This is a genomic window from Streptomyces sp. NPDC047002 (assembly GCF_040704505.1).
Lineage (GTDB): Bacteria > Actinomycetota > Actinomycetes > Streptomycetales > Streptomycetaceae > Streptomyces.
In genome coordinates this window covers 57672-113612 of the sequence record NZ_JBEYWC010000015.1, presented here as the reverse complement: position 1 = coordinate 113612, position 55941 = coordinate 57672, and the positions used below count along the sequence as shown (strand labels likewise).

At 74.9% G+C, this 55941-nt stretch carries 54 protein-coding genes and 1 pseudogene (2 of these 55 running past the window's edge); 23 read left to right on the top strand and 32 right to left on the bottom strand.

The features are described from left to right. From AB0910_RS16660 to AB0910_RS16635, 6 genes are all read right to left on the bottom strand, one after another. On the bottom strand, positions 1 to 1013 hold the 5' portion of the coding sequence (locus AB0910_RS16660; RefSeq protein WP_366745322.1) for an ABC transporter ATP-binding protein. 58 nt of this gene lie to the left of the window's left edge; the window shows 1013 of its 1071 coding nt (coding positions 1-1013); its start codon is at positions 1011 to 1013; its stop codon lies beyond the left edge, outside the window. Beyond that, positions 997 to 1953 (bottom strand): ABC transporter permease, encoded by a 957-nt coding sequence (locus AB0910_RS16655; RefSeq protein WP_366745321.1) that lies wholly within the window; start codon positions 1951 to 1953, stop codon positions 997 to 999. Before AB0910_RS16655 ends, AB0910_RS16660 begins: the two co-directional genes overlap by 17 nt. Continuing rightward, a complete protein-coding gene (locus tag AB0910_RS16650) occupies positions 1950 to 2996 on the bottom strand; it encodes an ABC transporter permease (RefSeq protein ID WP_366745320.1) in 1047 nt (348 codons plus the stop codon). Before AB0910_RS16650 ends, AB0910_RS16655 begins: the two co-directional genes overlap by 4 nt. Continuing rightward, complete coding sequence (locus AB0910_RS16645; RefSeq protein WP_366745319.1) at positions 2993 to 4567, bottom strand: ABC transporter substrate-binding protein; 1575 nt, start codon at positions 4565 to 4567, stop codon at positions 2993 to 2995. Before AB0910_RS16645 ends, AB0910_RS16650 begins: the two co-directional genes overlap by 4 nt. 560 nt (positions 4568 to 5127) lie before the next feature. Continuing rightward, positions 5128 to 6024, bottom strand: a complete 897-nt coding sequence (locus AB0910_RS16640; RefSeq protein ID WP_366745318.1) for a DsbA family protein — start codon at positions 6022 to 6024, stop codon at positions 5128 to 5130. Further along, complete coding sequence (locus AB0910_RS16635; protein ID WP_366745317.1) at positions 6021 to 6431, bottom strand: Rrf2 family transcriptional regulator; 411 nt, start codon at positions 6429 to 6431, stop codon at positions 6021 to 6023. Before AB0910_RS16635 ends, AB0910_RS16640 begins: the two co-directional genes overlap by 4 nt. 165 nt (positions 6432 to 6596) lie before the next feature. Here AB0910_RS16635 and AB0910_RS16630 point away from each other — a divergent pair, with 165 nt between their 5' ends. From AB0910_RS16630 to AB0910_RS16615, 4 genes are all read left to right on the top strand, one after another. After that, positions 6597 to 7142: a cupin domain-containing protein gene (locus tag AB0910_RS16630; protein WP_366745316.1), complete on the top strand. Its 546-nt coding sequence runs from the start codon at positions 6597 to 6599 to the stop codon at positions 7140 to 7142. Next, complete coding sequence (locus tag AB0910_RS16625) at positions 7139 to 7288, top strand: putative leader peptide (RefSeq protein WP_366745315.1); 150 nt, start codon at positions 7139 to 7141, stop codon at positions 7286 to 7288. The genes AB0910_RS16630 and AB0910_RS16625 overlap by 4 nt, the downstream gene beginning before the upstream one ends. Before the next feature lie 309 nt (positions 7289 to 7597). After that, positions 7598 to 8761: an LLM class flavin-dependent oxidoreductase gene (locus AB0910_RS16620; protein ID WP_366745314.1), complete on the top strand. Its 1164-nt coding sequence runs from the start codon at positions 7598 to 7600 to the stop codon at positions 8759 to 8761. A gap of 347 nt (positions 8762 to 9108) precedes the next feature. Next, positions 9109 to 9627, top strand: coding sequence for a lytic polysaccharide monooxygenase auxiliary activity family 9 protein (locus AB0910_RS16615; protein WP_366745313.1), 519 nt, complete (start codon positions 9109 to 9111; stop codon positions 9625 to 9627). Positions 9628 to 9704: 77 nt separating this feature from the next. Here AB0910_RS16615 and AB0910_RS16610 read toward each other — a convergent pair whose 3' ends face one another. From AB0910_RS16610 to AB0910_RS16585, 6 genes are read right to left on the bottom strand one after another with little or no spacing between them, the layout of a single operon-like run. Beyond that, positions 9705 to 10448 carry an urease accessory protein UreD gene (locus tag AB0910_RS16610; RefSeq protein WP_366745312.1) on the bottom strand — a complete coding sequence of 248 codons (744 nt, stop codon included), beginning with the start codon at positions 10446 to 10448 and terminating at the stop codon, positions 9705 to 9707. Next, complete coding sequence (gene ureG / locus AB0910_RS16605) at positions 10445 to 11140, bottom strand: urease accessory protein UreG (RefSeq protein ID WP_366745311.1); 696 nt, start codon at positions 11138 to 11140, stop codon at positions 10445 to 10447. Before ureG ends, AB0910_RS16610 begins: the two co-directional genes overlap by 4 nt. A 59-nt stretch (positions 11141 to 11199) precedes the next feature. Beyond that, positions 11200 to 11886 (bottom strand): urease accessory UreF family protein, encoded by a 687-nt coding sequence (locus AB0910_RS16600; protein WP_366745310.1) that lies wholly within the window; start codon positions 11884 to 11886, stop codon positions 11200 to 11202. Between the two features lie 8 nt (positions 11887 to 11894). Continuing rightward, positions 11895 to 13616, bottom strand: coding sequence for an urease subunit alpha (locus AB0910_RS16595; RefSeq protein WP_366745309.1), 1722 nt, complete (start codon positions 13614 to 13616; stop codon positions 11895 to 11897). Next, entirely contained in the window at positions 13609 to 13920 is a 312-nt protein-coding gene (locus AB0910_RS16590) for an urease subunit beta (RefSeq protein ID WP_366745308.1), read from the bottom strand. Before AB0910_RS16590 ends, AB0910_RS16595 begins: the two co-directional genes overlap by 8 nt. A 9-nt stretch (positions 13921 to 13929) precedes the next feature. Beyond that, positions 13930 to 14232, bottom strand: a complete 303-nt coding sequence (locus tag AB0910_RS16585; protein WP_345648960.1) for an urease subunit gamma — start codon at positions 14230 to 14232, stop codon at positions 13930 to 13932. An 84-nt stretch (positions 14233 to 14316) separates the two neighbouring features. On the opposite strand from AB0910_RS16585, the gene AB0910_RS16580 reads away from it, so the two are divergent. After that, positions 14317 to 14784, top strand: coding sequence for an MSMEG_6728 family protein (locus tag AB0910_RS16580; RefSeq protein WP_366745307.1), 468 nt, complete (start codon positions 14317 to 14319; stop codon positions 14782 to 14784). 173 nt (positions 14785 to 14957) lie between these two features. On the opposite strand, the gene AB0910_RS16575 is transcribed toward AB0910_RS16580, so the two are convergent. Next, on the bottom strand, positions 14958 to 18875 hold the full coding sequence (locus AB0910_RS16575; RefSeq protein WP_366745306.1) for an Ig-like domain-containing protein: 3918 nt from the start codon (positions 18873 to 18875) through the stop codon (positions 14958 to 14960). 188 nt (positions 18876 to 19063) lie between these two features. Next, positions 19064 to 20233 carry an ABC transporter permease gene (locus AB0910_RS16570; protein ID WP_366745305.1) on the bottom strand — a complete coding sequence of 390 codons (1170 nt, stop codon included), beginning with the start codon at positions 20231 to 20233 and terminating at the stop codon, positions 19064 to 19066. Between the two features lie 106 nt (positions 20234 to 20339). On the opposite strand from AB0910_RS16570, the gene AB0910_RS16565 reads away from it, so the two are divergent. The 4 genes from AB0910_RS16565 to AB0910_RS16550 all read left to right on the top strand — a co-directional run bounded on the left by AB0910_RS16565 (position 20340) and on the right by AB0910_RS16550 (position 24799). Then, a complete protein-coding gene (locus AB0910_RS16565; RefSeq protein ID WP_366745304.1) occupies positions 20340 to 21128 on the top strand; it encodes an SAM-dependent methyltransferase in 789 nt (262 codons plus the stop codon). A gap of 131 nt (positions 21129 to 21259) precedes the next feature. Further along, positions 21260 to 21880 (top strand): TetR/AcrR family transcriptional regulator, encoded by a 621-nt coding sequence (locus AB0910_RS16560; RefSeq protein ID WP_366745303.1) that lies wholly within the window; start codon positions 21260 to 21262, stop codon positions 21878 to 21880. Positions 21881 to 22169: 289 nt separating this feature from the next. After that, complete coding sequence (locus AB0910_RS16555; RefSeq protein ID WP_366745302.1) at positions 22170 to 23621, top strand: MFS transporter; 1452 nt, start codon at positions 22170 to 22172, stop codon at positions 23619 to 23621. Positions 23622 to 23734: 113 nt separating this feature from the next. Beyond that, positions 23735 to 24799, top strand: a complete 1065-nt coding sequence (locus AB0910_RS16550) for a glutathione S-transferase C-terminal domain-containing protein (RefSeq protein WP_366745301.1) — start codon at positions 23735 to 23737, stop codon at positions 24797 to 24799. 33 nt (positions 24800 to 24832) lie between these two features. Here AB0910_RS16550 and AB0910_RS16545 read toward each other — a convergent pair whose 3' ends face one another. After that, on the bottom strand, positions 24833 to 26023 hold the full coding sequence (locus AB0910_RS16545) for an MFS transporter (RefSeq protein WP_366745300.1): 1191 nt from the start codon (positions 26021 to 26023) through the stop codon (positions 24833 to 24835). A gap of 210 nt (positions 26024 to 26233) precedes the next feature. Between AB0910_RS16545 and AB0910_RS16540 the strand changes: the two genes are divergently transcribed. From AB0910_RS16540 to AB0910_RS16510, 7 genes are all read left to right on the top strand, one after another. After that, entirely contained in the window at positions 26234 to 26875 is a 642-nt protein-coding gene (locus AB0910_RS16540) for a GntR family transcriptional regulator (protein WP_366745299.1), read from the top strand. Positions 26876 to 27043: 168 nt separating this feature from the next. Then, the gene (locus AB0910_RS16535; RefSeq protein ID WP_366745298.1) at positions 27044 to 27187 is read left to right on the top strand and encodes a hypothetical protein; all 144 of its coding nucleotides are present in this window, start codon (positions 27044 to 27046) and stop codon (positions 27185 to 27187) included. Between the two features lie 229 nt (positions 27188 to 27416). After that, positions 27417 to 28496 (top strand): ABC transporter substrate-binding protein, encoded by a 1080-nt coding sequence (locus AB0910_RS16530; RefSeq protein WP_366745297.1) that lies wholly within the window; start codon positions 27417 to 27419, stop codon positions 28494 to 28496. Further along, positions 28493 to 29305 carry an ABC transporter ATP-binding protein gene (locus AB0910_RS16525; RefSeq protein WP_366745296.1) on the top strand — a complete coding sequence of 271 codons (813 nt, stop codon included), beginning with the start codon at positions 28493 to 28495 and terminating at the stop codon, positions 29303 to 29305. The genes AB0910_RS16530 and AB0910_RS16525 overlap by 4 nt, the downstream gene beginning before the upstream one ends. Then, positions 29302 to 30210: an ABC transporter permease gene (locus tag AB0910_RS16520; RefSeq protein ID WP_366745295.1), complete on the top strand. Its 909-nt coding sequence runs from the start codon at positions 29302 to 29304 to the stop codon at positions 30208 to 30210. The genes AB0910_RS16525 and AB0910_RS16520 overlap by 4 nt, the downstream gene beginning before the upstream one ends. Before the next feature lie 64 nt (positions 30211 to 30274). Continuing rightward, positions 30275 to 31636, top strand: coding sequence for an LLM class flavin-dependent oxidoreductase (locus AB0910_RS16515; RefSeq protein WP_366745294.1), 1362 nt, complete (start codon positions 30275 to 30277; stop codon positions 31634 to 31636). Further along, positions 31633 to 32520 (top strand): sulfurtransferase, encoded by an 888-nt coding sequence (locus AB0910_RS16510; protein ID WP_366745293.1) that lies wholly within the window; start codon positions 31633 to 31635, stop codon positions 32518 to 32520. Before AB0910_RS16515 ends, AB0910_RS16510 begins: the two co-directional genes overlap by 4 nt. A gap of 51 nt (positions 32521 to 32571) precedes the next feature. Here the strand turns inward: AB0910_RS16510 and AB0910_RS16505 are convergent, their stop codons facing one another. Then, complete coding sequence (locus AB0910_RS16505; RefSeq protein ID WP_366745292.1) at positions 32572 to 33369, bottom strand: GntR family transcriptional regulator; 798 nt, start codon at positions 33367 to 33369, stop codon at positions 32572 to 32574. A gap of 335 nt (positions 33370 to 33704) precedes the next feature. Between AB0910_RS16505 and AB0910_RS16500 the strand changes: the two genes are divergently transcribed. Further along, positions 33705 to 34448, top strand: a complete 744-nt coding sequence (locus AB0910_RS16500) for a chitinase (RefSeq protein ID WP_366745291.1) — start codon at positions 33705 to 33707, stop codon at positions 34446 to 34448. Positions 34449 to 34556: 108 nt separating this feature from the next. Here AB0910_RS16500 and AB0910_RS16495 read toward each other — a convergent pair whose 3' ends face one another. The 3 genes and pseudogenes from AB0910_RS16495 to AB0910_RS16485 all read right to left on the bottom strand — a co-directional run. Further along, entirely contained in the window at positions 34557 to 35318 is a 762-nt protein-coding gene (locus AB0910_RS16495) for a YhjD/YihY/BrkB family envelope integrity protein (protein WP_366745350.1), read from the bottom strand. 365 nt (positions 35319 to 35683) lie between these two features. Next, positions 35684 to 36040: a PRC-barrel domain-containing protein gene (locus tag AB0910_RS16490; protein ID WP_366745290.1), complete on the bottom strand. Its 357-nt coding sequence runs from the start codon at positions 36038 to 36040 to the stop codon at positions 35684 to 35686. A gap of 264 nt (positions 36041 to 36304) precedes the next feature. Continuing rightward, positions 36305 to 36703: pseudogene (locus AB0910_RS16485) on the bottom strand (hypothetical protein); the annotation flags it as partial. Between the two features lie 215 nt (positions 36704 to 36918). Here AB0910_RS16485 and AB0910_RS16480 point away from each other — a divergent pair. After that, positions 36919 to 37773, top strand: coding sequence for an SRPBCC family protein (locus AB0910_RS16480; protein ID WP_366745289.1), 855 nt, complete (start codon positions 36919 to 36921; stop codon positions 37771 to 37773). 27 nt (positions 37774 to 37800) lie between these two features. Here AB0910_RS16480 and AB0910_RS16475 read toward each other — a convergent pair whose 3' ends face one another. The 3 genes from AB0910_RS16475 to AB0910_RS16465 all read right to left on the bottom strand — a co-directional run bounded on the left by AB0910_RS16475 (position 37801) and on the right by AB0910_RS16465 (position 40221). Then, entirely contained in the window at positions 37801 to 38571 is a 771-nt protein-coding gene (locus tag AB0910_RS16475; RefSeq protein WP_366745288.1) for an MgtC/SapB family protein, read from the bottom strand. Between the two features lie 179 nt (positions 38572 to 38750). Continuing rightward, entirely contained in the window at positions 38751 to 39206 is a 456-nt protein-coding gene (locus tag AB0910_RS16470) for a TerB family tellurite resistance protein (RefSeq protein ID WP_345649028.1), read from the bottom strand. 160 nt (positions 39207 to 39366) lie between these two features. Beyond that, the gene (locus AB0910_RS16465; RefSeq protein WP_366745287.1) at positions 39367 to 40221 is read right to left on the bottom strand and encodes a UbiA family prenyltransferase; all 855 of its coding nucleotides are present in this window, start codon (positions 40219 to 40221) and stop codon (positions 39367 to 39369) included. A gap of 163 nt (positions 40222 to 40384) precedes the next feature. On the opposite strand from AB0910_RS16465, the gene AB0910_RS16460 reads away from it, so the two are divergent. From AB0910_RS16460 to AB0910_RS16450, 3 genes are read left to right on the top strand one after another with little or no spacing between them, the layout of a single operon-like run. Beyond that, positions 40385 to 41437, top strand: coding sequence for a 3-oxoacyl-[acyl-carrier-protein] synthase III C-terminal domain-containing protein (locus AB0910_RS16460; RefSeq protein ID WP_366745286.1), 1053 nt, complete (start codon positions 40385 to 40387; stop codon positions 41435 to 41437). 51 nt (positions 41438 to 41488) lie between these two features. Continuing rightward, positions 41489 to 42013 (top strand): isoprenylcysteine carboxyl methyltransferase family protein, encoded by a 525-nt coding sequence (locus tag AB0910_RS16455; RefSeq protein WP_366745285.1) that lies wholly within the window; start codon positions 41489 to 41491, stop codon positions 42011 to 42013. Then, positions 42010 to 43029 (top strand): FAD-dependent monooxygenase, encoded by a 1020-nt coding sequence (locus AB0910_RS16450; RefSeq protein WP_366745284.1) that lies wholly within the window; start codon positions 42010 to 42012, stop codon positions 43027 to 43029. The genes AB0910_RS16455 and AB0910_RS16450 overlap by 4 nt, the downstream gene beginning before the upstream one ends. 25 nt (positions 43030 to 43054) lie before the next feature. Here the strand turns inward: AB0910_RS16450 and AB0910_RS16445 are convergent, their stop codons facing one another. Next, entirely contained in the window at positions 43055 to 44305 is a 1251-nt protein-coding gene (locus tag AB0910_RS16445) for a DUF4032 domain-containing protein (RefSeq protein WP_366745283.1), read from the bottom strand. A gap of 114 nt (positions 44306 to 44419) precedes the next feature. Continuing rightward, positions 44420 to 46165, bottom strand: coding sequence for a TIGR03767 family metallophosphoesterase (locus AB0910_RS16440; RefSeq protein ID WP_366745282.1), 1746 nt, complete (start codon positions 46163 to 46165; stop codon positions 44420 to 44422). A gap of 537 nt (positions 46166 to 46702) precedes the next feature. On the opposite strand from AB0910_RS16440, the gene AB0910_RS16435 reads away from it, so the two are divergent. Further along, entirely contained in the window at positions 46703 to 47203 is a 501-nt protein-coding gene (locus AB0910_RS16435; RefSeq protein ID WP_366745281.1) for a DUF4232 domain-containing protein, read from the top strand. Positions 47204 to 47241: 38 nt separating this feature from the next. Here the strand turns inward: AB0910_RS16435 and AB0910_RS16430 are convergent, their stop codons facing one another. The 3 genes from AB0910_RS16430 to AB0910_RS16420 all read right to left on the bottom strand — a co-directional run bounded on the left by AB0910_RS16430 (position 47242) and on the right by AB0910_RS16420 (position 50637). Further along, positions 47242 to 48006 (bottom strand): glycoside hydrolase family 75 protein, encoded by a 765-nt coding sequence (locus AB0910_RS16430; protein ID WP_366745280.1) that lies wholly within the window; start codon positions 48004 to 48006, stop codon positions 47242 to 47244. Between the two features lie 113 nt (positions 48007 to 48119). Continuing rightward, a complete protein-coding gene (locus tag AB0910_RS16425; protein ID WP_366745279.1) occupies positions 48120 to 48593 on the bottom strand; it encodes an NUDIX domain-containing protein in 474 nt (157 codons plus the stop codon). A 226-nt stretch (positions 48594 to 48819) separates the two neighbouring features. Further along, positions 48820 to 50637 (bottom strand): coagulation factor 5/8 type domain-containing protein, encoded by a 1818-nt coding sequence (locus AB0910_RS16420; protein WP_366745278.1) that lies wholly within the window; start codon positions 50635 to 50637, stop codon positions 48820 to 48822. A 323-nt stretch (positions 50638 to 50960) separates the two neighbouring features. Here AB0910_RS16420 and AB0910_RS16415 point away from each other — a divergent pair, with 323 nt between their 5' ends. After that, positions 50961 to 51410 carry an ATP-binding protein gene (locus AB0910_RS16415; RefSeq protein WP_366745277.1) on the top strand — a complete coding sequence of 150 codons (450 nt, stop codon included), beginning with the start codon at positions 50961 to 50963 and terminating at the stop codon, positions 51408 to 51410. A 221-nt stretch (positions 51411 to 51631) separates the two neighbouring features. Here the strand turns inward: AB0910_RS16415 and AB0910_RS16410 are convergent, their stop codons facing one another. The 5 genes from AB0910_RS16410 to AB0910_RS16390 form a co-directional block, all read right to left on the bottom strand. Next, a complete protein-coding gene (locus tag AB0910_RS16410) occupies positions 51632 to 52501 on the bottom strand; it encodes an ABC transporter substrate-binding protein (protein WP_366745276.1) in 870 nt (289 codons plus the stop codon). Between the two features lie 395 nt (positions 52502 to 52896). Then, positions 52897 to 53313 carry a PTS fructose transporter subunit IIA gene (locus AB0910_RS16405; protein ID WP_366745275.1) on the bottom strand — a complete coding sequence of 139 codons (417 nt, stop codon included), beginning with the start codon at positions 53311 to 53313 and terminating at the stop codon, positions 52897 to 52899. Continuing rightward, entirely contained in the window at positions 53310 to 53939 is a 630-nt protein-coding gene (gene dhaL / locus AB0910_RS16400) for a dihydroxyacetone kinase subunit DhaL (protein WP_366745274.1), read from the bottom strand. Before dhaL ends, AB0910_RS16405 begins: the two co-directional genes overlap by 4 nt. 90 nt (positions 53940 to 54029) lie before the next feature. Beyond that, positions 54030 to 55022, bottom strand: a complete 993-nt coding sequence (dhaK, locus tag AB0910_RS16395) for a dihydroxyacetone kinase subunit DhaK (RefSeq protein ID WP_366745273.1) — start codon at positions 55020 to 55022, stop codon at positions 54030 to 54032. A gap of 187 nt (positions 55023 to 55209) precedes the next feature. After that, a protein-coding gene (locus tag AB0910_RS16390; protein WP_366745272.1) for a YqcI/YcgG family protein crosses the window boundary here: on the bottom strand, positions 55210 to 55941 show its 3' portion. Its footprint extends 63 nt past the window's final position; 732 of the gene's 795 nt are visible here — the last part of the coding sequence; its start codon lies off the right edge, out of view — the gene reads right to left on this strand; it ends in the stop codon at positions 55210 to 55212.

The window sequence follows — 55941 nt, the reverse complement described above, 5'->3', positions numbered from 1 at the left end:
CACCGCGCCGTCCTGCCGTCGTCGAGGGTGCGCAGGGCGACGGGGCCCGCCGCGCACTCCGGCGCCGCGTACGCGCACCGCTCGGCGAACCGGCAGCCGGGCAGCTCGGCGCCCGCAGGCGGCGGCCCGCCCGGAATCACGGCCAGGTCCCGCCGGTCGCCCGGCCCCACCGACGCGACCCGCAGCAGCGCCTCGGTGTACGGGTGCGCCGGCGCGGCGAGCACCCGCGCAGTGGGTCCCTCCTCCACGATCTCGCCCGCGTACATCACCAGCACCCGGTCGCAGTTCTCGGCGACGAGCGCCAGGTCGTGGGTGACCAGCAGCAGCGCGAGGCCGTTCTCCGCGCGCAGCCGCTGGAACAGCTCCGTGATCTCCGCCTGCACGACGACGTCGAGCGCCGTGGTCGCCTCGTCGGCGACGAGCAGGCGCGGACCGCAGGACACGGCGGTCGCGATGAGCACCCGTTGCAGCATCCCGCCCGACAGCTCGTGCGGATAGCGCGCGTACACCTCGTGGGGCCTGGGCAGCCCCACGGCGGCGAGGAGTTCGACGGCGCGGCCGCGCGCCGCCGCCCGCCGCAGGCCGCGCCGTACCCGTATCTGCTCCGCGAGCTGCCTGCCCACCGTCAGCGACGGATTGAGATAGGAGGCGGGGTCCTGGAACACCGCGCCGATCACACTGCCCCGCACGGCGTCCCACTGCGCGCGGCTGTACGAGGTGAGGTCGGCGTCCGAGGTGTCGAGCGCGATGCGCCCGCCGCCGACCCAGCAGCCCGGCGGCAGCACACCGAGCACGGAGCGGCAGGTCAGGCTCTTGCCGCTGCCGGACTCGCCGACGAGCCCGACCGACTCGCCCGCGGACACGGTGAACGACACATCGCGCACCGCGCGCCCGCCGCCCGGCACCGCCACGTCGAGGTCGTCGACGCGCAGCACCGGCCCGGGTTCCCGCAGGCGGTGCGCGCCCGCCTCGCCGCCGCCGCGCTCCTGCCCGTGCTCAGCCCGTGGTGACATGGCTCTCCGCCTCCTGACTCCGCTGGTTCTCTTGGGTGTTGGGGGACGGAGCCGGGCCGTCGGCCGCGCGCGCTGCGGCCGCGGGTCGCGGGGCCGCCAGCCACCGGCGGCCGCGCGGGCGTGCGCCCGGCGCCGAGGAGTCCCTGATCGCGTCCGCGAGGAGGTTCAGCGCCCCGACCGTGACCATGATCGCGGCCCCCGGCACCAGCGGCGCCCACGGCTGCTGGGTCAGATAGCCGAGGTCGGAGGCGAGCATGCCGCCCCAGGTCGGCGCGGGCGGCTGCACCCCGAGGCCGAGGAACGTCAGCGACGCCACGACCAGCAGCGCCTGCCCCACGGCCTGCGCGGTCGTCACCGCGACCGTCGGCAGCACCTTGCCCCACACATGGGTGCGCAGGACCCAGCCGCGCGACGCCCCCATCAGCTCGGCAGCCTCCACGTACTGCGCCTGCCGCAGGCCGAGCGCCGCGGCCCTGGTGACGCGGAAGTACAGCGGCGCGAACAGCAGTCCGAGCGCCAGCATCGCCTGGTGCATGCCGTTGCCCAGCGCGCCGACCACCGCGATCGCGAACACCGTGAACGGCATGATCATCAGGGTGTCCGCGGCCCGCTGCGACGCCCACGCGAACCCCCGGCCCCACCACGCGGACGCGATGCCCGGCAGCACCCCGAGCACCATGGCGGAGCCGACCGCCTCCAAGGCGCCTGCGAGGGAGCGACCGGTGCCCGCGAGCAGCCTGCTGAGCACGTCACGGCCCAGGTAGTCGGTGCCCAGCGGATGGCGGCCGCTCGGCCCCTGGAGCAGGTCCTCTGGCCGCTGCCCGAGCGGGTCGTGCGGCGCGAGCGCCCCGCCCGCGAGGGCGACGACCGCCACCACGAGCAGCACCGCGAGGGCGAGCCGCGCCGACGGCTGGCGCAGGGTGCGGCGCAGCGTCCTCATGACGCCTCCCGCTGCCCGCGGCGGCCGAGCCGACCGCCGCGCCGTGCCGCCGGGTTGAGCGCGGTCAGCGCCGCGTCCACCGCCAGGTTGGCGACCAGCACCACGGCCACCGTCACCAGCAGCGTCCCCTGGATCACCGGGATGTCGTGCTGCTCCGCCGCCTGCAGGGAGAGCTGCGCGAGCCCCGGCAGGTTGAAGATCTTCTCCGTGACCACGGCGCCGCCGAGGATCACCGGCACGCTCATCCCGAGCACCGTCAGCGCGGGCCCCGCCGCGTTGCGCAGCACATGTCCGAACAGCACCCGGCGCGCGGAGAGGCCGCGCAGGGCAGCGCCCGTCACGTAGTTCTCCCGCAGCGCGCCCACCAGCGAGGTGCGCAACTGCCGCGCGATGGACGCCGCCGCGTCGAGGCTCAGGGCGAACGCGGGCAGCAGCGCGTACCGCAGCCACTCGCCCGCGCTCTGGTCGAGCGGTATGTACCCGCCGGTCGGCAGCGCCCTGAACTGCACGGCGAACACCACGATCAGCACGATGCCGATGAGGAAGGGCGGCAGGGTGGACAGCACCGAGCACACCGCGGTGACCGCGCGGTCGGTACGGCCGCCGCTGTGCAGCGCCGCCGTGATCCCGGCGCCGCCGCCCAGCACCACCGCGAAGAGGAGCGCGAGGTCGGCGATCGACAGGTCGACCGGGAGGGCGAGCCGCACACTGTCCGCCACCGGCACACTGGTGAACCACGACGTGCCGAGGTCCCCGGTGAGCGCGTGGCCGAGCCAGCCGAGGAACTGCCGGTACAGCGGGCGGTCGAGGCCGAACGCGTGCTGCATCCTGGCGATGTCGGCGGGCGTCGCCTGGTCGCCGAGTACCGCGGCCGCCGGATTGGCCCCGGAGAGCGCGCCGAGCGCGAAGGTGAGGACGCTCGCCAGCACGAACACGGTGCACGTGGTGAGGAGCACCCGGCCTGCCGAGCGCGGCGCGCGGGTGAGCCGGCCGCGCCAGACGTCGGCCCGGCGCGCGGGAGGCGCGAGCGGGGGAGCGCTCATGCCACGGTCACCCCCTCGAAGCGCTGGACGACCGGGTACGGCGGGATCGCGGAGACCTGCGCGTTGCGGGCGAGGATGCGCGGCACCGTGTAGAGGAAGACGTTCGGCATGGTGCGCACGGCGGTCCCGGTCGCCCTGCGCAGCACGGCCGGGTAGCCGGGCGCGTCGAGCGGGGTGCGGCTGACCTCGGCGACCGCCGCTTCCAGCGCCGCGGGGCTGCGGCGGCCCGGGTTCATCAGCCCCTGCCTGCCGAAGAGGACCTGGAACGCCTGCGTCGCCGACTCCCGCCCGGCGAACTGGTCGACGTACAGCGACGTGCTGCGCTGCACGTACACCAGCTCGGTGGCGCGGGCCGCAGGGACGGTCGAGATGGTCGCCTTGATGCCGACCCGCGCCAGCTGCGCCTGGATGACCTCCGGCACGCCCTCCGCGTTCTGCGCGGAGAGCGTCAGCGAGACCTCGCGGCCCGCGCCCGCCGACTCGACCAACTTCCTTGCCTTCGCGGGGTCGTAGGGGAACAGCTTCTCCAGCGCCGGGTCGTGGCCCACATATCCGGCGGGGAAGGGCTGCCTGCTGGTCTCCCCGTGCCCGAAGGAGGCCGTCTTGAGCAACTGCTCACGGTCGACCGCGTACTTGAGGGCGAGCGCCACATCGGGGTGGGTGAAGGGCGACCGGTCCAGGTTCACGTCCAGGACCGCCACCACCATCGAGGGGATCACCTGCACCTTGAGCCCGGCCGCCCGCGCGGCCGCCACCTGGCTGCCGGGTATCTGCGCCACGTTGTACTGCCCGGAGGTCAACGCGGCCACCACCGTGGAGGGTTCGGGCAGCGGATAGACCTCGAAGTCCCGGACCTTGATGTTCGCCGCGTCCCAGTAGCGCGGGTTGCGGCGCAGCACGGCCTTCGAGTTCTGCACGTAGGAGACGAGGGTGTAGGGGCCCGCGCCGTCCGGCCGTGTGGCGAGCGCGGCGGCGTCCTTCTCGAACGCCCGCGGGTTGACGACCATGCCGGTCTTCCCGGCCAGCAGGGCCGGTATCTGGTAGTCGGGCGCCGCCAGTTCGAGCCGCACGGTACGCGGGTCGCGGGCGACGACCCTCTTGATGCCCGTGAGCTGCGCGGCGATCAGCGACTTCGGGCAGTCGCGGCCGCGCTCGATGCTGCGCCTGACCGCGTCGGCGTCGAGCGGCGTGCCGTCCGCGAAGCGCAGCCCGGGCCGCAGGGTGAAGGTCACGGCGGTGCCGTCGGGGTCGTAGCGCCACGAGGAAGCGAGCGCGGGCACGGGCGCGCCGTGCTCGTCGAGCTTGGTCAGCGCCGAGTACACCAGGGACAGGGTGTGCACGTCCCAGCCCGCTGACGAGGTCACGGGGTCCCATGAACTGGGCAGGTCCCAGCCCCACTTGAGGGTGGACCCGGCGCCGCCGAGCGCGCTCGTCGCCTGCCCGCCGCACGCGCCGAGCGCGAGGCCCGCGCCCGCGCCGAGGGACAGGCCGAAGAAGGACCGCCTGCCGAGCGCCGCTGGGCGTGGGCCCGTGGGGCCCGTGGCGGGCGGGGGAGGGGGTGGTGCGGGCATGGGAGGGCCGCCTTTCCCGGCCGGGGCCGGAGAGGGGAAGACAGGGGCCGGCCGCCGCCGCGCAGCCCGGCACGAGCGGGTGCCTGGCGTACGGACGGTGGCAGGGGAGGTCGGAACGCGGCGGGGGAGGAACGCGCATCGGGGACCCGTGACAGCACACCGCGGCGGGGACCGCGGTGTGCTGTCACGGACGGGGACGGGGGAGCGGCCCCGTGGGCGGGAGGCAGGGGGTGCCCGCACGTGCCCGCGCGCCACGCCGACGGGCCTGCCCTGCGGGCGGATTCAGTGAGCCGGAGGCGGAGCGGGGCGGCCCGTCACGGGCGGCACGGACCGACCGGGGCGCCCGGTCGGTGCGGCGCGGCAGATGGGTGAGAGCGCCGCCCGCGGGCGGCGGGCACGGGCCGAGGGGCCGACGTGCGCGGCGGCGTCAGCGACAGAGGGCGCTGGAGGTGCGTCGATAGTCCACGTAGCGGCAGACCACACCGGGGTGCATCGCATGCATGACAGATATCCTCGCCCGGCTCCCGGACCCTGTCAATGGACACCTTGAGGTGTCTCATTCATCGAGACCCCGGCGACCTGCGGCGATCCTGCTGTTCGGCGGGGTGCCGCCACAGCGGGCCGCCCGCTGTGCGCAGCTCGACCGCGCCCGCGGGCGGGGCCTTCTCCCGGGTGAGCAGGGCCAGTTCGGGATCCGTGAGGGTCCGCCAGCGCTCCAGGGCGGTGGCCGCGTCCGGCACCTCGGGTAGGGGCAGGGGACCGCCGGCGGCCCGCTCCGCGGCGGCCAGGTACGCGGCGAAGGACCGCCAGCCCGGCGCGCACACCCGTCCGCCCCGGCCCTCGAACACCAGTGTCGGCAGCGCGTAGCGGACGCCGTCCGCCAGCTCCTTGGCGCCGCCGGGGTGCGGACCTGGACCGGCGAGGCCCACCACCTCGGCCGCGGGCCTGCGCGCCTCCGCCCGGTCCGCGGCGACCGCGGCGCGCAGGGCCGCGGAAGCAGCCTCGTCGAGCAGCCGCTCGGCGTCGAGCCCCGGCACGCCCGCCACCGCCGCCCTGATGCCGTCGGCGCCGTCGGCCGGGGTGCCGTGCGCGAACGTCGACTCGCGCAGCCGCCGCAGCACCAGCTCGGCGGTCCTCGGCCCCTGTGCCTCCGCAGCCTTGGCCGCCGCGGACGCCGGCCAGCTGCTGCGGGTCAGCCACCGCAGCCGCGCCGCGTACGGGGCCCCGGTGTGTGCGGCGACCTCGCGGATGAAGCCGTCGTACCAGCGCGCCTCCGCCGCCGGGTCGGGGGCCTCGTCGTCGTCCTCGTCGAAGAGGATCCCGTACACCCGCCGCCAGCGGCAGACCGGTTCGAGCGTGTGCCGCAGCAGCCGCAGCGCCGGCTCCGAACCCCATGCCCAGGGGCACGCGGGATCGGTGAACTCGGTGACCAGCAAAGCCGGTTGCCTCGCGCTCACGCCCGCACCCCGGCGAGCGTCAGGTCGGCGATCGTGGCCGATGCGAGCACGCCGAGCGCCGCCTCGGCCGCCGAGCGCCACAGGTCGGGCAGGGCGCCGGCGGCGCCGGGGTAGGCGAGGCCGGCGAGCGGCGCGCCGCGCAGCGTGAAGAACTCGCCGTCCACGGCCGTCATCACGTCGGCCACGGAGATGGCGGCGGCGTCCCTGCCCAGCCAGTACCCGCCCTCGCAGCCGCGCTGGCTGCGCACCAGGCCCGCCTGGCGCAGATCGCGGAAGACGGACTTCAGGAAGCGGAAGGGGATGCCCTGACAGGACGCCACGCTCTCGCAGTTGAGGGGCCGCCCGGGGTCCGCCGCCAGCTCGACGAGCGCCCGCACGGCGTAGTCGGTTCTGGCCGAAATCTGCATGGGAGGACCTCTTCTCGCGGGCGCCGGCGGCCCGGTCCCACCGGGCCGCCGTGAATGGACACATCTTGACATCCATTCGCGGCGCTCTCTACGGTCGCACCGGACGGGGCCGCGTGCCGACCGGCGGCGGCCCGCCCGCAGTACCCCGCAGAGCAGGGATGAACCATGGTCTCGCAGCCCCCTCCGTCCGACTCCCGCCCGGCCGGCCCGCACACCGGCCACGACGCCTTCCACCCCGACCTGCCGGAGTCCACGCCCGGATCCGCACCGCTGCGCGCCCGTCTCCACCATGTGCGCGCCGGCGCACTCGACGGCGACACCGCGCAGAGCGGCGGTATGCGGAGGTTCGCCGCGATCAGCGGGCGCACCGTCGGCTCGGAGCGCATCTGGATGGGCCAGACGCACGTCGCGCCCGGCACGGCCTCGTCCGACCACCACCACGGCGCGTCCGAGACCGCGATCCATGTGGTCGCGGGCCACCCCGAGTTCGTCTTCCTCGACGACGCGCACGGGGAGCCCGAGGAGATCAGGATCAGCACGGGCCCGGGCGACTACGTCTTCGTGCCGCCCTACGTGCCGCACCGCGAGGAGAACCCCAGCCCCGAGGAGGAGGCCGTGGTGGTGATCGCGCGCAGCACCCAGGAGGCCGTCGTGGTCAACCTGCCCGGCCTGTACGTGCTGCGCGAGCTGCCCGAGGACGCCGAGGCGTGAGCGGCCCCGCTGGCACCGGCGGGCCGCCGCCGCGCCGGACGACCCCGTGCGCGGGCGGCGCCGCACCGCGCTCCGCGCTGCTCACCCGGCGCTGCCACATCGACCTGCTGCGGGTCGCCTCCGCGGTGTGTCGCCCGGCGCGCTGACGCGCCCCCGAGCCGCCCGTGCCCGCGGGCGGCACCGCCGCGCCGTCCGGCAGCGGCGTCCCCCTGCCGCCCGCCCTTGCCGCACGCCGCGCCCGCCGGTGTGCGGTACCCGCACACACCGCGCGGCCGCCCCCGACCCGTACGGCCTGGCACGCCCCCGACCCGTGCGGCCCGGTGCCCGCCCGACCCGTACGGCCAGGTGTGCGCCCGACCGGCGGCGCGCCGAGCCGGGGCGCCGAGGCCGCCGCGCGGCGCGCCAGGCTTGGGGCGCAGGTGCGCACCCTCCGTGCCGAAGAAAGGCAGTTCCCCATGAGCCTCCACCTGCACTGGTTCCTGCCCACGGGCGGCGACGGCCGCACCCTCGTCGACCGCCACGCCTACGCGGGCTCGGGCGGCACGGCCGGTGCGGCGCCGGCCGCCGGCATCAGGCCGCCCGACATCGAATACCTGGCGCAGATCGCCAAGGCCGCGGAGCGGCTGGGGTTCGAGGGCGCGCTCACCCCCACCGGCACCTGGTGCGAGGACGCCTGGCTCACCACCGTCGCGCTCGCGCAGCAGACCGAACGGCTCAAGTTCCTCGTGGCGCTCCGGCCGGGGCTGATCTCGCCCGTCCTCGCCGCGCAGATGGCGGCGACCTACCAGCGCGTCACCCGGGGGCGGCTCCTGCTGAACGTCGTCACCGGCGGCGACAGCACCGAGCAGCGCAGGTTCGGCGACCACGCCGACCACGACAGCAGGTACGCGCGCACGGACGAGTTCCTCTCCGTCGTGCGCGGCGTGTGGTCGGGCGCGCCCTTCGACTTCGACGGCGCGCACTACCGGGTGGCGGGCGGGCTGACAGCGCAGCCGCCCGACCCGCTGCCCGGTGTGTTCTTCGGCGGCTCCTCCGAGGCGGCGGGGCCTGTCGCGGCCCGCCACGCGGACGTCTACCTCACCTGGGGCGAGCCGCCCGAGCAGGTGGCACGGAAGATCGAGTGGATCCGCGGGCTCGCCGCGCGCGAGGGGCGTACGGTCCGCTTCGGCATCCGCCTGCACACCATCGCGCGCGACACCGCGGCCGACGCCTGGGCGGCGGCGGGCCGGCTGCTCGACGACCTCGACGAGGACACCGTCGCCGCCGCCCAACGGGCGCTGCGCCGGAGCGAGTCGGTGGGCCAGCAGCGGATGCTGGCGCTGCACGGCGGCTCCCGCGACGGGCTGGAGATCGCGCCCAACCTGTGGGCGGGCTTCGGCCTCGTGCGCGGCGGCGCGGGTACGGCGCTGGTGGGCGCGCACACCGAGGTGGCCGACCGGATCGAGGAGTACCACCGGCTCGGCATCGACCACTTCATCCTCTCCGGCTACCCGCACCTCGAAGAGGCGTACTGGTTCGGCGAGGGCGTGATCCCGTTGCTCGCGGCCCGGGGGCTGCTGCCGCGTACCGCGCACGCGGGGCCCGTCGCCGCACCGATCCTGCTGGCCGGGGGCCGCTGACGACCGTGCCGCCGGGCCCGGGCATCCGGGCCGCAGGGCCCAGGTGCCCGTGGCCGGGGGGCTCCGGCGTCCGTGGCCGCCGAGCCCGGGCCGCTGCGCCGGCGGACGGCAGCCCGTATGCCGGTCCATTACCTACTCTTGACGCGAGCACGCCAGTCGGTATGGTCTAGTCCAAGTGGTGCGGCAGGTCCGCGCGGCCCCTGCGGGGGCGTCGCGGAGCGCGTCCGCGCTGCCGTCCTTCGCACAGCCAAGGCCCCACACTCGACCAGCGGCGCACACACCGCGGGCCCGCGGGATCCCCACGGCCTCGCGAGCGAGCGGTCCCGCGCCCGGTGAAGGAGTTCGCAATGCGCGGAAGCAGCAAAATGAAGGCCGCCCTGGCAGGCGCGGTCATCGCCCCGGTCGTCGCGGTGGCGCTCCCGGCAAGCTCGGCCAGCGCCCACGGCTACGTCTCCACCCCGCCGAGCCGCCAGGCGCAGTGCGCCGCGGGCACCGTGAGCTGCGGCGACATCACGTACGAACCGCAGAGCGTGGAAGGCCCGAAGGGCCTCAAGAGCTGCAGCGGCGGCAACGCGCGCTTCGCCGAGCTCGACGACGACTCGAAGGGCTGGCAGGCGACGCCCGTCGGCACGTCCACCACGTTCCAGTGGACGCTGACGGCCCGCCACGCGACCAGCACCTGGCAGTACTTCGTCGGCGACCGCAAGATCGCGGAGTTCGACGACAACGGCAAGATCCCCGGCGCCACCGTCTCCCACCAGGTGAACTTCGGCGACCTGCGGGGCAGGCAGAAGGTGCTCGCGGTGTGGAACATCGCCGACACCGCCAACGCCTTCTACACCTGCATCGACGTCAACGTCGGCTGAACCGCCCGCCGTCCGGCCCGCAGCGCCCGCGGGCCGGACGGTGCGGCCCCCGCACCCGCCGCACACGGGGCGGGCGTTCAGCCGCCCAGTGCCGCGAGCCCCGCGTCAAGAGCCCGCCGCAGCCGCAGCCCGTCGTCCGCCACCGCCGTGGCCAGCGCGCCGGGACCGGCGAGCGGCACGAGCACCGCCGTGTCGCCCAACGCCCGCGCCGCCACCGGGTGTGTGGCGAACTCCGGTGCCACGTATAGTAGTTGGCCGACCGCGCGATGGCCGCCCAGCACCGCTCCGCCGTCCCACCCCGGGGCGGCACCGGGCCCGTGGGCCGTCTCCTGGTCGAGCAGCGGCACTCCCGCGTACCGCACGCTCAGCCGGCCGGTGAGCGTGCCCGGTGGCTCGCCGTGGCGGCCGAGCACCGCCTCCTCGCGCAGCACGAGCCGCGCCCCCTGGGCCAGTTCGGCCTCCGTGCGCAGGGCCAGCACCGAACCGGCCGCGCTCACCAGCGGTCCCGGCAGCCAGCGCAGCACCGCGCCCGCCGCGACCGTCAGCCGCACGTCGTAGCGGGCCGCCCCGCCCGCAGGTCCCGGCAGCGCCAGCGTCGCCGCGGCGGCGTCCACCGTCAGCCGCGCCCCGGCCCGCACGTCCACCTCGACGGCGAACCGGTCCCCGCCGAGCGGCCCGCTCATCGCGCCGACCAGGGTGACCCGCAGCCCCCCGTCGGCTGCCCTGGTGCGGCGCGGCGCGAGCGGCCCCTCGCCGCTGAGCACCGTGAGGCCCTCGCGCGTGGCGGTGATGCGCGCCCTCGCCCGTACGCCCCCGGTCATGCCGCCAGGGCCGCGAGCCGCTCGCGCACCCAGCGCGCCACCGGAGCCACGCCGTCGGGCGCCCTCAGCGAGGTCAGCACGACCGGCAGCTCGCCCCGGCGCGCGGCGGCGTCCCGCGCCATCCGCTCCAGGTCCGAGCCGACGTACGGCGCGAGGTCCGTCTTGTTGATCACCAGCAGGTCGGACAGGGTGATGCCGGGGCCGCCCTTGCGGGGGATGTCGTCCCCGGCCGCCACGTCGATCACGAAGACCTGCGCGTCCACCAGGCCCCGCGAGAAGGTGGCGGTCAGGTTGTCGCCGCCCGACTCGACCAGCAGCAGGTCGAGCGGCCCCACCGTCTCCTCCAGGTCCTCGACCGCCTCCAGGTTGGCGGAGATGTCGTCGCGGATGGCGGTGTGCGGGCAGGCCCCCGTCTCCACGGCCCTGATGCGCTCGGGCGGCAGCACCGCCTCCCGCAGCAGGAAGTCGGCGTCCTCGCGGGTGTAGATGTCGTTGGTGACCACGGCCAGGGAGAGCGAGTCGCGCAGCGCCCGGCACAGCGCGGCGACCGTCGCCGTCTTGCCCGAGCCGACGGGACCGCCGAGGCCGATCCGCAGCGCGCGCCGCCCGGCGCCGGGGCGCCGGGCGTCCGCGCCGAGCGCGCCGGGCCCCTGGTCGGTGAGGACGGCGGGGTCCGAGTGGTCGAGGTGCACGGTGTGGCTCCTGTTCTGAGGGGGCGTGTGACGAGGGGGAGCGGCGCTCGGTGGGCGCGTCAGGAGGAGAACAGCCGCACCGGCCACGCGGCGTGCGCCTCGGCCCCGATGTCCAGCAGCGGACCCGAGGCGGCGGGCAGCGCTTCCGGCCCGTCGCGCGCGGCCCGTACCGCCGTCTCGGCGAGCGCGTCCAGCTCGGGCGCGAGCCGCGCGAGCACCGCCGTCGCCTCGAACGGGTCGAGCCCCAGCAGCCGCACCGCCGCCGTCGCGGGCCCGCCGGCCGCCTCGTACAGCGCGCAGTGCGCCGCGTCGGCGGGCCCGAGCCCGGCCGAGCGCGCCGTCACCCCGAGCACCACCGGCTGGTGCGCGCCCCGCGGCCTGGCCGCCGCGAGCGCGTCAAGATCGGGTCCTGGCCAGGCGGCGCGCGCCGCCCGCATCAGCTGCCGGCCGAGCCGCCGCGCCGTGGCCCGCAGCGCGGGGGAGGGGGTGCGGGCGTCGGCCAGGGCGTCGAGCACCAGCGGGTCGTGGCCGGCCTCCTCGCCGTACGCGGCGGCCGCGGCGAGGCCCGCAGCCGTCAGGCCCGCGGTGTGCACCCGGCCGCGGCAGAACGCGCCGAGCGTCGCCGCGTCCCGCACCCGGCCTGCCGCGACCGCGGCCTCCACACCGCCGGAGTGCGCGTGCGAGCCCGCGGGGAAGCGGCCGTCCGCGAGCACCAGCAGGGCCGAACGGCCCCTCTCGTCTGCCACCGGGCGACTCAGAACAGGAAGTACCGCTGCGCGAGCGGCAGTTCGGTGGCGGGAGCGGGTTCGACCGGCTCGCCGTCGATGGTCACGGTGAACGTGTCCGCGTCCACCTCGACCCGGGGCAGCGCCTCGTTCTCCCGCATGTCCGCCTTGGTGACCCCCCTGGTGCCGCGCACCGCGGCGAACGGCTTGTCCAGGCCCAGGCGTTCCGGCAGCCCCGCGTCGAGCGCCGCCTCGGCCACGAACGTCACGGAGCCCGCGGCCGCCGCCCGGCCGAGCGCGCCGAACATCGGCCGGGGCAGCACGGGCCCCGGCGTCGGGATCGACGCGTTCGCGTCGCCCATCTGCGCGTACGCGATCTGCCCGCCCTTCATCACCAGCAGCGGCTTCACACCGAAGAACGCCGGCTCCCACAGCACCAAATCGGCGAGCTTGCCCGGCTCGACCGAGCCGATCTCGTGGTCCATGCCCTGGGCCACCGCCGGGTTGATGGTGTACTTGGCGACATAGCGGCGCACGCGGTGGTTGTCCGCGGGTCCGTCGCCCGGCAGCGCGCCCCGCCTCCGCTTCATCACGTGCGCGGTCTGCCACGTCCGCATGACCACCTCGCCGATCCGGCCCATCGCCTGCGAGTCCGAGGAGATGATCGAGATGGCGCCCAGGTCGTGCAGCACGTCCTCCGCCGCGATGGTGGAGGGCCGGATCCGGGACTCGGCGAACGCCAGGTCCTCGGGCACGGCGGGGTTGAGGTGGTGGCACACCATCAGCATGTCGAGGTGCTCGTCGACGGTGTTCACGGTGTGCGGCCTGGTCGGGTTGGTGGAGCTGGGCAGCACGTGCGGCTGGGACACCACCGTGATGATGTCCGGCGCGTGCCCGCCGCCCGCGCCCTCGGTGTGGTAGGCGTGGATCGTCCGCCCGGCGATCGCCGCAAGGGTGTCCTGGACGAAGCCCGCCTCGTTCAGTGTGTCGGTGTGGATCGCGAGCTGCACCCCGCTCTCCTGGCACACCCCGAGGCAGGCGTCGATCACGGCGGGCGTCGCACCCCAGTCCTCGTGGATCTTGAACCCGGCTGCCCCGCCCCTCAGTTGGGCGTGGAGCGCCTCGCGTGACGTGGTGTTGCCCTTGCCCAGCAGCCCGATGTTGACCGGCGAGGAGTCCAGCGCCTGGAACATCCTGGCCAGGTGCCAGGAACCCGGGGTGACCGTGGTGGCCTTCGTGCCCTCCGCGGGCCCCGTGCCGCCGCCCACGAGCGTGGTGACGCCGGTGGCGAGCGCCTGGTCGATCAGGGTGGGCGAGATGAAGTGCACGTGCGCGTCGATCGCGCCCGCCGTGACGATCCTGCCGTTGCCCGCGACGATCTCGGTCTCGGGGCCGATCACCAGCTCAGGGTGGACCCCGTCCATGGTGTCGGGGTTGCCCGCCTTGCCGAGCGCGGTGACGCGCCCGTCCCTGATGCCGATGTCCGCCTTGACGATCCCCCAGTGGTCGATGACCACAGCGCCCGTGATCACCGTGTCGGGGGCGCCCTCGGCCCTGGTCGTGCGGGACTGGCCCATCGACTCGCGGATCACCTTCCCGCCGCCGAACACCGCCTCGTCGCCCGCGCGGCCGGGGCCGCCCGCCCGGTCCTCCTCGATCTCCACGAACAGGTCCGTGTCGGCGAGCCGCACCCGGTCGCCGACGGTCGGGCCGAAGAGGTCCGCGTACGCGGCCCGTGACAGCTCAGCCATCGAGCGGCCCCCCGGTCTCGCCGCGCAGCCCCGGCACGACCCGGCGCCCCGCCAGGGGAACCAGCGTGACCTCCACGGGGATGCCGGGCTCGAAGCGCACGGCCGTGCCCGCGGCGATGCCGAGGCGCATGCCGCGGGCCGCCGCCCGGTCGAAGTCGAGCCCGGGGTTGGCCTCGGCGAAGTGGTAGTGGGAGCCGACCTGCACCGGGCGGTCGGCCGTGTTCAGCACCGTCAGGACGGTCGGCTCCGTGCCCTCGCCGAACACGACGGGCCCCTCGCCGAAGAGGATCTCACCGGGGATCACCGCGCCTCCTCAGACGATCGGGTCGTGGACGGTGACGAGCTTCGTGCCGTCGGGGAAGGTCGCCTCGACCTGCACGTCGCGGATCATCTCGGGGACCCCCTCCATGACGTCGGCGCGGGCCAGGACCGTACGGCCCGACGCCATCAGCTCGGCGACCGTGCGGCCGTCGCGCGCCCCTTCGAGCACGTGCGCCGTGATCAGCGCGACGGCCTCCGGGTGGTTGAGCCTGAGCCCGCGCTCCCTGCGGCGGGCCGCCACGTCGGCGGCGACATGGATGAGCAGGCGTTCCTGCTCGTGCGGGGTCAGTTGCACGGTGCACCTCACAGTCGTCGGTCCGCACGCTAGGACCGCGGTGTTACGCCTGCGTTAACCGGCGTGCGGGCGCAGGATGGGGGCATGCAGACCTTCCTGCCGTGGCCCGGCTTCGCCCGCAGCGCCGCCGCCCTCGACCCGCGCAGGCTCGGCAAGCAGCGCGTGGAGGCGCTGCAGGTGCTGCGCGGGCTGACCGTGCCAGGCTACGGCTGGCGCCACCACCCGGCCGTCCGGATGTGGACGGGCTACGAGGAGGCGCTCGTCCGGTACGGATGGGAGATGTGCCGCGCCTGGAGCGAGGGCGGGCGCGGCGACACCTGCGCGGCCACCCTCGGCGCCGACTTCACGGCGTATCGCCCGGGCGCGCCGGTGCGGGCGGAGGACGAGCTGGCCCGCGCGGGGGAGCTGCCGCCCTGGTTCGGCGACGGGGCGTTCCACCTCAGCCACCGCTCGGCGCTCGTCACCAAGGACCCGGTGTACTACGGGCCCCTCTTCCCCGGCGTGCCCGCCGGGCTGCCGTACGTCTGGCCGCCCTCCGACCGGGCGGCCTGAGCCGACTTCACCCGACCGGAGCAGTTCGGGGCGCGCGGCGAGGGGCACACGCTCCCTGCACGGCTCGGCAGTGACGACCGGCTCGGGGCGAGCACGCCGTGCAGCGGGGCGGGGCGAGCACCGGTGCTGGAGCCGGTGCCCGCCCTCACCTGTGCCGCCGCGCGCCGCGGCGGTCAGGACGCCCGTGCGGATCGGCTCAGCCGCACCCGGCGGTGGGGCGAGGTGCTCGCCGTGTAGCGCGCGTCGCCCCCATAGACCGCGGTGACGGTCGCCGTGCCGCGCACGCCAGGCGGTTTCAGCCAGAGCGTCAGCACGCCCCTCTGCGCGGCCGTCAGGGTGACCCTGGTGGCCGTGGAAGCGCCCGCCGCCCGCGCGGTCACGGTCACCGTGCCGCCGGGGTACGCGCCGCCCCTGCGGCCGCCGACCGTGACGGTGACCCGCTGGAATGCGCCGTGCCCTGCCCCTGCCTTCGCCAGGGTGAGCGCCGTCGACGTGGCCGCCTTGCCCACCACGAGCCGCTGTGCGGCGGTCCCGCTCGGCCCGACGGCGTCCGTGCCCTCGTACCGCGCGGCGATCGTGTACGAGCCGACGGGCAGGGCGGCGGGGAGCGTGAACGAGCCCCTGCCCCCGGCCCCCACCCTCGCCGGCAGGGTGCCCGCGCCGTAGTCGACGCGGACCGTGCCGCGCCCGGCGCCCGCCACGGAGAAGACCCCGGAGACCGCCTTCCCGTAGCGGGTGGAGCGTGCGGACAGGGCGAAGGCGAGCGCGCTCCTGTTCTTGGCGAGGGCCAGCTGCACCGGCGCGGACGCGGAGGGCGCCGCGGTGGCCGTGCCCCCGAACCGCGCCGTCAGGGCGTGCGTCCCCGCGCGCAACCCTGCCCTGACCTTGAGCGAGGCGGTGCCGTGCCTGGTCCTCGCCGTGCCGAGCACGGCGGGGGTGCCGGGGCCGGTGGCATCGGTGAAGGCGACCGTGCCGCCGTCGGTGCCCGCGCCGGAGACCCGGGCCGTGAGGGTGAAGGACCGGCCGGCCCGCGGAGCGGCGGGAGCCAGGGCGAGCGTCGTGGCCGTCGGGGCCAGGACGGCGACGTCCGCACGCTCCGTGAAGCCCGAGCCCGCGCCGACCGCCGTGACCGCGGTGGGCCCCGGCGTCTGCCCCGCAGGCACCGTGGCGGCCAGCGCCACCGCACCGTCGGCGCCCGCGAGGGCGCTGCCGAGCAGTGTCCCGCCCAGGGTGAACGCCACGCTCTCGCCGTCCCTGAAGCCCGAGCCGCGCAGGGCGACCGAGGCGCCGGGCGCCGGGGCCGCGCCGGCGACGGCGAGGGTGCCGGGGTGGGAGAGCGCCGTGTGCTCGGCGCAGGCGTCGCCCTGGACCCCCACGGGCGGCACCGCCGCCGCGCCGCCGGTGACGCCGTCGTCCTCCCGTACGGACACGGTCCCGAAGTCCCCCGCGCCCAGGACGGCCTCGGTCGGGTCGGAGACGCCGAGCTTGTACGAGGTGCTCGGCGCCGCGCCCGCCTCGGTGTCGCCCGTGACCGGGATGTCGACGTCCTTGCAGGTTTCGCCGGGGGCGAAGTCGACCTTCTGGAGGGCGAGTCCGACCTTGCCCGTCGCCGAGCCGACGACGGTGAGATACGCGGAGACATGCGTGGCGCTCGGCCGGGAGAGGTAGACGGCGACCTGGTCGGTGCCGGGCCCCGCGCCCTCCTCCGCCGCGGTGGACGCCACGTTCACCGCGGGCCTGGGGTGCGCGTCGGGCGTGCCGGGGCCCTTGGTGTCGAAGACCAGGTCCGACAGGTAGACGCCGCCCGCCGCCGGTTCGCCGGCGCCGGGCGCCGCGGTGAACGCCACGCTCGTCACCCGGGTCAGGTCGAGCCCTGCGGCGGCCAGCTCCACGGTGGGGACGTGCACCTGCTGGAGCACTATCTTGCCGAGCTTGGTGGAGGCGCTCGCGGGCATCCGCGTCACGCCCCAGGGGTTGAGGGCGGAGACGGGACTGCTCCAGCGGTGGCCCGCGGCGTCCGCCACGCTGAGCGTCATGTCGGTCCCGGTGGCCACGCTCTCGTCGGGCGACATGGAGACCGTCATCTCGTCGTACGCCGAGACGTTCCGCTCGGCCGTCGGCAGCGTGACGCTCAACGACCCTGTCGGTCCTGTCCACTTGAGATGCGTCATGATGTTGAGCGGCACGTTCGGCGCGAGCGGGGCGGGCGTCCAGTAGGGCAGCTGCTGGTTGGTGAGCGTCGAGCCGGGGTCCGTGCAGTCCGGATACGGCTCCGGCACGGTGCGGCCGTACTTGTCGGCGCAGACCGTCGCGGTGGCCGCGGCCGTGGTGCCGATCAGCGGGCTCGTGGCCTTGAAGGACGTGATGTCGTCGCGCAGCGGCGCCGGCTGCTGCGCCACCGTGCGCACGTCGGCGAAGCCCGAGACGGACGGCGGCTCCTTGCCCGAGCCGTCGAAGAGGGAGTCGAAGCGGTGCTGCCCGCCGAGCGTCGACTCGAAGTACCCGGCGATGTAGGCCGAGCCGACCTGGTACTGCTCCTGCGCGCTGAGCCGGGTGTTGCCGCCGGAGGCGAGCGCCTTGGCGCTGGTGCCGCAGACCGGGTCGTCCGTGTCCGACCAGTCGTCCGAGGCGCCCGGATAGGGCGGAGTCCACGACGAGTTGTAGAAGTCGTGGTCCGTGCCCATCACCCAGACGTCGGAGCGCTGTACGGCGTCGGCGAACGCGTCGCGCGAGTCCGCGTAGAAGTGCTGGCCCTGCTGGTCGGAGACGTCGCCGTCGCAGTACGGCAGCAGCGTCGTCGTCTGCACGTCGGGCAGCGTGGCGCGGGTGAAGTCGATCGGGGCGAGCGCGAAGACCGACGTGATGTGCCAGGGCTTCGCCAGGCCCTCGTTGAGCGCGCCCGCGGTCACGACGCCCTCGCCGCCGCGCGAGTGCCCCATCAGGCCGATCGAGGAGAAGTCCATGGAGCCGACGAGGGAGGCCGCGGTCGCCGTGCCGCGCGGAGAGGTGGCGCGGCCCGCGGCGAGGGCCTGGCCGAGCGTCACGTCGCGGCCGGTGGCCGCGTCGTGGTAGCTGACGGGATCGCCTGCGTTCGCCTTCTTCAGCATCGACAGCGTGTCGAGGACGAGCTGCCCGCGGGTGGCGGCGCCGTCGTCGGGGGAGAGCTGGTTGTCGTTGGCGTTGACGGCGTTCGCGGAGATCGACACGACGGTGAAGCCGTCCTTGGCGAGCGCCTCGCCCGCGCCGTCGTAGCCCGCGTAGCTGAGGATCGGCGCCGTGCCCTCGGGGCAGGGCCAGCCGCTCACACCCTTGAGGGTGGTGGTGTCGTAGCAGGCGCTGTGGCGGCCGTGCAGGAAGACCACGAGCGGGTGCGGCCTCTTGTCCGTGGGGAGGTAGACGCGCCCCTCCAGCTCGCCGCGTATGCCGCCGATGTCGGCGAGTGGCACGGACTGTGCGCCGAAGTCGTAGTCGGCCACGGTGTACGGGCCCGTGCCGGCGGTCGTCGGGTCGGCGGCCGTGTCCCCCGCGCCGCCCACGGTGTCGGGGGCCGTGCCGCCGGCGAGCTGCTTCCTCGCCTGCGCCGTGCCGCTCGCCGAGGGCACGGCGGCGGGGCCCGTCGCGGTGCTCGCGCCGCCGCTCGACCACTGCCAGGTGATCTTCTTCGCCGACGCTGCGGCCGGGTCCGTGGTGGCCGCTGTCAGGACCCTGCCGTCCGCCGACTCGGCGGCCGGGCCGAGCGGGGCGCCGTCGGCGACGAGCACGGGCACGTCGTTTCTGACGGGCAGCGGCCTGTCGAGGGTGAGCGAGACGGTGTAGCCGCCTGCCGCACGGGTCACGGTCCAGCCCGCGCCCGAGTCGACGACGGCGGACGCGGGGGTGTCCTGCCGGGGCGCCGCACCCGCGGGGGCGGCGGCGAGCGCGGGGGCGGCGAGCGCGAGCAGCGCGGCGAGCGCGAGGGCCAGGGGCCGTGCCCCCGTGCGGTGCCGCCGGGGACTGTCGGGGGAGTGGGCCCCGGAGGGGGTCGGGTGCTGGGCGGCGCGGCGGGCGGCGGATGCCGCGCTGCCGGGTCTCTTCGGTCTCGGTGCTCTCACCGTGTTCGACCTCGCTTTCGAAGGTACGCGGGTGAAAGGTTGACACCGAAACCACATGGAACTCGCGGGGAAACCCACTTGTTCGCGCCAATTGACCGCGGTGTAACGGTGCGGGTGACGAACCATCACAAGACGCCGCACGGAGGCACCGCACGGCGGGGTCCTGTGCGCGCCGCACTGCCCGCGCCTCAGGCGGCCGCGCCGCCGTCCGCGGCGTGGGCGGGCGGCGTGCGCTCGCCGAGCTCGCGGCCGCCGGGGTGCCGGTGCCGCCAGATCCAGAAGACCGCGGTCGAAGGCACCGCCCACAGCAGCAGCACCAGATAGGGGAAGACGTGCTGCGCGTCCTTGAAGTACACCGCGGTGTGCTGCGCGTTGACGGAGGCGCCGGGCGGCAGCCACTGGCCGATCCTCCCCAGCACCGAGGGCAGCAGCGGCCAGGACACCGCGCCGCCCGACGACGGGTTGCCGAGCAGCACCATCAGCCCCCACGTCGGCAGCAGCGCCCACCGCCCGAACAGCGTGTTGAACATGGTGAAGACCATCGCAGACGTGAACATCGTCAGCGCCAGGATCAGCCAGGACTGCACGAACGGCAGGCGCAGCGCACCCAGCCACCAGTCCACCACCGCGGCGATGGTGAACCCGCCGAGCAGGGAGTTGGCGGCGATCGCGAGCACCCGCTCGAACGGCAGCAGCCGCCGCGCGTTCACACTCAGCTGGATCGCGCCGACGAAGCCGAGGATGACGGAGGCCAGCGTGATGTAGAAGAGGGCGAGCCCGCGCGGATCGCCCTTCTGGAGCGGCTTCAGGTCGCCGAGCTCCAGCGGCACGCGCGCGGCCCTCGCCGCCTTCGGCGCCGCGGACGCCAGCACCTGGGCCACCGACTGGCCGGCCGCGCTCGCCACGTCGAGGCGTACCGCGGTCCGACCGCCCGCGGTGCGGAAGTCGACCACGGCGAACACCCGCTGCTCCTCCACCGCGTGCCGGGCCGCCGCGCGGCTCGGATAGGCGTGCAGGACGAGCGAGGTGGCGAGGGCCTTCTCGAGGCCGTCGGTGAACGCCGCGGCCGAGGGCGCTGCCGCGTCCCCGACGACGGCCGCGGGGATGCGGCGGGGCGTCGGGTTCGCCATGTTGTACGTGTACGAGCCGGCGAAGAGACCCGCGCCCGCGGCCACGATCACCAGGATGACCACAGCGGGGAGGAACGGCGAGGCACGGAACGCCCGCCACCTCTCCCGGGGCCCCCGCGCCCTGCCGTGCCCGCCGTGGCGCCCGCCCGCGGCCTGCGCCTCTCGGAGCCCCTCCTGGCGCGCGCCGCTCGGGCGGCGCGGGATGTCGTCGTCGTGGTCAGCGGCCATGCGGCACACCGTAAGGCCGATATGTCAGAGTACGGGGTAAATGCCGCACCGGCCGGGCCGGGATGCCCGGCGCGGCCGAACCGGGAACATGGCAGGATCACCCGACATGACGGCAGGCATACCGAAACCCCAGGTCGACACCGGGCGCCCGCACCCGGCACGGGTCTACGACCACCTGTTGGGCGGTAAGGACCACTATCTCGTCGACAGCCGGGTGGCGGAGCAGCTGCCGCCCGAGGCGGCGAACGGTGCCCGGCACAACCGGGCCTTCATGACCAGGGCGGTCGCCCACCTGGCACGGCAGGGGATCGACCAGTTCCTCGACATCGGCACCGGCATCCCCACCGCGCCCAACCTCCACCAGGTGGTGCAGGGGATCAACCCACGGGCCCGGATCGTCTACACGGACAACGACCCCATCGTGCTGCGGCACGCGGAGGCGCTGCTGATCAGCACCCCTGAGGGCGGCACCGACTACATCGAGGCCGATGTGCGAGAACCGGGGCGCATCCTCTCCCACGCGCGCGACTTCCTCGACTTCGACAGGCCCCTCGCCCTGTCGCTGGTCGCGCTGATGCACTTCATCCCCGAAGAACAGGACCCGTACGGGATCGTCGCCACCCTGGTGGACGCCCTGCCGTCGGGCAGCTGCCTCGTGCTGTCCAACGCCGGTTCCGACGTGCTGCCGGAGATCGCGGCGAAGGTCACGGGCGAGTACGCGCGCGGCGGCATCCGCCTCGCGTTCCGCACCCGGGCCGAGGTGGCCAGGTTCTTCGACGGCCTCGAACTGATCGGCCCAGGACTCACCACGGCGCACGAGTGGAGCGCGGACGGCCCCGCGCCCGAGGCCGCGATGAACAGCGGCATGCACGCGGGCGTCGCCCGCGTGCCGTAGGCAGGGCGGCCGCCGCCCCAAGTAGCCCGCCGCGCAGGGGAGTCGGCGGGCTCCGGCGGCCGGCCGGGGGAGCGGGCACCACGCCGGTGGAACCGTGTGGCCGGATCCCGCCCTCGGGCTACGATGCGGACATGTCTCGACTTCAGACACTCGATGCGGCCCGGGTGGTCGACCACGCGATGGAGGTCTTCTGGACCAGGGGGTACGAGGGCACCTCCGTCGACGACCTGGCCCATCAGCTCGGTGTCGGGCCCGAGGACCTGCACGAGGTCTACGGCGACAAGCACGGCCTCTTCCTGCGCGCCCTCGAGCGGTACCGCGACGCGCAGGCGCGCTCGCTCGCGCCCGCGCTCCTCTCCGAGGGCCTGGTGCTGCCCCGCATCCGCGCGATCATGCTCGGCTACCTCCAGCTCGCCGCCGAGGAGGCCGAGCCGAGGGGCTGCCTCATCGCCAACACGGCCGGCGAGGTCCTGCCGGGCGACCCGGCGGTCGCCGACTGCCTCGCCGAGGTCCTCTCCGTGGTGGAGGACGGCTTCCTCCAGGGCCTCCAGCACGCCGTCGACCACGGTGAACTCCCCGAGGGCCTCGACCTCGCCGGGAACGCCGCGATGCTCACCATGCTCCTCCAGGGCCTCCAGGTGCTGGTGAAGCTCGACCCCGACCCGCTGCGCCTGACCCCCGCAGTGGACGCGGCGCTCGCCGGGCTCGACGCCCTGAGCCGGGGCACCGCGCCCGTGCCCGCACCCCGCTGACGGGCCCCGCGCCGCGTACCACTGACGGGCCCCGCGCCGCGTACCGCGCGATTCAGGAGACGGGGACGCCTAGGGGACGCCGGAGGGGGAACACCGCAGGGAGGAAGATCGCCACCGCCCGCGCTCCACCGAGCCGGCGGCCCGGCACACACCGACCGGGCGGGGCGCCACCGCCACCCGCCCCGGGCGCCCGCGCGGTCTTTGCCGGACAAGATCCGGTCGACGGGGCCGTACGCCAGGCAGCGCCCGGACGGCGCCCCGCCGCCGACACGACGAGAGGACAACAGCTGTGGTGGACCGCCGGCCCGCGGCAGCGGGCACCCGCGCCGACGAGGCGCCCGACCCGAACCGCTGGCGCGCCCTCGCCGTCTGCCTGGTCGCCGGGTTCATGACCCTGCTCGACGTGTCGATCGTCAACGTGGCACTGCCCTCGATCCGCACCGGGCTGCACACCCCCGAGTCCGACCTCCAGTGGGTGGTCTCCGGCTACGCGCTCGCCTTCGGCCTCTTCCTCATCCCGGCCGGCCGCCTCGGCGACGCACGCGGGCGCCGCCTGGTCTTCATCGTCGGCCTTGTCCTCTTCACCCTCTCCTCAGCGGCCTGCGGCCTCGCCCAGAACAGCCTCTGGCTGGTGATCGCGCGGCTCGTGCAGGGCGTCGCGGGCGGCATGGTCTCCCCCCAGATCTCCGCCCTGATCCAGCAGATGTTCAAGGGCCGCGAGCGGGGCACGGCCTTCGGCGCGTTCGGCACGGTCGTCGGCATCTCCACCGCGGTCGGCCCCCTCCTCGGCGGTCTGCTCATCCAGGCGGCAGGGCCCACCGAGGGCTGGCGCTGGGTGTTCTACGTCAACCTGCCCATCGGCGTGGTGTGCGTGGTGCTCGCCAGGATGCTGCTGCCCGACACCCCGTCCGCCGGCCGGGTCCGCCTGCGCGACCTCGACCCGGTCGGCGTGCTGCTGCTCGGCGCGGGCGTCTGCGCCCTGCTGCTGCCCTTCGTCGAGGAGCAGCAGTGGAAGGGCGGCGGCAAGTATCTGCTGGTGCTCGTGGCGGCGGCGCTCCTCGCGGCGTTCGTGGCCTGGGAGGCCCGCTGCCCGGGGCGCGGCGTCCAGCCGGTGGTGCGGCTCTCCCTCTTCCGCATCCGGTCCTTCTGGCTCGGCAGCTCGCTGATCCTGCTGTACTTCGCGGGCTTCACCTCCATCTTCTTCATCAGCACGCTCTACCTGCAGAGCGGGCTGCGCTACTCGGCGCTCCTCGCGGGCCTCGCCATCACGCCCTTCGCCATGGGCTCAGGCCTCGCGGCGGGCATCGGCGGCAGGCTGGTCGGCCGTTTCGGCAGGCCTCTGGTGGCCGTGGGCCTCGCCATGGTGGCCGTCGGGCTCGCCGGCACCGCGCTCGCGGTCCACCAGGTCGGCGGGCGCGGCGTCGGCTGGGCGATGGCGGCCCCGCTGCTGTTCGCCGGGCTCGGCAGCGGCCTGGTCATCGCGCCCAACCAGACCCTCACGCTCTCCGAGGTCCCCGTGGACACGGCGGGCAGCGCGGGCGGCACCCTCCAGACCGGCCAGCGGGTCGGCTCGGCCGTCGGTATCGCCGCCGTCGGCTCGGTCTTCTTCGCCCAGGTCGGCGGCGACGGCTGGCGCACCGCCTACGACCACGGCCTGATCGTCTCCGTGGCGTTCGTCGCCGCTGCGCTGGTCGTCGCTCTGGTCGACCTCCTCACCGTCCGCCGCGCCTCCTCCGCCTGACAGCGGCCGGCCACCGGCCGTGCCCCGCCGCTCGCGGTGCGTGGCCGCGGCTGCTGCGTACCTCCGCCGTTGGTGGAAAGGTGGGGAGGGAGACCTCAGGAGGGACCACGGTGATGGCGGCGAGCGACAGGACAGGACAGGAGACGGACGGCGGCGCGGCAGCGCCGCAGGGCGAGGGCAACAGCGCGTACGGCAGGAAGCCCTTCAAGCGCTCCCGCAGCCACTTCGCCGACCGGATCACCGCCGACGGCCGGGACGGCTGGCCCGTCGAGGCGGGGCGCTACCGCCTCGTCGTCAGCCGTGCCTGCCCCTGGGCGAGCCGGGCGCTGATCTCGCGCAGGCTGCTCGGCCTCGAAGACGCCCTTTCCCTCGCCGTGGCCGACCCGGTCCAGGACGACCGGAGCTGGCGCTTCACCCTCGACCCCGGGGGCCGCGACCCGGTGCTCGGCATCCGCTACCTCGCCGAGGCGTACGACGCCCGCGAGACCGGCTACCCGGGCGGGGTGAGCGTGCCCGCGATCGTCGACGTACCGACCGGGCGGCTCGTCACCAACGACTACCAGCGCATCACCCTCGACTTCGCCACCGAATGGCGCGGCCTGCACCGCCCCGGTGCGCCCGACCTCTGTCCGCAGGCGCTGCGCGACGAGATGGACGAGGTGATGGAGGGCATCTACCGGGACGTCAACAACGGCGTCTACCGTGCCGGGTTCGCCACCACCCAGGCCGACTACGAGGAGGCCTGCCGCGCCGTCTTCACCCGGCTCGCGGCCGTGTCCAAGCGCCTCGCGGGCCGCCGCTACCTGATGGGGGACACCATCACCGAGGCCGACATCCGCCTCTTCACCACCCTCGTACGGTTCGACCCGGTGTACCACGGCCACTTCAAGTGCAATCTCCACAAGCTCACCGAGGACCCGGTCCTGTGGGCCTACGCGCGCGACCTGTACCAGACGCCCGGCTTCGGCGACACCGTCGACTTCGACCACATCAAGCGCCACTACCACCAGGTGCACACGGGGGTGAACCCGACCGGCATCGTGCCCCTCGGACCCGACCTGTCGGGCTGGCTGACCGCGCACCACCGCGAGGAGTTCGGGGGCCGCCCCTTCGGCGAGGGCACCCCGCCCGGACCCGTACGGGCGGACGAGGAGGTCGCCGCCGCCGGCCGCCCCTGAGCCCCGCCGGTTCGCGAACGCGCCGCCGCGCGGTCAGGCCGGGCGCGGCGGCCTGCGCAGGACGTACAGCCCCACGCACACGGCGAGGACGACCACGCACGCGGCGAAGATCAGCCCCGCGTCCCGCAGCCCCGTCGCGAGGCTCAGCGCGCCCACCCCCACGACCGGGAGCGAGATGCCCAGGTAGGCGACGACGAAGAACGACGAGACCGTGCCGCCGCGGTGCTCGGCCGGCGCGGCGGCGCTCAGCGCGCCGACCGCAGCGCGGAACGACAGGCCCTGTCCGAGGCCGCCGCACACCGCGCCCGCCACCAGCAGCGGCAGCGACTCCCAGTAGAGCCCGGAGGCCACCAGCAGCAGCCCGGCCACCAGCACGAAACAGCCGCCGGGCAGGGTGCGCCGCGCACCGATACGGTCCGTCAGGGACTGCCCCGCCACCGAGGCGAGGAACACCGAGAACACCACGGCGCCCGCCGTCGCGAGGTTGTGCTCGTGCAGCGTCTCGGCGAGGAAGCTCGGCGCGACCGCCGTGAAGAGGCCGAGCAGCGCGAACCCGGCGAAGCCCGCCACCGCCGCGGGCGCGAACACCCCCCGCACCTCGGGCGGGACCGTGAGCCCCTGCGGCCGCAGCCGCGGCGCCCGCCGCTCCCGTACCGTCTCCGGCAGCCCCCACAGCAGCAGGGCCGCGACCACGATCAGCCCCAGGTCCACCAGGAACGGCAGCGTCAGCGGCGACGGCGCGTACTGCGCGAGCAGCCCGGCCACCAGCGGCCCGCAGCCGAGGCCGCCCATGTTGGCGGCGGTCGCGGCGAACCCGGCCCGCCGCGCGTCCGCACGCGGCGCCACCTCCATCACGGTGACCGTCGCCGCGCCGCTGAACAGACCGGCGGAGAAGCCGGAGAGCAGCCGGCCCACGAGCAGGACGGGCAGCCCGCCCTCGAACAGGAAGCAGAGCGCGCTCGCCGCCGACAGGACGAGGGCGCACAGCAGGACCGGCCTGCGCCCCGCCTGGTCGGAGAAGTTGCCCGCGAGCAGCAGGACCGCGATCACGCCCACCGCGTAGACCGCGAAGACGACCGTCACCACGAACTCCGAGAAGCCGAGCTCCTCGCGGTACAGCCCGTACAGCGGCGTCGGGAGGGTCGTGCCGAGCATGCCGATGGCGAACACCAGCGCCGCCGCGGGGTAGCCCAGTCGGAGACGCGCACGGGAAGGATCACTCATGCGGCACACAGTACGAGGGCCTGAGCTCCGCGCGGCGCACCGGCCCGCGCCGCCGCCGCACACCGTACGCGGCCCCGTGGGACCGTGCCTGACGGGGGCGCACGGCCCGGAGTAAGCTGTCGCGGCGTCTCGTCGCGGGACGCCGGCGCTGTGTGCCCCCGGCGCCCGACTGCTGTAGACGGCCATCGTGGTCAGGTTGGGGGGGTCTGCGTGTCCTCGTCGGATTCGCTGAATCTCGTCGAATCCTTCTACACCCGCATCCACCGGGAGATCCTGGACGGGGTGTTCGCACCGGGCGACCTGCTGCTCGAAACGGTGCTGTCCAAGCGCTTCGGCGTCTCGCGCACGCCCATCAGGGAGGCGCTCGGCCGACTGGCGCAGGACGGCTACATCGAGCGCTCCACCCGCGGGTTCCGCGTCAGGCTGCGCTCGCCCGAGGAGATCCTCGACATCTACGAGGCGCGGATCGCCCTGGAGTCGACCTCCGCCGCGCTCGCCGCCGCGCGCAGAACCGAGTTCGACCTGGTCAGGCTCACCCATCTGATGGAGGAGCGGCGCACCGCCGGACGGCCGGAGTTCAAGCGGCTCAACGACCAGTGGCACAGGGCCCTGCGGGAGGCCGCGCACAACACGGCCATCGCCGACCTGCTCGGGCGGCTCGACTCGCTGCTGGTCATCTACGCGGCACGCGGCGCCGCGTCCTCCCACAGCGACCCCACCGTCGTCGAGCACGACAGCATCCTTGAAGCGGTCAGGGCCGGCGACGCCGAGGCGGCAAGGTCCGCGATGACCGTGCACCTGGAGCGCATGCGCGACCTGCGCGTCGAGTCGCTGGCCCGCGGCGCGGGCTGACCGCGGGGCCCCCTCCACGCTGTGAGGTACGGCCGGGTCGTGCGGCTGCCATTGTCTGGGCGGACCCGTGCGTATACGCTCGTGTCCGCAAGCTGGCGGCCGGGTGCTCCGGGCACGGTCCACCGCGGTCGGCCCAGCTCATCGATGCACTGAGGAGGTGTTCCCGGCATGTCCGCCCACCGCTGCCGCGCCGGGTACGCCGCGTCCCGCGCCTGCGCCCCCGCCACCGGCTACGCGACCCGGCTGTGCTGCCGGCGGCACGTGGACTTCTGCCGGGTCGCCAGCGCGGTGTGTTGCCGCGCCGCCCGCTGACACACCGGACGGCGCGGTCCGTCCCCCGGTAGCGCACCGCGCTCGGGTACGGCGGCGCCCGAGGGCGCCACACCCCCGTACGGCACCGCACCACCGCATGGCCGCACCACGGCCCTCCGCTCGCCCCTGAGCGCAAGCAACGTCTCTTTCTCTTCAGCGTGTTCACCGCGCGCGGCCGGTCCGGCCGCATCCGGCGGCACGCCCTCTCCCCATGTCCGAGGAGACACCTGTGCGACCCTCATCCCGCCGCCCGAGCGGCACCGCAGCGGCCGGCCGCCGGCGCCTGCGCGGCCCCGCGGCCCTCGGCGCCGCGACCCTGGCCCTCTCGCTGACCGCCGCCTGCGGTGGCAGCGGCGCGTCGGACGCCGGGGCGTCCGACGGCGTGGCCACCGTCCGCCTCGGCATCTATCCGGGGAACCTGATATCGGCCCAAATAGCCCAGCAGCAGGGCTACTTCAAGAAGCACCGGCTGAACGTCACGTTCCGGACGCTCTCCGCGGGCCCGGCCATCGTGGCCGCGACCGAGAACGGCAGCGTCGACGTGGGATACGGCGACACACTCGCGGTGGCCGCCGCCGCTGCCAACGGCTTCGGCAAGGTCAAGGTCATCCAGCCGGGCAACATCCAGACCACCGAGCCGTCCTCGGACGAGGACCTGCTCGCGGGACCGGCGTCCGGTGTGAAGTCCGTGGCCGACCTCAAGGGCAAGACCATCGGCGTCATCCCGTACCCGGAGATCAACGTCGCCGCGCGGCTGCTGCTCAAGAACCACGGAGTCGACCCGGACAGCGCCACGTTCATCACCATCACCGACGGCACCCAGGCAGCCCTGCTCAAGACGGGCGGCGCCGACGCGGTGGAGGGGCGCAACATCGGCGAGGACAAGAAGCTGGCGGGGGAGTCGGGGGCCGAGGACCTCGGCAGCCCGCTGGACGCCATCCCGCCGCACACCATCACCACGTCGTACTTCGGCAACACCGAGTGGCTGAAGAAGAACCCCGGCGCGGCCGCCCGGCTGGTGGCGGCCCTGCGGGAGGCCGCCCACTACTACAACACCGCGCCGGACAGCCGACTCGGCGCCCTGGGCGCCCAGTACGGCGGCGTCGACTACCCGGCGCTGGCCAAGAAGTACCCCGACATCCTCCAACAGGCCCACTGGGGCTCCTGGCCCGCCGAACCCGCGGGACCCGCCGACATCGCCGCGACCCAGAAGTGGATCGCCACCGCGGTCTCCTTCGGGCAGCTCAAGAAGACCGTCCGGGTCGAGCCGCTGCTGTACCGGACGGCGACCGAGAGCAGGCTGAGGTGACGGCCGCGCCCGCCGAGGCCGTGCCCCGGCCGCTGGGCGCCGCCGTCGCGCTGAGCGCCACCGGGGTCACCAAGCTCTACCCCGCCAAGGACGGCCGTGCCACGGGCATTTCGGGGATCTCCCTGGACGTCGCGGAGAAGACCGTGGTCGCCGTCGTGGGCCGCTCGGGCAGCGGCAAGTCCACACTCCTGCGCACCATGGCGGGACTCGTCACCCCCGACAGCGGCCATGTCCTGTGCCAGGGAACGCCGGTGACCGGGCCGCCCCCGCAACTGCGCTGCGTCTTCCAGGACTACGGCGAGTCGCTGTTCCCGTGGACCACGGTGCTCGGCAACGTGGAGTTCGGCGCGCGCCACGGCCCCGCCGCCACCCGCGCGGACCGGCGGCGCCTTGCGCGGGAGGCGCTGCGGCTCGTCGGGCTGCCCGATGTGGACGACCGCTACCCGTGGGAGCTCTCAGGCGGCATGCAGCAGCGGGCGGCGATCGCCCGCGCCCTCGCCTCCCAGCCGCGGATCCTGCTGCTCGACGAGCCGTTCGGCGCGGTCGACGCCCTCAGCCGCGCCCGGCTCCAGGACATGCTGCAGGAGGTGTCGGCCCGCCTCGCACTCACCACGGTCTTCGTCACGCACGACCTCGACGAGGCGGTCTACCTGGCGGACCGCGTCGTCGTGGTCGACCAGCGGGGCGAGGGACTCACCGCAGACCTCCCCATCGCCCTGCCCCGGCCGCGCCACCCCGTCGACAGCCGCGAGAGCGACACCTTCCTCACCGCGCGCCGGGCCCTCCTCGAAACGGTGCTCCAGCCATGAACGAGCGCTCTCCACACCCCGCGTACCCCGCCGGGGACGCACCCCCCGAGGCCGCGGAGCGGGAGCCCCGGCCCGCGGCGCCGCCCGGCCCCGGCCCCGGCGGGGCGACGGCCCCCGGGGGCCGGGTCCGCACCCTGGCCACCTCCCGCCTGCTGGGCTGGCTCGTGGTGGCGGCGTGCCTGGTGCTGTGGCAGGCCGCGACCAGCGGCGGGCTCGCCACCTCGCCCGTCTTCCCGCCCCTGTCCGACGTGCTGGCGGCCTGGTGGCACGGCGCGCGGGACGGCACCCTGCCGCACGCGCTCCTGGCCACGCTCTCCGTCACCCTCGCCGGCTACGCGATCGCCGCGGTGGGCGGTGTGCTGCTGGGCGTCCTGATGGGGCGGATCCGGATCGCCTACGGGCTGCTCGAACCCCTCATCGAACTGATCAGGCCCATCCCCATCACGGCACTCGTGCCGCTGCTCGTCCTGCTGATCGGCATCGGCGACCAGCTGAAGATCTTCGCGGTCTGCCTCGCAGCCGCCTTCCCGGTGATCCTCAACACCTTCGCGGGCATCAGGTCGGTGTCGCGGACACTGCGCGAGACGGGGCTGACCTTCGGGCTCTCCGGGCCCCGGGCGATGTGGGAGATCGACATACGGCACGCGCTGCCGCAGATCTTCACCGGGCTGCGCACGGCGCTCGCCATGTCGCTGATCATCGCCGTCTTCAGCGAGATGATCTCCGGCAACACGGGCATCGGCTTCCAGATCCTCACCAGCCAGCAGACCCTCGACGTCACCGCCCTCTACACGCAGGTCTTCACGCTCGCCGCCGTGGGCTACCTGATCAACCTGCTGTTCCTCGTGGTCGAAGGGGTGGTCCTGCCGTGGCGTCCGGGATCGCCGCGCCGCCGCACCTCCTGAGCACTCCGGCGCCCCGCCCGGGGAGCGCCCCCGAACCCCGTTACCCCATCTCCGAGGAGTCCCCGTGTCCGACACGGACAGGCAACTGCACCTGGGCTGGTCCATCTGGCCCACCGGCTTCCACGCCGCCGGATGGCGGCTGCCCGAGGCAGCGGTCGACGGCACCTACAACCCGCGCTTCCTCCAGCGGATGGCCCGCACCGCCGAGCGCGGCAAGCTCGACTTCTACTTCATCGGCGACCGGGTCGTCGGGCTGCCCGAGTGGCAGCACGAGCGCCCCAACCAGGTGACCAGGCCTGAAGCCCTCACGGTGGCGGCCAACGTCGCCGCAGTCACCGAGCACATCGGCATCGTCGCCACCGTCAACACCACCTACTCCGACCCCTATTCGCTGGCGCGCTCGATGGCGATGCTCGACCACCTCAGCGAGGGGCGCGCGGGCTGGAACATCGTCACGGGCCTCGACGAGCAGGCCGCGAAGAACTTCAGCCGCGACAAGCACTGGGACAACGAGCGCCGCTACGACTGGGCCGACGAGTTCGTGGAGGTCGCCTCCCGGCTCTGGGACAGCTGGGAGGACGACGCCTTCGTCGCCGACAAGGCGTCGGGCCGCTTCGTCGACGAGGCGAAGATCCACCGCGTCGACCACAAGGGCGAGTTCTTCTCCGTCGCGGGCCCCCTCAACATCGGCAGGCCGCCGCAGGGCCGCGTCCCGCTGGTGCACGCGGGCTCCTCCGAGCGCTCCCGCGAGTTCGGCGCCAAGTACGCCGACATCCGCTTCACCATGGCGTCCGACCTGGACGTCGCGCAGCGGCAGTACGCGGACCTCAAGGGCAGGCTCGCCCGCTACGGCCGCCCCCGCGACGCCCAGAAGATCCTGCCGGGCCTCGCGGTGTACGTCGCGGAGACCCCGGCGGCGGCGCACGCCAAGTACCGGGAGATCCAGGACCTGGCCACCCTCGCCCCTGACGCGGCCCCGCTCTCCGGGGCACTCGGCGAGGACGTCTCGGGCCGCCCCCTCGACGTGCCGCTCGGCGAACTCCTCGACCTCGCCTCCGTGCCCGAGGCAGGGCGGCGGATCGTGGCCAGGGCCAGGCTCGCCTACGGCGATGAGGACATCACCCTCCTGGACCTCGTGCGCTACACCCGGCTCGGCGGCGGCCACCGCGAGGTCGTCGGCGACGCGAAGGGCGTCGCCGACTTCATGGAGCAGTGGCTCCTGGACGGTGCGGCGGACGGCTTCGTCCTGTTCCCGCCGTACCTCCCCGGCACGCTCGAGCAGTTCACCGACCTCGTCGTCCCCGAGCTCCAGCGGCGCGGACTGCACCGCAAGGAGTACACGAGCCGCACCTTCCGCTCGTTCTTCGGCCTGCCGCGCCCGCTGAGCAGCTTCGCCGCCCCGGCCGGCTCCGAGGCCCTCGCATGAGCGCACCCGGGGCCGCGGGCAGGTCGGCGGTCCTGGCCGGCGCCGCCGAACTGCTCGCCCTCACCGCGCGCCCCGGCGGGCGGCCGGTCCTCCTGCACGTCGGCAACCCGCGCCCCGGAGGCGGCGACCCGCTCACCGCCTACCGGGCCGCGCACCTGCCGGGCGCGGTCTACGCCGACCTCCCGCGCGACCTCGCGGGCGAGCCGGGCCACGGCACGGGCAGGCGCCCCCTGCCGGAGCCCGCACGGCTCCAGGACGCGCTGCGCCGCTGGGGCGTGCGCGCGTCGTCGGCCGTGGTCGTCTACGACGACGAGGGCGGCAGGTCGGCGGGCCGCGCCTGGTGGGTGCTGCGCTGGGCCGGGCTCTTCGACGTACGGCTGCTCGACGGCGGCCTCGCCGCCTGGAGCGCGGCCGGCGGCCCGCTCACCGCCGACGTGCCGGAGCCCGCGCCGGGCGACGTCCGCGTCGCGCCGGGCGCCCTGCCCGTGCTCGACGCCGCGGGCGCCGCCCGGCTCGCCGCCGAGGGTCTGCTGCTCGACGCCAGGTCCGCGCCCCAGTACCGCGGAGAGGCCGGGCAGGGCGGCGACCGGCCCGCCGGGCACATCCCCGGCGCGGTCAGCGCGCCGACCGGGGAAAACCTCGGCCCGGACGGGAGGTTCGCCGGCACCGCGGAGCTCGTCGCGCGCTTCCGGCGCCTCGGCGCGGACGGGAGCGTGCCGGTCGGCGTGTACTGCGGCGGCGGGGTCGCGGCCGCCCACGAGATCGCGGCGCTCGCGGCCGCCGGCATCGAGGCCGCGCTCTACCCGGGGTCGTGGTCCGCGTGGATCGGCGACCCCGGGCGCCCCGTCGCCACCGGCCCGCGACCGTGGGGCGGGGACGGCTGAGGGAACGCGCGGCGCGGGGAGCGGACCGCTCCCCGCGCACCGGCCGGCGGCTCAGCCTCCCAGGGGGCAGCGGCCGCCGCACGGTCCGCCGCCCCCGCCCCGCTCGCGGTCGCGCGGGGGCCCGGGCGGCTGCCAGGGGCCGTCCAGCTCAACGACGACCCTGGTCCTGTCGGGCCGGTTCCACATGCTGCTGCACAGCACCGCGAGGCCGGTGGCGCGGTCCCTGCTGAGGCTTTCGATCAGCGGCACCTCGCGCCCGCACTCCGTCTCCAGCTGCGCGGCGATCTCCGGCGCCGGCACCGCGCAGCTGACCCGGCACCAGGCGCGTACCGGCTCGACCCCGCCCATCTGGCGCAGGATCGTGTCGAGCGACTCCACGGCGTGCACCGCGGCGCCGACCTCGGTCAGGACGTCGGACGGGATCCAGATGAGGGCCAGGACGCTGAGCAGCCCGTCGATGTACGACTGCCGCGCGAGCAGGTGCGCGGGGCTGCCCGGGGGCCGTTCGAGGAGTCCCGCCTCGGCGGCGGGCAGCGGCAGCAGCCGCACGTCGCGCACGACGGTGCGGGCGACGCCGCCCGCCTGACGCACCGTCTCGTGCAGGGACGGCCCCTGGCGCCGGGACAGGACGAGGTCGGTCCTGCGGTTGACGAACGTGCCGGCGCCCCGCACCCGCCGCACCAGCAGGCGCTGCTCGAGCTCCTGGACCGCGGCCCGCGCCGCGGCGCGGCTGACGTGGAACCGCCCGGCGATCTCGTGCTCGCTCGCGACCCTGCTGCCCGCGGGGCGATCGGCTATCTCGGCGGCGAGGACATCGGCTATCCCGGCGTACCGGCTGTTGTTGGCCACGGCCGCCAGCCTGCGGCGGCGAGTTGTCCCGGCGACCCGCCGCAGGACGACGTCCCGTACTGCGAACGGTGAATTCTGGGCGTACCCGCCACACCGGTGCGCGCGCCCCGGGGGATGCCGTCGGCACTCTTGACGCGGACACGTCGGTGGGTATGGTCTAGTCCAACGCCGGGGCCTTTGCTGACGCATCGGCACCACCCCCCCGTGCCCCCACGCGCGGGAGGTGCCGCCCCGTCGTGCCCGGGGTCCCTCGCGGATCCCCCCGTGCCCCCCGGGCTTCCCCCCACCGACTCCGGGCCGCCATGGGGACGGCCGCCCGGTGAGGAGTGAATGCAGTGCGCCGTCGCATGATCGCCGCAGTCGCCGCCGCCGCGTCCGCGGTCACCCTGTCCGCCCTGGCACTCGGCCCCGCGCAGGCCGCGGCCCCGCACACCGCGCCCGCGGGTTCCGCCAGGCTCGCCGCCTTCGTGGTCAGCGAGTCCCAGTTCGACCAGATGTTCCCGAGCCGCAACGCCTTCTACACCTACGGCGGCCTGACCGACGCCCTCTCTGCGTATCCCGGCTTCGCCAACACCGGCGACGACACCGTCAAGAAGCAGGAGGCGGCCGCCTTCCTCGCCAACGTCGGCCACGAGACCGGCGGCCTCCAGTACGTCGTGGAGCAGAACACCGCCAACTACCCGAACTACTGCGACACCAGCCAGCCCTACGGCTGCCCGGCGGGCACGGACAAGTACTACGGCCGCGGCCCGCTCCAGCTGAGCTGGAACTTCAACTACAAGGCGGCGGGCGACGCCCTCGGCATCGACCTGCTCGACAACCCCGACCTGGTGCAGAACGACGCCTCCGTCGCCTGGAAGACCGGCCTGTGGTACTGGGACACCCAGAGCGGCCCCGGCACCATGACCCCGCACGACGCCATCGTGAACGGCAAGGGCTTCGGCGAGACCATCCGCTCCATCAACGGATCGATCGAGTGCAACGGCGGCAACCCCGCCCAGGTGCAGGACCGCGTCGACACCTACCAGCGCTTCGCGCAGATCCTCGGCGTCGACCCCGGCGGCAACCTCAGCTGCTGAGCGGCGGACGGCCGTGTGCCCGGCACCCCACGGGGGTGCCGGGCACACCCGCACACCCGGCCGCGCGGACACCCGCCGCGCGGACACCGGGGCCGCGCCGCGGGCGCCTCACCGCTCCCCGGGCGGGCCCGGCGCCTCCGCGCCGGTCTCCCGCAGCCTCTTCTGCGTCCTGTGCTCGTGGTAGAGGCGCCCCACCAGCGCACCGCCGTACACCACGAACCCCACGCCCACCAGCCAGGACTGGATCACCAGGACCGTGCCGAACGGTCCGTACGTCACCGCGCTCGACGCGATGAGCGGCGAGAACACCAGCTGCGAGAAGATCCGCAGCCCCAGCATCCCGAGCGCCGTCGCCGCCGCCCCCGGCACCAGCGCGCCCCACCGCACCCGGCCGGCCAGCAGCACCCGCTGCGACCACCAGATGAAGAGGTACGCGCCCACCACGTCGGCGATCGTCCCGAACACCTTCCACGCCACCGAGTCCGACGTGACGGGCGTGTTGACGAAGATGATCAGGTACACGATCAGGGCGGCGAGCCACACCACATGCCGCCACACCGTGTGCCAGCGGGCCGTCGACAGGTCCCACACCCGCTCGTACCCCGTCTGCACCGCCCCGCCGAAGGTGAGGCCGAACACGGCGAGCGCCGCGAGGCCGAGCGCCGTGGTGCCCTGGAGCGCCTGGCCGGGCCTGCTGAACAGCTCCTGGATCTCCTCCTGCGGTCCTGCGGACACGCCGATGCCCTGGCCGAGCCACCGGGCGAAGCCCTGGCCGCTCGCCGGGTCGGCGGCCGCCACGACGATCAGCAGCGGAACGAGGGTGAGGAAGCCGAGCGCCGCGAACCCCATCGCGCGGTGCATCAGCTCCATCTCGCGGCCTCGGCTCCAGGCCAGCTCGACCAGCGAGCCCGCGATCCTGCGCCGCGCGCGCAGGACACGGCCCGGGCGGTCCACCGCGCCGGCACGTTTCCGGGTCATATTCCGTCTACTACCCCTCAGGTCGCGGCGGTCCGGCGGACGCCCCGAACGGGTGCTCGGACACGCCCGGGACGTGGACCGGATCATATAGGCGGTTCGCGCGCAAACGACCGCCGTCCCCTCGGGGTAAGAGAGCGGTAACCCGCCCGCGCAATGGCCCGTCCCGCCGGACCCGTACCCGGACCCGTACGTGGGCGCACGTGCCGCGGGGCGGGCGGGCCCCGCGTCCCGTCCGCCCCGCCGCCCGCGCCCGCCGGCTACCGCCGCCCGAGCCGCCGCTCGCCGCCCGCGCCGGTCTTGTACGCCATCCCGTAGTGCGCGAACACCTTCGGCTCGTCCTCCGCGGGCAGCTCGCCGTCCACGTCGATCGACGGCGCCTCCTTCGCGACCTTCCGGTCCACGGCCACCTTCAGGTAGCCGGGGCCCACGGTCGCGTTGTCCAGCGGCACGAACACCAGCCGCCGCTTGGTCGGCATGCCCACCGTGACCGTCGCGAACGAGGGCTGGTCGGTCCCCGTGTCCACGTAGACGGCCTCCAGCGAACCGATCTTCTTCCCGCCGACGTCGACCACGTCATGGTCGCGCCACTCCCGGATGTCCTCCGGCTCGAACATCGTCCACCCGCCTTCCGGCCCCCGCTGGTCCCTGCTGTGTGAGTAACCCCCGTGAGCCGTGTACCCGGGACGGGCCGGTGATCACGGGGAGCGGGCGCCGATCACCGTGACGTCGGGCGCCGGGGTCCGTTCGGAGCAACCCGGCGCCGGGCAGGGGCGCCCGGGTCAGGCGCCCTTGCGGCCCAGCCAGACCGTGTCGCCGAACGGCTCGGCCACACTGCCGGCGAGCGCCGGGAACCTGCGCTCCGCGCGGGGCACCGCCGAGACCAGCGGGACCGGGGCGGTGCGCTCCATGCGCAGTGCGTCCACCGACTCCGCGAGCAGCTCGTACTCGGTCGTGTCGTCGTGCGTCGCCACCCGGATCAGCCGCCCGTGCGCCAGGTGCTCGGCGATCATCTCCTGGTGCTCGGCGTCGTCCCGCCAGGCCCGCAGCGTGTCCGGCACGTCGGGCACGTCGGCGCCGACCGGGGCGAGCGCCTGCGCGGGGATGCCGCCGCCGTCGGGCGTCGGGTCGAGGCGCTCCGCGATCCAGGTGGCGCGGTCGCGCAACCACCACAGCGCGAGGGCCAGGGTGGGGGCACGGTACGTGCCGAGCGGCACTCCGACGCGCTGCCCGCCGCACACGCCGTACGCGGTGACGTGGCACAGGAATTCGTCATGCACGGCCGCTCTCCTTGCGCCGTCCGTCGGGGGTCGGGTGGCCGCGCGGGGCGATCTCCGGGAGAGCAGGGAGGAGACGCAATCGCCCCATTGTGCGATCACTTCATTATGTGACCGATGCTGACGCGCTGTCACCACGCGATTCCGGCCAGTTTCCACCGGGCCCCGGTGCCGTCAACTGGCCGGAACCGCCAGGGGTCCTGGCAGGATGAGCCGCCATGAACCCTCCCTCCGGCGCCGACACCCTCGCAGAAGCCGACGGCCGCACCGCCCTGACCATGGTCCGCGCCTTCCCGCACCCGCCCCGCGCGGTGTGGCGGGCGCTCACCGAACCGGCGGAGCTGTCTCAATGGTTCCCCTTCCGGGTCGACCTGGACCCGCGCCCCGGCGGCACCCTCACCTTCGGCACGCCCGCCGGCGACGTGCAGTCGGCCACCGGCACCGTCACCGAGCTGGACGCGCCGCGGCGCTTCGCCTTCGACCGGGGCGCCGAGCACCTCGCCTGGACCGTCGCCCCGGACGGCGACGGCGCGGAACTGACCCTGGTGCACACCTTCGACGACCGCGCGGCCGCGCCGGGCTTCGCCGCCGGATGGGACCTCTGCCTGGCCGCGCTGCGCGACCTGCTCGACGGCGGACCCGTCGAGCGGCGCCGCGACGGAGGCGCGCTGCACGACGCGTACCTGCGCCACTTCGGCCTCGACCGGGGCACGGCCACCACCGGGGGCGGCACCAGGGCCGTGCGCTTCGAGCGGCAGCTCACCGCCCCCGCAGCCCGCGTCTGGGAGGTGCTCGCCGCGGGCATCGAGCCCGTTCCCGGACTGCCCGTCCCCGCGGGCTTCACCGACAGCGACGTACCGGCGGGCCACGCGCGCGAGGTGCGGCCGCCCCACCTGCTCAGCTACGAGTGGGCCGACGGCGGCACCGTCACCTGGGAGCTGCGCGAGGACACCGGCCACGGCGCCCGGCTCGTCCTCACCCAGACCGGGCAGAAGACCTTCGACACGGACCGGGCGCTCGCCGCCTGGCACACCAGGATCGAGGACCTGGCGGCGCGGCTGCGCACCCCGTGACGCGTGCGGGCGAGCCCCGGCCGGCCGTCAGTCGCCGCTGTCGTCGTCGCCGCGCAGCGACGACACGCTCAGCAGCTCCTCGAACTCCGAGAGCCCGGCCACCAGGTCGGGCACGCTGCCGCTGCCCTCCACGTCCACATAGACGAGAGCCGTGCCCGCCTCCGAGGACCTCGGCGGCGGGCCCTCCCCGTCGGGCTGCGGCGCCGCGCGGTCCACCCGTACCTGCACCACCTGGAATCCCCGCGCGCTGGTGTACTCCAGAACGCGCGTCAGCACGCCGGTGCCGATCCGGTACGCCAGATGCAGCCGGGACACCTCGGGCGTCGCCAGCGCGGGCACGCGCCGGGTCGCCCACGGGTAGCCCTGGACCACCAGGAAGTGCACACCCGTCACCCCTATGGCGAGCAGCGGCAGCCCGCCGCCGCATGCCATGCCCACGGCACAGGTCAGCCATACCGTGGCCGCCGTCGTCAGGCCCCGCACCGCGTCACGCCGCACGAAGATCAGCCCGCCGCCGATGAAGCCGATGCCCGAGACGATCTGCGCCGCCACCCGCGACGGGTCGAAAGAGACGTTCTCCAGGCCGAGCACCGCGTTGAAGCCGTGCTGCGAGACCTCCATGAACAGGGCGCTGCCCACACCCACCAGCGTGTGCGTCCGCAGGCCCGCGCTTTTCTGCTGGCGGGCGCGCTCGGCCCCGATCAGCGTCGAGAGTAGCAGGGCGAGGGCCAGCTCGGCGAACTGCCGGCCGCCCTGACCCGCCGCAGGGTCGAACAGGGAAAAAGCCAAGTCACGCAACGGGGGACCTCCCCAACCCGACGTCTGGCACGCAGCGGACAACGGCTACGAGGGTATGCCAGGCGCCGCGGCCGCCGCCGCGCGCCACCGCGCGCCGCGCCGGGCGACCCGCAGGCCGCACGGCCGCACTGCCGGGAGGGAGCGGTCCGGCCCGCCCGACGGCGGGCCGGACCCTGGCCTCAGAGGTCGAACTCGTGCGGCGGCAGGCCGAGCGCGTAGCACGCCTCGCGGACCACGGCCTGCTCGTCCTTGTCGAAGTCGCCGTCCGCACCGCCGATGACGATGCCGATCTGGACGACGGCGCGCGCCTCGGCGGGCTTCTTCTTCGCCTTGGCGATCTCCTGGAGCACGCCGACCTTGCCGAACGCGAAGTCCGCCTGGAGCTTGCCGATGTTCTCCTCGAACCGGCGCTGCAGGTCGGCCGCGGGGAAGTTCTGCAGGACGTCGTTGGCGGTGATCAGCGACGCGACCCGCTGGCGCTCCGACGGGTCGACCGAGCCGTCGGCCGCCGCCACCAGCGCGCACATCGCCATGCTCGCGTCGCGGAACGCCCCGCTCTTGAGGTCGTTCTTCTTCGCCGTCAGCTGCGTCTGCATCGTCGCGGCGGATTCCTTGAAGCGGTCCCAGAGGGCCATGCCGTCATCTCTCCTCATGATTCAGATCGGGCACCCGGGACAACGCGCGGGCCACGCCGATGGTGCCCGCCCGGGCCCGGCGGCTTGGTGAGTTCTTTGCCCGCGGCGCCCGCCGCCCGTCAGCGCGGGGCGGCGGCCCGCCGGCACGCGGCGGCGTTCGTCAGGGCCCTGCGGCCCGCCACAGCAGCAGCGCCACGTCCACCGCGGCCACCAGCACGGCCGCGAGGAACGGCGCACGCGGCCTGCCGCGCCCCGCCGCGGCCCCCGCCACCGCGGCCGCGAGCGCCGCCCCGACGGCGGCCGCGCCCGGGCCCGCGGGAGCGCCGGACGCCAGCAGGACCGTCGCCGCCACCAGCGGCACCGGGAGCAACAGCCGTACGGGTCCCGCGCCCAGCCGCTGGGGCGCGCCCCGCACCCCGGCGGCCAGGTCGTCCGCGATGTCCGGCAGCACGTTGCCGAGGTGCGCGCCCACCCCGAGCAGCGCCGCCGCGGCGACCACCCGCCACGACGGCGCGGACCCGCCGGGCGCCCCGAGCGCCACGAAGGCGGGCAGCGCGCCGAAGCCGACCGCGTACGGCAGCGGGGAGAGCACCGTCGCCTTCAGCCCCAGGTTGTACGCCCAGGCCCCCGCCACCCCCACCAGGTGCACGGCGCCCGCTGCGGGCCCGTACAGCAGGGAGAGCGGCACGCACAGCGCCGCGGAGACGAGCGCGGCCCCCAGCACGCCCGACGCGGAGACCGCGCCGCCCGCGACCGGCTTGTCCCCGCGGCCCGCCGCCAGGTCGCGCGCCGCATCGACCGCGTCGTTGCTCCAGCCGATCGACAGCTGGCCCGCGAGCACCGCGGCCGTGGCGAGCAGCACCGCGCCCGCGCTCCGGCCCGACGCCACGGCGAGACCCGCGACGAGCAGCGTCACCACGGCCGTGGGGCCCGGGTGGCAGGCCCCGAGGAGGGCGGCGGCCGCGGCGCGCCGCGCCGGGCGCGCGGCCCGCTGCGGCCGTGGTGCGGCGTCCATCAGGTCATCGTAGGCACGGGTACACGGCGCCGCGCCGCATGCCGGGGCGTGGCGGGGGAAGTGGGGACCTCGGACCGGCGTCGGCGTCCGAACCGGGGAACCGGTGTGAGACAGGACGCGGTGCGGGCAATGATGTTCCGTTCCCGAGCTGATCGGACCCCAGATGACACGCATCGCAGCCGTGCACGGAGTGCTCGCTCCGCACCGCTACAGCCAGCGCGAGATCACCGACATGGTGGCGCGCACGTGCCTGCCCGACGGCGCCGACCGACGCCTGCTCGACCGCCTGCACACCAGCGCGCGGGTGAGCGGGCGTGCGATGGCCATGCCGCTCGAACGCTACGCGGAACCCGGCGACTTCGGCGACACCAACGACGTGTTCATCGAGACGGCCGTGCCGCTGGGGGAGGAGGCGGTGGCCGGCGCGCTGGACGCCGCGGGCCTGTCGCCGCGCGACGTCGACCTGCTGATGTTCACCTCCGTCACGGGCATCGCGGCGCCGTCCGTGGACGCCCGCCTCGTCGGCAGGCTCGGCCTGCGGCCCGACGTGAAGCGGCTGCCGGTCTTCGGCCTCGGCTGTGTGGCGGGCGCCGCGGGGCTCGCCAGGATCCACGACCACCTGCTCGGACGGCCCGACGATGTGGCCGTGCTGCTCTCCGTCGAGCTGTGCAGCCTCACCTTCCAGCCCGACGACGCGTCACCCGCGAACCTCGTGGCCTCGGGCCTGTTCGGGGACGGCGCGGCCGCCGCCGTCCTGTGCGGCGCCCGCCGCGGGGCGGGCGGGCCCGCCGTGGTCGAGACGCGCAGCCACCTCTACCCGGACACCGAGCACGTGATGGGCTGGGACATCACAGGCTCCGGGTTCCGGGTGCTGCTCGACCCCGGCGTGCCCGACGTGGTCCGCAAGAACCTCGCTGCCGACGTCGACGGTTTCCTCGCCGACCACGGGCTCACCCGCGACGACATCACCGCCTGGGTCTGCCACCCCGGAGGACCCAAGGTCCTGACGGCCGTCGAGGAGTCGCTCGACCTGCCCGCGGGGGCGCTCGACGTCACCTGGCGCTCCCTCGACTCGATCGGCAACCTCTCGTCCTCGTCCGTCCTGCACGTGCTGCGTGACACCCTGGCGGAGCGGCGCCCGCAGGCCGGCACCGCGGGACTGCTCCTCGCCATGGGGCCCGGCTTCTGCGCGGAACTCGTCCTGCTGCGCTGGTGACCTGGGGATCCGGGCGGCACGGGGACGGCGGAGAAGGGAACGGGGAAGACGATGATCTGGTACACCGTGCTGGTGCTCGCCGTGGGCGCGGAGCGCCTCGCCGAGCTGGCCGTCTCGCGGCGCAACGCCCGCTGGAGCCTGGCGCGCGGCGCCGTGGAGCACGGCAGGGGCCACTACCCGGCGATGGTGGCCCTGCACACCGCGCTGCTCGTCGCCTGCCTCGCCGAGGCCCACTACGCGCACCGTCCGTTCCTGCCCGCGCTCGGCTGGCCCATGCTCGCCGCCGTCGTCCTCGCGCAGGGGCTGCGCTGGTGGTGCGTCACCGCGCTCGGCCCGCGCTGGAACACGAAGGTGCTCGTCGTGCCGGGGCTGCCCCTCGTCACCTCGGGTCCCTACCGGCTGCCGGGGCTCAGGCACCCCAACTACCTGGCGGTGGCCGCCGAGGGCGTCGCCCTGCCGCTCGTGCACACCGCCTGGCTGACGGCCGTTGCCTTCACCCTGCTCAACGCCTGGCTGCTGGCCGTGCGGATACGGTGCGAGAACGCGGCGCTCGCCCCGGCGGGCACCGCCACATGATCGACGTCCTGGTGGCGGGCGGTGGCCCCGCAGGGCTCGCGGCCGCGCTGCACGCGAGGGCCGCGGGGCTGCGGACCGTGGTGATCGAGCCCCGCGCCGGCGCCCTCGACAAGGCGTGCGGCGAGGGCATCATGCCGAGCGGCGTCCGCGCGCTCACCGACCTCGGCGTCCGCCTCCCGCAAGGACGGGCGCTGCGCGGCATCCGCTACGTGCGCGGGGGCCTGGACGCCAGGGCGCTGTTCGACTCCGGGCAGGGCCGGGGCATCCGCCGCACCGAGCTGCACGCCGCGCTGCTCGCCAGGGCACAGGACGCGGGCGTCGCGCCCGTGCCGGGCCGGGTGGCCGGCGTCGAGCAGGACGCCGACGGCGTCACCGCGGGCGGCCTGCGCGCCCGCTGGCTGATCGCCGCCGACGGCCTGCACTCGCCCGTGCGCCGCGCCCTCGGCCTCGACCTGCAGCGCGGGCCGCGCGCCGCCCGCCGCTACGGGCAGCGCCGCCACTACCGGATGGCGCCCTGGAGCGACCTGGTCGAGGTGCACTGGTCGCAGGCGGGCGAGGCGTACGTGACCCCCGTCGCCGACGACCTGGTGGGCGTCGCGGTCCTCAGCTCCCTGCGCCTCGGCTACGACGAGCACCTCGCCGCCTTCCCCGAGCTGCGCGCCCGCCTCACCGGCGCCCCCGCGACCGCCGTGCGCGGCGCGGGGCCGCTGCGGCAGTCCGCCCGTGCCCGCGTCGCCGGGCGCGTCCTGCTCGTCGGCGACGCAGCCGGCTATGTCGACGCGCTCACCGGCGAGGGCATCGCGCTCGGCCTCGCCTCGGCGCGGGCCGCCGTGGCCCGCCTGCGCACCGGCGAACCGGCGGCGTACGAGCGCGACTGGCGCGCCCTGACCCGCCGCCACCGGGCGCTGACCGGCGCCCTGGTGCGGGTGGCGGGCCGCCCCGCCGCCCGGCTCGTGGTGCCCGCTGCCGCCGCCCTGCCCGGCGTCTTCACGGCGGCGGTCCGCGCGCTCCAGTGAGCGCGGCCGCCGCGCCCCCGCGGGCTCAGCCTTCCTGCTCGCGCCCGAGGTGCTGGACCGCCGTGGCCGCGAGGTCGCCCGGCAGGACGTGCGCCACGTAGTCGGCGACGGCCGCTTCGAGGCCCACGTCGCGGCCCGCCTGCTCCGACAGGTACCAGCGGTGCTCCAGCACCTCGTGGTAGATCTGCGCGGTGTCCGTGTCGCCCCGCAGCTCCAGCGGGACCGCGCGCACCGTCGGCCGGAACACGTCGCGCACCCAGCGGTGCGCGAGCACCTCGGGCCGCGCGCCCAGCGGATCGCCCGGCGCGTAGTCCTCCTGCGTCGCCATCCAGGACTCCAGGTCGCCGAGCAGCCTGCGCGCCTGGTTCTCCTCGGCGTCCAGGCCCGTCAGCCGCAGCAGCTGGCGCTGGTGATGGCCCGCGTCGACGACCTTCGGCAGGAAACGCACGGTGTCGCCGTGCGGGGAGCTCTCGATGCGCATCTCCGCCACGTCGAAGCCGAGGTCGTTGAGCCTGCGGATGCGCCGGTCGATGTAGTGCCGCTTGTCCACGGGGTAGACCGACTCGCGGGTCAGTTCGTGCCACAGCTCCTCGTACCGCTCCACGATCGCCGCGCCGAACGGCACCGGGTCGATCGACGGGTGCAGCGCACCCGACGCCTCCAGATCCATCAGCTCGCCCGCGATGTTCATCCGCGCCAGCTCGATGTCGTACTCCCGCTGGCCCTGGCTGAGCCTCTGGTGCAGCTCGCCGGTCTCCGCGTCGACCAGGTACGCGGCATAGGCGCCCGCGTCCCGCCGGAACAGCGCGTTCGACAGCGAGCAGTCGCCCCACGCGAACCCGGCGAGATGGAGCCGCACGAGCAGCACGGCGAGCGCGTCCATCAGCCGCTTCACCGTGCTCGGCCGCATCGTCGACTCGAACATCGAGCGGTACGGAAGCGACCCCTTCAAGTGCCGTGTGACCAGCGCGGACTCGATCTCCTCGCCGCCTTGCGCACTGCGCCCCGTCACCACGGCGAGCGCCTCGACCGCCGGGATGCCCAGCCGGTGCAGGTCCCGCAGCAGCCCGAACTCCCGTACCGCGGCGCGCTCGGTGATCTCCTTGACGGCCACCACCTCGGGCCCGGCGGCGGCGAACCGCACCACGTGCCGCGAGATGCCGCGCGGCAGCGGCACCAGGCACTCCTCGGGCCACTGTTCCAGGACGGTGTCCCAGGGCAGGTCGAGGAGTTGGGCCGGATGCTCCGGATTGGTCGCGCTGATCTGCAGCGCCATGCGCGCCTCCGCTGTGGATGGGCAGGGTCGGGCAGTGCGCGGGACGCCGCTGTCCCCGCGCCCCCAGTGTGCCGGGTGGCCGCCCGGCGCCGCCCACCGCGGGGCCCCGCCGCCTCAGCTCCGCAGCAGCAGCTCCGTGTTGCGGTCCTCGGCGCTGCCGTAGGCGGTGGTGCTCGCGCCGGGCGCGTTGTGCGCGAACTCCCGGTACAGCGCGGCGAGTCCGGTCTGCGACAGATCACCGAAGTCGGTGCGCGCGGGGGCGCCCGACTCGATCAGGGTGGTGAAGAGGGAGAGCGTACCGTCGCCGTTGTCGGCGAGCTCGACGATCCGGGCGAGCTGCGGCCGGTCCACGTGCGAGGCGGTGGAGACCTCCCAGAACGTGCCGTGCGGCAGGATGCGGTTGCGGTGACTGTGCCCGTTGACCCAGGCGCGCACGTTGCGGTGCCGCTTGAGGAGCGCCACCATCTCGTCGCCGGTGTGCCGCGCCTCGCCCGGCTTCGCCGGGTCGGGGTGCGTGTTGGTCATCGTCCAGCTGTTGTGGTGGCTGAAGACGACGACGTGCGCGTCCCGGTGGGCGGCCAGGGTGCGGTCGAGCCAGGCCAGCTGCCCGGTGCCGACCGAGCCGAGGAAGTGGCCGCCGCGGTCCGTGGTGTCGACGCTCACCCCGACGACGTTCTCGCCCATCGGGAAGGTGTAGTAGAGGGTGCCGGCCGCGAGGTTGTCCGCCGTGTAGCCGTGGCCGTGCGGGCCCGCGCCGGTGCGCGCGGGGTCGAGGTGCGCCGCGAGGTAGTCGTGCGGGGTGAACGGCGCCCTGCGCTCGTCGGGTGTGACGGTGCGCATCCTGCGCCGGTCCCGCCGCAGCAGCGAGACCAGCTCGTCGCCCGCGGGGTGGCTGCCCGCGGTGAGGATCCCGCGGAGCGGGTCGGCCTCGCCCGACGGCACCGTGTACAGCTTGCGGTCGCCCACCGCGAACTCCGCGAGGTAGCCGGAGCGGTCCGCCATGGCGCCGCTGGCGAGCGCGTCGTGGTTGCCGACCGTCGAGTACCAGGGCAGGCGCAGGCCCGGGCTGGTCACCGGGCGGATCACCGCGTCCAGATAGCCGTCGATACGGGGGAAGCCGTAGCGCTTGTCGAGGTCGCGCAGCGCGGTCTCCGGCTGCCAGTACAGCTCCTCGCCGCAGTTCTGCGGGCCTTCGTAGCGGTGCGGGTCACCGGTGTTGGGGGTGACGCGCCCGCCGCTCATCACGGTGAGGAACCAGTCGAGTTCGTCCCGGGAGTTGTTGTCCGTGTTGTCGCCCGTGGTCACCGCGAAGGACACCGGCGCGCCCGTCGCGGGGCCGTTCCTGATCGCGTTGATCCGCTCGACGAGCGCCACCGCGCCCGGCACGGACAGGGCCTCCTGCGGGCGCCACCCGGTCAGCTGCGAGCCGCGCAGGTACTCGGTGCGCACCGGGTGCTGCACGTCCACCAGGTGGAGGTCGGTCAGCTGCACGAACGACGTCAGCGTGGTGCGCCGTGCGGCGCGCGACGCGCCCGCGGCCGCCAGCTCGTGCCGGACGACCCGGCCCCAGCCCGGCCCCTCGGCCAGCCGCTGGAAGCTCGCGCCGGTGTGGACGGGCGTCGCGACCGAGTCGAGTGTGGTGCGGGCCGAGGCCGCAGGTGCGGCCACAGGGGCCGCCGTGCCCCGCTGCGGCGGCACGGCGGGCCGGGCGGCCGGCTCGGGGCCTGCGGCGTTGGCCGCGCCCGAGCCGCCGCCCAGGCCGAGGGCGAGCCCGATGCCGGCCGAGGCGCCCACGGCGCCCGCGGCGGTGAGGAAGTGGCGGCGGTCGACGGATGTGGCTGCGGAGCGTATGCGGGACATGGTGCCCTTCCCCGGACGAGGATGCGAAGGCGAGCGGGCCTGCGGGCGGCGCCCTGGCCACACGTGGATGCTTGACACCGGGTGTGGCCTGCGCATGAACGAGGTTCCAACGTCCGGCGCCCATCTGAGCACAGGGATCACCGCGCCCCGCGTGCGTCCCTGACCCCTCGTCCGCCCGCCGTCAACCGGTCACTCAGCGTTCATTCACCGGGGCAGGGCAGCGGCGGCGTAACCCCCGGAGGGGGAATCCGGGGACGGGTGGGCATGGGCGCGCCGGGGCAGGGCACACGCCCCTGCGACTCGGGTCCGCGGCCTTCCCCCCGGCCGTCCGGGCTCGTCGGCCCCGCCGGCCCTTCCCCCTGGCCGGCGGGGCCACCCCTCCTCCCCGGCGAACGCAACCGGGGTTCGGCGCAGTGGACACCCGGCCGTGGCGATACCGGGACATTTCTGTGGCCGCCCCGAGGCAGGGATCATCTCGACCACGGTCCGGACGGCTCGCGCCCCGGGCCGGACGTGCAAGGCAAGGAAGAGTCCCTCATGCGTATCCACCCGAAGACCGCCGTGCTGCTCGCCGCCACCGTGCTGGCGGGCGCCGCGGGCACCACGGCGGCGCAGGCGGCGCCTGCCGCGGCCCCCGCGCCCTCGGCCTGCCGCCCCGCCAACCACCTCGCGAAGATCACCAGGGCCCCCGGCAGCGCGGGACACCGCCACTACCGCGTCACCCTGAAGGCGCCGCGCGGGTACGCGCCGTGCAGGCTCGCGGGGTCGCCCGCCGACGTGCGGTTCTCGGCTCACGGCTCGACGCTCGCGCTCTCCGCCGGCCGCTACGGCGACCAGCGCGCCACCGCCGTCCTCGGCCCCGGGCACCCCGTGCACTTCGACATCCAGGTGCCCGACACGCGGCGGGGCACGGCGGCCGACGGCGCCTCCTTCACCCTGCGGGCACCGGACGGTGAGATCCCCGGCACGTCCTTCGCCGACGGGCGGCTCACCGTGGCGCCCGGCACCCTCGTCGGACCCGTGCGGCGCGGCGCCTGACCCGCGGGCCCGTCATGCGGTGGGGGCCGCCGGACGGGCTACCGCGCCCCCGCGACGAACTCGCGCGCCAGCCGGTCGCCCATCCGCACGGCCGCCGCGTGGTCCTCGGGCGGCCGCACGGACGTGTTCCTGAAGAGGATGTACGTCACGTCCTCCGGCGTGCCGCCGCCCTCCGGGTCGGGGGTGATGCCGAGGGCGTGCGCCGTCGCGTACGAGGCCTCGCCGATCAGCCCGGCGGGGCCGGTGTCGCCGACGACCGCGTACTGCACCTGCCCGTCGTGCACCACCGCGGCGAGGCCGCCGCCGCGGATGCCGAAGGCGCGGTGGTCCCAGGTGCCGCTGGGGCCGGGCACCACCACGTACGGCAGCCGCTCCGCGTCGAGCGGCCTGCCGTCCGACTGCGTGAAGGCCGTCATGTCCTGGAAGGACCCGTCCGTGTCCGCGTTGCAGTGCGCGGTGGCCTGCCCGTCGCAGTCGATGTCCAGGTCCGCCTTCCAGAACACCGCGCCCGGCGTGCCGCACACCGGCACCGTGGGCTCCTCGTCCTCGTCGTCCATCCGGAACATCCCGTCCGAGACCTGGTCGCAGCGGCCCACCCGGGCGAGCAGTTGCGCGGCGGTGACCGTGCCCTCCTGGAGGAGGGCGCTCGGCGGTCCCGGCACCCCGGCGGGCGCGCCGGCGGCGCCGGGGCCCGCGGCGGCGGGCCGCGCGGGCGCGGCACCCGAGGGGGAGAGGTGGGCCAGCAGGGAGGCGGCGGCCAGGAAGGTACCGGCGGCGGCGACGACATGCGTGCGGTAGCGCACGGGAGTGGACCTTTCGTCAGGACGAGCGGGGGCCGACCGCCCCGCCGCCCCGGCCCGCGGGCGCTGCTGCCCGGGGGACCGCGGTCGGCGCAGGCGGCCCTCGGACAAGGAGGTCAGCCGGACCTGGATATCGACCGGGCGAGCCGGTCGAGGAAGGGGCGCTGCCCCGCCACCAGCAGCTCCCCGGCCTCGCCCAGCGGGACCCAGGCGACCCGGTCGAGCTCGGGGAACTCCCGCTGCACGCCGGAGCCGCGCGGCCACTCCATGGTGAACGTGCCGAACACCGCGCCGGCCGGGTCGAGATCCCCCTCGGCCGCCCACGCGGTCACCCGCTTGCCGCTGCGCCGGCGCTCCTCGCCGAGCGGGAGCCACGGCCCCGCGGGCGGTTCGAGCCCCAGCTCCTCGCGGAACTCGCGCAGCGCAGCGTCCTCGGGGGCCTCGTCGTCCTCGTACTCGCCCTTCGGCATCGACCAGGCAGCGGCCTCGCGGCCCGCCCAGAACGGTCCGCCCATGTGGCCGATGAGCACCTCGGTACCGGCGTCCGTGACCCGGTAGACCAGCAGCCCCGCGCTTCGCTTGCCCGACATGCCGTCAAGTCTGCTGCGGCCCGCCGCGCCCTGCCCGCACTGATCCGCCGTACGGGCGGCCGCGGGGCCCCGGCACGGCGGCAGGGCCCGGCCGGTGGGGGGTACGAGCGGCCGGGCCCTGCGGACGTGGCGGCGCCGACCGGGCGTGCGGTCGGCGCCGGGGGGCCTCAGGCCCCCGGTGGCGCGTCGGCCGGCCGCCGGCCCCGAACCGCCGGCCGGCCCGCCCTCACGGGAAGGAGACCACGTTCGACGGCACCGTGCTGGTGCCCGATGTGGCGCTGCCCGTGTTGTTGATGACGTGGTTGTACTGGCCCACGCCGCCGAGCGAGACGACCAGCGCGTCGTGGAACTTCACGCCCGACTTCTGCGGCACCTCGAAGCCGTGGTCCACCCGGATGCTCGGGTCCGAGGTGAAGTTGCAGTAGCTGCCGACGCCCCACGCCTCGTGGGTGTTGACCGCGTCGTCCACCTTGTACGCCGCGTACCCGGCCGTCGAACCGTTCTGGATCGCGGCCTGGTTGGGGGCGTCGTAGGCCAACTCGTTCTGGAAGAAGATGGTCCGGCCGCCCTCGCCGCTCCACTGCACGCAGTACTTGTTGAAGTGCTCGACGAACAGGCCGGTGGCGAGCACGTTCGCGCCGTTCACCTTGAGGCCGTAGTCGGCCCTGTTGGTGTCCCAGCCGACGCCGGAGCCGTGGTCGGCGCGCCAGATCCAGGTGTGGTCGATGATGGTGTCGTGGGCGTTGATCTCCATGCTGGTGGTGGCCTTGCCCGCACCGGCGCCGCCGATCCTGACGAACACGTCCTGCACCGTCGTGGGGTTGGACCCGTGGCCTGCGGAGGCGCCCGCGGGGCCGACCCGCAGCAGGTAGTCCGAGTTGGTGGTGCCCGCGTCCAGCAGGAAGCCCGCGAGCCTGATGCCGTCCACGTCGGCGGTCTGCACCGCGGTCACCCCGTTGTCCGGGATGATCGTCGGGTAGCCGATCCCGAGCACCACCGTGTTGGCCTTGGTGATGTTGATGGTCTGGTCGACGTGGTAGATACCGGGCGTGAACAGCAGGTGCAGGCCCTGCGAGAGCGCCTGGTTGATGGTGGCGGCGGTGGCGCCGTCCTTCACCACGTAGAACTGCGAGAGCGGGATGGACGTGCCGGGCGTGGAGCCGCTCGCCCAGGACACGCCGCGCGCGTTGGTGCGCAGCGAGGGGACGAAGACCGCGTAGTCGTTGCCGTCGAGGTAGAGGTACGGCTTCTCGCGGGAGACCGGCGTCGTGTCGAGCGTGGTGTAGGGCGGGTTGGGGAACGACTGGCCCGGGGCGCCGGCGACGCCCGAGAACACCATGTTCCAGACGCCGTTGCCCCAGCCGCCGATCTGGCTGTCGCGGGTGTACCACTGCTGCTGCGAGTACGGCGACACCGTGCCGTCGATCCTGCTGTCGGCGATGTAGCCGCCGCTCGCCCAGCCGTAGCCGTTCGGGGCCAGGTTGAGGCCGCCCTTGATGTGCATGCGGCGGAACGGCGCGGCCTGCGCGACCGCCCACCGGTCCTCGCCGCTGACCGGGGTCAGCGCCATGTTCTCCACCGAACGCCAGAAGTTCTGCGTGGCGTTGCCGTTGAACCAGCCCGCGTCCACGGTGACGTCGCCGTTGATCTGGACGTCGTCGGGGTTGCGGCCGAGGCCTGCGATGGAGGTGTAGAAGCCGATCTGCGCGTTCAGGCCGTTGTACGTACCGGGCTTGAACAGCAGCGCGTAGCGGCCGGTGCCGAACTGCGCGGACTCCTGCTTGTGGAAGATGTCGTCGAGCGTGCCCTGGATGTTGGCGGTCGACGGGTCGAAGACGATGACGTTGGGCCCGAGGTCGCCGCCTGCCGTCACGGCGGGCGCGGCGCCCGCCCGGCGGGCGGCGGCACGGGGCGCCGCGCCGGCGGTCGCGGCGGGCAGGAACGCGGAGCCGAGCACGGCGCCCGCAGCGGCGGCGGCGAACGCGCGGCGGCTGAGTCGGGGGGACCCGTCCTCGCGGGCGGGGTCCAGCGGAGGCTGCTGCATGGGGGGAGGGACCTCCTGGCTGAGGAGAGATGGGGGTCGGGGCACCGCGAGAGCCCGTGAGAGCGCTCTCTGGGTACCCAGATGCTTCCCCCGCGTTGCGTACGCGTCAAGACTTGTGCGCGAACGAGCCCTCGATGGGAGCCGATTGGTCAACAAGTGTCCGTGGAATACGGGCGGTTGGCGGCTCTTGTGCGGTATTGCGGCTGATGCCCGTTCGGGTTGTGACGGCACGTTCTCCGCGCCCGCCCCTGATTGATCCGCCGGATGGCGGGAACCTGCACATGCGGGGCGGGAAACCGCCCACGCGGAGAGGAGTGGTCCGGATGCAGGCGAGCGGGCAGGCCCACCGGGGCGCCGCACGTGTCACCTATGCCCTGCCCAGCTCGGACACGTCGCCGGGCTGGGCGCGCTATCTGACCGACGCCTACCTCACGCACGAGTACGGGGGCGGGCTCCCGCGCGAGCGCATAGAGGACGCCAGGGTCGTCGTGTCGGAACTCGTCACCAACGCCACCCGCCACGGCACCGGCGGCTGCCTGCTGCGCCTCACGGTGCGGCCGGGCCGCGTCACGGTCGAGGTCCACGACGACGGCCCGGCCCTGCCGGCGCTGCGTGAGCTTCGGCCCGACGACCCGGTGCTCGTACCCGAGTCCCCCGAGGCCCTCCCGGAGAGCGGCCGCGGCATCGCCATGGTCCGCGGGCTCTCCAGCCGCTTCTCGGTCTGCGGGACCGCCAGGGACGGCAAGACGGTCCAGGCGGTCCTCGCCGACTGAGCCCCGGCCGGCGGGGACGCACGCCACACACGACGGCGCTGCGCGCGGGGCGGCTGTCCTCGGACGCGGCGCCCTCCCGATGTCCCGCAGGCGGGGCGCACTCTGTCCGCGACGCCCGCGTCCGCGTGCTGCGCGTCCCGCCTCCTCCGCCGTCCCGCCGGGCGGCCGTGCGCTCCCCGGTCACGTGGGTGCGCCGTTCCTCAGGGAAAGCGGAGGCGGGGTCACATCGCGTCGGCGACCGTGTCGAAGAAGAGGGCGTGTGCGTGGTGGCTCGCCGGGGTCTCCGGATTCCACGGGAGGACCTGCGCGTGCTCCGCGATACGGGTCCACTCCGCCGTGCCCGCCAGCGACTCGCGCGGCGCCGCGTTCGCCCGTACGTCGGCGAGCACGATGTCGGGCCGCAGCTCCTCCGCCTCCGCCCAGGTCGCCGTGCGCCAGTTGCCGCCGCCCTCGCCCCCGGGGTCCACGAGGCCGACGCCGCGCTCGGAGAGCGCCCGCAGGTCGGGCCAGGACGTCGGGCGCGCCAGGTACGCCTTCTCGGCGTCCGCCGCCGACAGGGCGAGCACCCGGGGCCGTACCGAGCGTGTGGCGAGCGTCCGCAGCCGCTCCTCGGCCCGTGCCAGCTCAGCCTCGCCCGCCGCGCTCGCCCCTTCCGGCGCCCCGAGCGAGCGCGCGAGCTCGCCGAACCTGCCTCTGACACCCGCGAGGGTGCGCGAGCCGCCCACGTCGAGCACCACGATCGGCACCTGCTCGCCCAGGTGCTTGGCCGCATCCGGATCCAGCCCGTAGACCTGTTCGCCGCCGTACGTCACCGCCACCACCAGGTCGGGGCCCGCCGCCACCAGTGCGTCCACGTCGACCCCGCTGCCGGAGCCGAAGGACCGTATCTCCTCCAGCGGCAGCCCGCCCGCCTTGGCCGGGTCCTGGGTGTCGCCGTCGTGGTGCGACCCGAAGACGCCCAGCGGGCGCAGGCCGTGGTCCCACAGCGTCGCGCCCGCCTGGATGTAGGCGACGAGCCGCTCGGGGCGGCTGTCTGCGGCGACCCGAAGGCCGCGGTCGTCGGTGAAGTCCCAGGTCTCTCGCACATCCATGGTCGCACTCGCCTCGATCCCGTCGGTTTTTCCGTGCACGGCGCACGGGGCGCCACCCAGTCCCTGCCCAGACGGAAGGTGGCGGATACCAACAGCGGTGTGCGAAACGGCACATGGCGTGAAGTCCCGGCCAACGCACCCAGGCGGCGGGACGCCGCGGCGGCGGGCCCGGCGGGGCCCCGGGGGCCTGGGCTCAGGGTGGGCGTCTGCGGGTGCGGCCCTCGGCCCGGTCGCGGCTCCTGGTGGCCGGGAGGGCAGCGGTCCGCGGAGCGTGGGCCACGGGCGCGGGGCAGCGGGCAGGGCCAGGGGCTCGGGCCGGAGGTGGGGCCGTGCGCCGTTCCGGACGGCCCAGGGGCGCATACCGCGGCCCCCGGGCCGTGGGGCCGCGGGCGGGGTTACTCCTTGCGGTAGGCGTACGCCTCTGATGCGGCGGCTGCGACCGCGTCCAGGTCGCCGCCTGCCGAGGCGGTGACCACGGCGGCGACCGCGCCCTCCACGAACGGGGCGTCCACCAGGCGCGCGCCCTGCGGCAGCTCGTCGCCCTCCGCCAGGAGGGTCTTCACCGTCAGGACGGCGCTGCCGAGGTCCACGAGGAGGGCGACACCGGCGCCGCCGTCCACGTCGGCGGCCGCCGCGGTGATCAGGTCGGCGCTGGTGCCGAGGCCGCCGTCGGGCGTGCCGCCCGCCGCGGCGACCGGGGCGCTGCCGCCGCCGCCCGCGAGGCCCTCCGCCAGCGCGGCCACCGCTGAGGCGACGGCGGCGCTGTGCGAGACCAGCACGATCCCGACCCTGCCGGGCGCCGCGGCGCTCACCGGGCGCCCCCGGCCGTCTGCGCCAGCGTCGCGACCAGCAGCGCCGCCGACGTGGCGCCGGGGTCCTGATGGCCGATGCTGCGTTCGCCCAGGTAGCTGGCCCGGCCCTTGCGCGCCCGGAGCGGCGTCGTCGCCTCCGCGCCCTCCGCGGCGGCGCGCGCCGCTGCCTCGTACGACGTGGCGAGGGCCTCCGCCGCAGGTTCGAGCGCGTCCAGCATCGTCTTGTCGCCCGCCGCGGCGCCCCCCAGCTGCGCCACCGCCGCCACGGCCTGCCCGAGGGCACCGGCGAGCCGCTCCCTGTCCACGCTCTCCGCGTCGCCGAGCGCCTTGCCCGTGCGCCGCAGCAGCGTGCCGTACAGGGGGCCGGAGGCGCCGCCCACCGTCGAGATCAGCTGACGTCCCGCGAGCGTCAGGACGGCGCCCGGCGTGGCGGGGGCGTCCTTCGCGAGGACGTCGGCCACGGCCCTGAAGCCGCGCCTGAGGTTGCTGCCGTGGTCGGCGTCGCCGATCGCCGCGTCCAGGTCGGTCAGATGCGCCGCCTCCCGCCCGACGGCGGCAGCGCAGGCCGTGAGCCACCTGATGAAGAAGGCCGCGTCCAGGTCCTGCTGCGACTGTTGCTCTGCCACGTCATCTCCTCGCGCCCGTACTGCCTGCTGCCCGCGCCGCCCGGGGCGGCCGCGTACCCGTGCACCGGGAGCCGGCGGCCCCCTGGCGCCTCAGCGGCCCCAGCGCAGCGCGGGGGTCTCCACCGGCGCGTCCCACAGCCGCAGCAGGTCCTCGTCCACCTCGCAGAGGGAGACCGAGCAGCCCGCCATGTCCAGGGACGTCACATAGTTGCCGACGAGCGTACGGGCCACCGAGACGCCGCGCTCACCCAGCACCCGCTGGACCTCGGCGTTGAAGCCGTACAGCTCCAGGAGCGGCGTCGCGCCCATGCCGTTGACCAGGGCGATCACAGGACCGCGCGGCTGCAGGTCGTCGAGCACGGCGCCCACGGCGAAGTCCGCGATCTCCCGCGAGGTCATCATGGCGCGCCGCTCGCGGCCCGGCTCGCCGTGGATGCCGATGCCGAGTTCGAGCTCGCCCTCGGGCAGGTCGAACGTGGGGCTGCCCTTCGCGGGCGTGCTGACGGCGGTCAGCGCCACACCGAAGCTGCGCGAGGACTCGTTGACCTGCCGGCCGATCGCCTCGACCCGCTCAAGCGGGAGGCCCTCCTCGGCCGCGGCGCCCGCGATCTTCTCCACGAACAGGGTGGCGCCCGTGCCGCGCCTGCCCGCGGTGAACAGGCTGTCGGTCACCGCCACGTCGTCGTTGACGAGGACCTTCGCGACCTGCACGCCCTCGTCCTCGGCCAGCTCGGCCGCCATGTCGAAGTTGAGCACGTCGCCCGTGTAGTTCTTCACGACGAACAGCACGCCCGCGCCGCTGTCCACCGCCGCTGCCGCCCTGACCATCTGGTCGGGCACCGGGCTGGTGAACACCTCACCGGGGCAGGCGGCGGAGAGCATGCCGGGCCCGACGAAGCCGCCGTGCAGCGGCTCGTGCCCCGACCCGCCGCCGGAGACCACGCCCACCTTCCCCGCGACCGGGGCGTCGCGCCGTACGACGACACGGTTGTCGACGTCCACCGAGAGCGAGGGGTGTGCGGCGGCCATGCCGCGCAGGGCGTCCGCGACCACGGTCTCGGGCACGTTGATGAGCATCTTCACGGGGTGCCTCCCAGTCGGGCGTTCCTTGCGCCCAGTATCGGCCCTGCGGCGGCGCAGGTCATCCGCGGGGACGTGCCGCCGCCCCGCCCGCGCCGGGCGCAGGGGCAGGCGCGCGCCGCCGGTCCCGCACGGCCTCTCGGCGGTGTACGAAACCGGCGGCGCGCGCCGTCGGCGGTCCGCGCGCGGCTCAGCGGCCCGGCCGGCCGCCGTCGTCCGCGCGCTCCGGTCTGCGGCCGCGGAACGGGCAGCCGGTCAGCGGCTTGTCGTTGTCGTCCGGCAGGAAGTACTGCCGCCACTCACGGTTCTCCGGGTCGCCGTAGGAGCCGAGCTCGGGCGCCGGGTCGACGCTGTCGAAGCGGCGCAGCCTGGTGCGGATGACCCGCCGGGCGGCGCTGCCGCGCGCGCTGTCGGGTTCGAGGCCCTCGAAGACCCAGCGCGGCTGGAACGTGATGATGAACACCGGGCTGTGCCGGCTGCGCCGCTCGGAGTGCGAGGGCGTGTTGCACACCACGAAGATCTCCGTGCCGTCGAAGCTGAACTCCCACATGTGGTGTTCAGGGTCGCTGGGCAGGCCCTCGGGCCAGGGCTTCTCGTCCTCGTCGTGCAGGTACTGCAGGATCGACCAGAACCGCTCGTTGTACGCGGTCAGCCCGCGCGCGGGCGCGTCGTCGCGGAAGAAGACCACGAGCGAGGTGTCGCGGGAGATCTCCTTGTACTGGTCGAGGTAGGCGGACAGGATGCCCGGCAGCTCCTTCCACGCGGCCTGGTCGTCCAGGCCGTCGATGAAGCCGAAGCGCAGGGTGTTGCGTTTCGCCGCGGAGACGGCGAACGTGCAGGGGAACGGATCCGCGGGGGCGACGAGCGTGCCGAGCAGGTCGCGGGCGTGCTCGGCCCCCCAGGCGGGGAGCGCTCCGATTGT

What these genes read in the sequence shown, in the direction of transcription:
- AB0910_RS16655 (WP_366745321.1), bottom strand. Translation starts at nt 1,953, where the DNA reads ATGAGGACGCTGCGCCGCACCCTGCGCCAGCCGTCGGCGCGGCTCGCC.
- AB0910_RS16650 (WP_366745320.1), bottom strand. Translation starts at nt 2,996, where the DNA reads ATGAGCGCTCCCCCGCTCGCGCCTCCCGCGCGCCGGGCCGACGTCTGG.
- AB0910_RS16645 (WP_366745319.1), bottom strand. Translation starts at nt 4,567, where the DNA reads ATGCCCGCACCACCCCCTCCCCCGCCCGCCACGGGCCCCACGGGCCCA.
- AB0910_RS16635 (WP_366745317.1), bottom strand. Translation starts at nt 6,431, where the DNA reads ATGCAGATTTCGGCCAGAACCGACTACGCCGTGCGGGCGCTCGTCGAG.
- AB0910_RS16630 (WP_366745316.1), top strand. Translation starts at nt 6,597, where the DNA reads ATGGTCTCGCAGCCCCCTCCGTCCGACTCCCGCCCGGCCGGCCCGCAC.
- AB0910_RS16620 (WP_366745314.1), top strand. Translation starts at nt 7,598, where the DNA reads ATGAGCCTCCACCTGCACTGGTTCCTGCCCACGGGCGGCGACGGCCGC.
- AB0910_RS16615 (WP_366745313.1), top strand. Translation starts at nt 9,109, where the DNA reads ATGCGCGGAAGCAGCAAAATGAAGGCCGCCCTGGCAGGCGCGGTCATC.
- AB0910_RS16610 (WP_366745312.1), bottom strand. Translation starts at nt 10,448, where the DNA reads ATGACCGGGGGCGTACGGGCGAGGGCGCGCATCACCGCCACGCGCGAG.
- AB0910_RS16595 (WP_366745309.1), bottom strand. Translation starts at nt 13,616, where the DNA reads ATGGCTGAGCTGTCACGGGCCGCGTACGCGGACCTCTTCGGCCCGACC.
- AB0910_RS16580 (WP_366745307.1), top strand. Translation starts at nt 14,317, where the DNA reads ATGCAGACCTTCCTGCCGTGGCCCGGCTTCGCCCGCAGCGCCGCCGCC.
- AB0910_RS16570 (WP_366745305.1), bottom strand. Translation starts at nt 20,233, where the DNA reads ATGGCCGCTGACCACGACGACGACATCCCGCGCCGCCCGAGCGGCGCG.
- AB0910_RS16565 (WP_366745304.1), top strand. Translation starts at nt 20,340, where the DNA reads ATGACGGCAGGCATACCGAAACCCCAGGTCGACACCGGGCGCCCGCAC.
- AB0910_RS16560 (WP_366745303.1), top strand. Translation starts at nt 21,260, where the DNA reads ATGTCTCGACTTCAGACACTCGATGCGGCCCGGGTGGTCGACCACGCG.
- AB0910_RS16550 (WP_366745301.1), top strand. Translation starts at nt 23,735, where the DNA reads ATGGCGGCGAGCGACAGGACAGGACAGGAGACGGACGGCGGCGCGGCA.
- AB0910_RS16545 (WP_366745300.1), bottom strand. Translation starts at nt 26,023, where the DNA reads ATGAGTGATCCTTCCCGTGCGCGTCTCCGACTGGGCTACCCCGCGGCG.
- AB0910_RS16535 (WP_366745298.1), top strand. Translation starts at nt 27,044, where the DNA reads ATGTCCGCCCACCGCTGCCGCGCCGGGTACGCCGCGTCCCGCGCCTGC.
- AB0910_RS16520 (WP_366745295.1), top strand. Translation starts at nt 29,302, where the DNA reads ATGAACGAGCGCTCTCCACACCCCGCGTACCCCGCCGGGGACGCACCC.
- AB0910_RS16510 (WP_366745293.1), top strand. Translation starts at nt 31,633, where the DNA reads ATGAGCGCACCCGGGGCCGCGGGCAGGTCGGCGGTCCTGGCCGGCGCC.
- AB0910_RS16495 (WP_366745350.1), bottom strand. Translation starts at nt 35,318, where the DNA reads ATGGAGCTGATGCACCGCGCGATGGGGTTCGCGGCGCTCGGCTTCCTC.
- AB0910_RS16490 (WP_366745290.1), bottom strand. Translation starts at nt 36,040, where the DNA reads ATGTTCGAGCCGGAGGACATCCGGGAGTGGCGCGACCATGACGTGGTC.
- AB0910_RS16480 (WP_366745289.1), top strand. Translation starts at nt 36,919, where the DNA reads ATGAACCCTCCCTCCGGCGCCGACACCCTCGCAGAAGCCGACGGCCGC.
- AB0910_RS16470 (WP_345649028.1), bottom strand. Translation starts at nt 39,206, where the DNA reads ATGGCCCTCTGGGACCGCTTCAAGGAATCCGCCGCGACGATGCAGACG.
- AB0910_RS16465 (WP_366745287.1), bottom strand. Translation starts at nt 40,221, where the DNA reads ATGGACGCCGCACCACGGCCGCAGCGGGCCGCGCGCCCGGCGCGGCGC.
- AB0910_RS16460 (WP_366745286.1), top strand. Translation starts at nt 40,385, where the DNA reads ATGACACGCATCGCAGCCGTGCACGGAGTGCTCGCTCCGCACCGCTAC.
- AB0910_RS16455 (WP_366745285.1), top strand. Translation starts at nt 41,489, where the DNA reads ATGATCTGGTACACCGTGCTGGTGCTCGCCGTGGGCGCGGAGCGCCTC.
- AB0910_RS16450 (WP_366745284.1), top strand. Translation starts at nt 42,010, where the DNA reads ATGATCGACGTCCTGGTGGCGGGCGGTGGCCCCGCAGGGCTCGCGGCC.
- AB0910_RS16445 (WP_366745283.1), bottom strand. Translation starts at nt 44,305, where the DNA reads ATGGCGCTGCAGATCAGCGCGACCAATCCGGAGCATCCGGCCCAACTC.
- AB0910_RS16440 (WP_366745282.1), bottom strand. Translation starts at nt 46,165, where the DNA reads ATGTCCCGCATACGCTCCGCAGCCACATCCGTCGACCGCCGCCACTTC.
- AB0910_RS16435 (WP_366745281.1), top strand. Translation starts at nt 46,703, where the DNA reads ATGCGTATCCACCCGAAGACCGCCGTGCTGCTCGCCGCCACCGTGCTG.
- AB0910_RS16425 (WP_366745279.1), bottom strand. Translation starts at nt 48,593, where the DNA reads ATGTCGGGCAAGCGAAGCGCGGGGCTGCTGGTCTACCGGGTCACGGAC.
- AB0910_RS16420 (WP_366745278.1), bottom strand. Translation starts at nt 50,637, where the DNA reads ATGCAGCAGCCTCCGCTGGACCCCGCCCGCGAGGACGGGTCCCCCCGA.
- AB0910_RS16415 (WP_366745277.1), top strand. Translation starts at nt 50,961, where the DNA reads ATGCAGGCGAGCGGGCAGGCCCACCGGGGCGCCGCACGTGTCACCTAT.
- AB0910_RS16410 (WP_366745276.1), bottom strand. Translation starts at nt 52,501, where the DNA reads ATGGATGTGCGAGAGACCTGGGACTTCACCGACGACCGCGGCCTTCGG.